This window comes from Lyngbya sp. CCAP 1446/10 (assembly GCF_026130175.1).
In the GTDB taxonomy this organism is placed as follows: domain Bacteria; phylum Cyanobacteriota; class Cyanobacteriia; order Cyanobacteriales; family Microcoleaceae; genus Microcoleus.
Map to the genome: position 1 here is coordinate 1 of NZ_JAIGNI010000006.1, position 54,868 is coordinate 54,868.

Annotated in this window: 67 protein-coding genes and 2 pseudogenes (1 of these 69 cut by a window edge); 39 read left to right on the plus strand and 30 right to left on the minus strand. The window is 44.8% G+C overall.

Annotated features, from left to right (window positions below; all coding sequences use genetic code 11):
* Positions 1-203 precede the first annotated feature (203 nt).
* A complete protein-coding gene (locus tag K4039_RS04255; protein WP_265233893.1) occupies positions 204-761 on the minus strand; it encodes an HPP family protein in 558 nt (185 codons plus the stop codon).
* 858 nt (positions 762-1,619) lie between these two features.
* Between K4039_RS04255 and K4039_RS04260 the strand changes: the two are divergent.
* Positions 1,620-2,850, plus strand: a pseudogene (locus K4039_RS04260) (RNA-guided endonuclease InsQ/TnpB family protein).
* Between the two features lie 127 nt (positions 2,851-2,977).
* Here K4039_RS04260 and K4039_RS04265 read toward each other — a convergent pair.
* From K4039_RS04265 to K4039_RS04275, 3 genes are all read right to left on the minus strand, one after another.
* Entirely contained in the window at positions 2,978-4,354 is a 1,377-nt protein-coding gene (locus K4039_RS04265; RefSeq protein ID WP_265233894.1) for a P-loop NTPase fold protein, read from the minus strand.
* A 733-nt stretch (positions 4,355-5,087) separates the two neighbouring features.
* The gene (locus tag K4039_RS04270) at positions 5,088-5,777 is read right to left on the minus strand and encodes a type 1 glutamine amidotransferase domain-containing protein (protein ID WP_265233895.1); all 690 of its coding nucleotides are present in this window, start codon (positions 5,775-5,777) and stop codon (positions 5,088-5,090) included.
* A gap of 99 nt (positions 5,778-5,876) precedes the next feature.
* Positions 5,877-5,999, minus strand: coding sequence for a hypothetical protein (locus K4039_RS04275; protein WP_265233896.1), 123 nt, complete (start codon positions 5,997-5,999; stop codon positions 5,877-5,879).
* Here K4039_RS04275 and K4039_RS04280 point away from each other — a divergent pair.
* Together K4039_RS04280 and K4039_RS04285 are read left to right on the plus strand one after the other, a co-directional pair.
* The gene (locus K4039_RS04280) at positions 5,998-6,888 is read left to right on the plus strand and encodes a LysR family transcriptional regulator (protein ID WP_265233897.1); all 891 of its coding nucleotides are present in this window, start codon (positions 5,998-6,000) and stop codon (positions 6,886-6,888) included. The genes K4039_RS04275 and K4039_RS04280 overlap by 2 nt on opposite strands.
* Before the next feature lie 49 nt (positions 6,889-6,937).
* A complete protein-coding gene (locus tag K4039_RS04285) occupies positions 6,938-7,576 on the plus strand; it encodes a Uma2 family endonuclease (RefSeq protein WP_265233898.1) in 639 nt (212 codons plus the stop codon).
* 284 nt (positions 7,577-7,860) lie between these two features.
* Here K4039_RS04285 and K4039_RS04290 read toward each other — a convergent pair whose 3' ends face one another.
* Positions 7,861-10,641 carry a phycobilisome rod-core linker polypeptide gene (locus tag K4039_RS04290; protein ID WP_265233899.1) on the minus strand — a complete coding sequence of 927 codons (2,781 nt, stop codon included), beginning with the start codon at positions 10,639-10,641 and terminating at the stop codon, positions 7,861-7,863.
* A 757-nt stretch (positions 10,642-11,398) separates the two neighbouring features.
* Here K4039_RS04290 and K4039_RS04295 point away from each other — a divergent pair.
* Entirely contained in the window at positions 11,399-12,583 is a 1,185-nt protein-coding gene (locus K4039_RS04295) for a bifunctional 2-polyprenyl-6-hydroxyphenol methylase/3-demethylubiquinol 3-O-methyltransferase UbiG (RefSeq protein ID WP_265233900.1), read from the plus strand.
* A gap of 104 nt (positions 12,584-12,687) precedes the next feature.
* Entirely contained in the window at positions 12,688-13,431 is a 744-nt protein-coding gene (locus K4039_RS04300) for a HepT-like ribonuclease domain-containing protein (protein WP_265233901.1), read from the plus strand.
* Between the two features lie 75 nt (positions 13,432-13,506).
* Here the strand turns inward: K4039_RS04300 and K4039_RS04305 are convergent, their stop codons facing one another.
* Positions 13,507-13,650 (minus strand): hypothetical protein, encoded by a 144-nt coding sequence (locus tag K4039_RS04305; protein ID WP_265233902.1) that lies wholly within the window; start codon positions 13,648-13,650, stop codon positions 13,507-13,509.
* A gap of 89 nt (positions 13,651-13,739) precedes the next feature.
* Between K4039_RS04305 and K4039_RS04310 the strand changes: the two genes are divergently transcribed.
* Complete coding sequence (locus K4039_RS04310) at positions 13,740-13,985, plus strand: hypothetical protein (protein ID WP_265233903.1); 246 nt, start codon at positions 13,740-13,742, stop codon at positions 13,983-13,985.
* A 151-nt stretch (positions 13,986-14,136) separates the two neighbouring features.
* Here the strand turns inward: K4039_RS04310 and K4039_RS04315 are convergent, their stop codons facing one another.
* The gene (locus K4039_RS04315) at positions 14,137-14,577 is read right to left on the minus strand and encodes a hypothetical protein (RefSeq protein WP_265233904.1); all 441 of its coding nucleotides are present in this window, start codon (positions 14,575-14,577) and stop codon (positions 14,137-14,139) included.
* Between the two features lie 100 nt (positions 14,578-14,677).
* Complete coding sequence (locus tag K4039_RS04320) at positions 14,678-15,445, minus strand: hypothetical protein (protein ID WP_265233905.1); 768 nt, start codon at positions 15,443-15,445, stop codon at positions 14,678-14,680.
* Positions 15,446-15,894: 449 nt separating this feature from the next.
* Here K4039_RS04320 and K4039_RS04325 point away from each other — a divergent pair, with 449 nt between their 5' ends.
* The 3 genes from K4039_RS04325 to K4039_RS04335 all read left to right on the plus strand — a co-directional run bounded on the left by K4039_RS04325 (position 15,895) and on the right by K4039_RS04335 (position 16,981).
* Positions 15,895-16,098: a type II toxin-antitoxin system HicB family antitoxin gene (locus K4039_RS04325; protein WP_265233906.1), complete on the plus strand. Its 204-nt coding sequence runs from the start codon at positions 15,895-15,897 to the stop codon at positions 16,096-16,098.
* Positions 16,095-16,214 (plus strand): type II toxin-antitoxin system HicA family toxin, encoded by a 120-nt coding sequence (locus K4039_RS04330; protein WP_265233907.1) that lies wholly within the window; start codon positions 16,095-16,097, stop codon positions 16,212-16,214. Before K4039_RS04325 ends, K4039_RS04330 begins: the two co-directional genes overlap by 4 nt.
* Positions 16,215-16,390: 176 nt before the next feature.
* Complete coding sequence (locus K4039_RS04335; RefSeq protein ID WP_265233908.1) at positions 16,391-16,981, plus strand: Uma2 family endonuclease; 591 nt, start codon at positions 16,391-16,393, stop codon at positions 16,979-16,981.
* On the opposite strand, the pseudogene K4039_RS04340 reads toward K4039_RS04335, so the two are convergent.
* Positions 16,978-17,097 (minus strand): annotated as a pseudogene (locus K4039_RS04340) (cyclic pyranopterin phosphate synthase MoaA); the annotation flags it as partial. The gene K4039_RS04335 and the pseudogene K4039_RS04340 sit on opposite strands and share 4 nt — an antisense overlap.
* 78 nt (positions 17,098-17,175) lie before the next feature.
* Here K4039_RS04340 and K4039_RS04345 point away from each other — a divergent pair.
* Positions 17,176-17,769: a Uma2 family endonuclease gene (locus tag K4039_RS04345; protein ID WP_265233909.1), complete on the plus strand. Its 594-nt coding sequence runs from the start codon at positions 17,176-17,178 to the stop codon at positions 17,767-17,769.
* On the opposite strand, the gene moaA is transcribed toward K4039_RS04345, so the two are convergent.
* Entirely contained in the window at positions 17,766-18,755 is a 990-nt protein-coding gene (moaA, locus tag K4039_RS04350; RefSeq protein WP_265233910.1) for a GTP 3',8-cyclase MoaA, read from the minus strand. The two genes, K4039_RS04345 and moaA, sit on opposite strands and share 4 nt — an antisense overlap.
* A gap of 162 nt (positions 18,756-18,917) precedes the next feature.
* Here moaA and K4039_RS04355 point away from each other — a divergent pair, with 162 nt between their 5' ends.
* The 15 genes from K4039_RS04355 to K4039_RS04425 all read left to right on the plus strand — a co-directional run bounded on the left by K4039_RS04355 (position 18,918) and on the right by K4039_RS04425 (position 31,454).
* Positions 18,918-19,370 (plus strand): nitrate reductase associated protein, encoded by a 453-nt coding sequence (locus K4039_RS04355; RefSeq protein WP_265233911.1) that lies wholly within the window; start codon positions 18,918-18,920, stop codon positions 19,368-19,370.
* A 422-nt stretch (positions 19,371-19,792) separates the two neighbouring features.
* A complete protein-coding gene (locus tag K4039_RS04360; RefSeq protein ID WP_265233912.1) occupies positions 19,793-20,254 on the plus strand; it encodes an ATP synthase subunit I in 462 nt (153 codons plus the stop codon).
* A gap of 55 nt (positions 20,255-20,309) precedes the next feature.
* Positions 20,310-21,068: a F0F1 ATP synthase subunit A gene (gene atpB, locus K4039_RS04365; RefSeq protein WP_265233913.1), complete on the plus strand. Its 759-nt coding sequence runs from the start codon at positions 20,310-20,312 to the stop codon at positions 21,066-21,068.
* Between the two features lie 128 nt (positions 21,069-21,196).
* Positions 21,197-21,442 carry an ATP synthase F0 subunit C gene (gene atpE, locus K4039_RS04370; protein WP_242717122.1) on the plus strand — a complete coding sequence of 82 codons (246 nt, stop codon included), beginning with the start codon at positions 21,197-21,199 and terminating at the stop codon, positions 21,440-21,442.
* A 101-nt stretch (positions 21,443-21,543) separates the two neighbouring features.
* Complete coding sequence (locus K4039_RS04375) at positions 21,544-22,029, plus strand: F0F1 ATP synthase subunit B' (RefSeq protein WP_265233914.1); 486 nt, start codon at positions 21,544-21,546, stop codon at positions 22,027-22,029.
* A gap of 87 nt (positions 22,030-22,116) precedes the next feature.
* Complete coding sequence (locus K4039_RS04380) at positions 22,117-22,644, plus strand: F0F1 ATP synthase subunit B (protein WP_265233915.1); 528 nt, start codon at positions 22,117-22,119, stop codon at positions 22,642-22,644.
* A 3-nt stretch (positions 22,645-22,647) separates the two neighbouring features.
* Positions 22,648-23,193, plus strand: a complete 546-nt coding sequence (gene atpH, locus K4039_RS04385; protein WP_265233916.1) for an ATP synthase F1 subunit delta — start codon at positions 22,648-22,650, stop codon at positions 23,191-23,193.
* Positions 23,194-23,381: 188 nt separating this feature from the next.
* Positions 23,382-24,899, plus strand: coding sequence for a F0F1 ATP synthase subunit alpha (atpA, locus tag K4039_RS04390; RefSeq protein ID WP_265233917.1), 1,518 nt, complete (start codon positions 23,382-23,384; stop codon positions 24,897-24,899).
* Between the two features lie 181 nt (positions 24,900-25,080).
* The gene (locus K4039_RS04395) at positions 25,081-26,031 is read left to right on the plus strand and encodes a F0F1 ATP synthase subunit gamma (RefSeq protein ID WP_265233918.1); all 951 of its coding nucleotides are present in this window, start codon (positions 25,081-25,083) and stop codon (positions 26,029-26,031) included.
* Positions 26,032-26,327: 296 nt separating this feature from the next.
* A complete protein-coding gene (locus K4039_RS04400) occupies positions 26,328-26,789 on the plus strand; it encodes an EndoU domain-containing protein (protein ID WP_265233919.1) in 462 nt (153 codons plus the stop codon).
* Positions 26,790-26,804: 15 nt separating this feature from the next.
* Entirely contained in the window at positions 26,805-27,218 is a 414-nt protein-coding gene (locus K4039_RS04405; RefSeq protein WP_265233920.1) for a hypothetical protein, read from the plus strand.
* Positions 27,215-27,835: a hypothetical protein gene (locus tag K4039_RS04410; RefSeq protein WP_265233921.1), complete on the plus strand. Its 621-nt coding sequence runs from the start codon at positions 27,215-27,217 to the stop codon at positions 27,833-27,835. Before K4039_RS04405 ends, K4039_RS04410 begins: the two co-directional genes overlap by 4 nt.
* A 620-nt stretch (positions 27,836-28,455) precedes the next feature.
* Entirely contained in the window at positions 28,456-30,678 is a 2,223-nt protein-coding gene (locus tag K4039_RS04415; protein WP_265233922.1) for a Z1 domain-containing protein, read from the plus strand.
* 97 nt (positions 30,679-30,775) lie between these two features.
* Positions 30,776-31,165 carry an EndoU domain-containing protein gene (locus tag K4039_RS04420; protein WP_265233923.1) on the plus strand — a complete coding sequence of 130 codons (390 nt, stop codon included), beginning with the start codon at positions 30,776-30,778 and terminating at the stop codon, positions 31,163-31,165.
* Positions 31,166-31,187: 22 nt separating this feature from the next.
* On the plus strand, positions 31,188-31,454 hold the full coding sequence (locus K4039_RS04425; protein ID WP_265233924.1) for a MafI family immunity protein: 267 nt from the start codon (positions 31,188-31,190) through the stop codon (positions 31,452-31,454).
* Between the two features lie 128 nt (positions 31,455-31,582).
* Here the strand turns inward: K4039_RS04425 and K4039_RS04430 are convergent, their stop codons facing one another.
* Positions 31,583-31,795, minus strand: a complete 213-nt coding sequence (locus K4039_RS04430; protein ID WP_265233925.1) for a helix-turn-helix transcriptional regulator — start codon at positions 31,793-31,795, stop codon at positions 31,583-31,585.
* Between the two features lie 52 nt (positions 31,796-31,847).
* Entirely contained in the window at positions 31,848-32,060 is a 213-nt protein-coding gene (locus K4039_RS04435; RefSeq protein WP_106149042.1) for a helix-turn-helix domain-containing protein, read from the minus strand.
* Between the two features lie 218 nt (positions 32,061-32,278).
* Between K4039_RS04435 and K4039_RS04440 the strand changes: the two genes are divergently transcribed.
* The 9 genes from K4039_RS04440 to K4039_RS04480 all read left to right on the plus strand — a co-directional run bounded on the left by K4039_RS04440 (position 32,279) and on the right by K4039_RS04480 (position 38,430).
* On the plus strand, positions 32,279-32,722 hold the full coding sequence (locus K4039_RS04440) for a hypothetical protein (RefSeq protein WP_265233926.1): 444 nt from the start codon (positions 32,279-32,281) through the stop codon (positions 32,720-32,722).
* A 90-nt stretch (positions 32,723-32,812) separates the two neighbouring features.
* On the plus strand, positions 32,813-33,082 hold the full coding sequence (locus K4039_RS04445; protein WP_265233927.1) for a hypothetical protein: 270 nt from the start codon (positions 32,813-32,815) through the stop codon (positions 33,080-33,082).
* A gap of 108 nt (positions 33,083-33,190) precedes the next feature.
* Complete coding sequence (locus tag K4039_RS04450) at positions 33,191-33,772, plus strand: Uma2 family endonuclease (RefSeq protein ID WP_265233928.1); 582 nt, start codon at positions 33,191-33,193, stop codon at positions 33,770-33,772.
* A 149-nt stretch (positions 33,773-33,921) separates the two neighbouring features.
* On the plus strand, positions 33,922-35,094 hold the full coding sequence (locus tag K4039_RS04455) for a YcjF family protein (protein ID WP_265233929.1): 1,173 nt from the start codon (positions 33,922-33,924) through the stop codon (positions 35,092-35,094).
* A 118-nt stretch (positions 35,095-35,212) separates the two neighbouring features.
* Positions 35,213-35,758, plus strand: a complete 546-nt coding sequence (locus tag K4039_RS04460) for a Uma2 family endonuclease (protein WP_265233931.1) — start codon at positions 35,213-35,215, stop codon at positions 35,756-35,758.
* Between the two features lie 393 nt (positions 35,759-36,151).
* On the plus strand, positions 36,152-36,469 hold the full coding sequence (locus K4039_RS04465; protein ID WP_265233932.1) for a 2Fe-2S iron-sulfur cluster-binding protein: 318 nt from the start codon (positions 36,152-36,154) through the stop codon (positions 36,467-36,469).
* Positions 36,470-36,534: 65 nt separating this feature from the next.
* Positions 36,535-36,726 (plus strand): hypothetical protein, encoded by a 192-nt coding sequence (locus tag K4039_RS04470; RefSeq protein ID WP_265234023.1) that lies wholly within the window; start codon positions 36,535-36,537, stop codon positions 36,724-36,726.
* Complete coding sequence (locus K4039_RS04475) at positions 36,723-37,805, plus strand: DUF3326 domain-containing protein (protein ID WP_265233933.1); 1,083 nt, start codon at positions 36,723-36,725, stop codon at positions 37,803-37,805. The genes K4039_RS04470 and K4039_RS04475 overlap by 4 nt, the downstream gene beginning before the upstream one ends.
* Before the next feature lie 31 nt (positions 37,806-37,836).
* Positions 37,837-38,430, plus strand: a complete 594-nt coding sequence (locus tag K4039_RS04480) for a CPBP family intramembrane glutamic endopeptidase (RefSeq protein WP_265233934.1) — start codon at positions 37,837-37,839, stop codon at positions 38,428-38,430.
* A gap of 152 nt (positions 38,431-38,582) precedes the next feature.
* Here K4039_RS04480 and K4039_RS04485 read toward each other — a convergent pair whose 3' ends face one another.
* The 10 genes from K4039_RS04485 to radA all read right to left on the minus strand — a co-directional run bounded on the left by K4039_RS04485 (position 38,583) and on the right by radA (position 44,242).
* On the minus strand, positions 38,583-38,987 hold the full coding sequence (locus K4039_RS04485; RefSeq protein ID WP_265233935.1) for a TIGR02588 family protein: 405 nt from the start codon (positions 38,985-38,987) through the stop codon (positions 38,583-38,585).
* Positions 38,984-39,838: a TIGR02587 family membrane protein gene (locus K4039_RS04490; RefSeq protein ID WP_265233936.1), complete on the minus strand. Its 855-nt coding sequence runs from the start codon at positions 39,836-39,838 to the stop codon at positions 38,984-38,986. Before K4039_RS04490 ends, K4039_RS04485 begins: the two co-directional genes overlap by 4 nt.
* A 56-nt stretch (positions 39,839-39,894) precedes the next feature.
* Positions 39,895-40,020, minus strand: coding sequence for a hypothetical protein (locus K4039_RS29880; RefSeq protein WP_375339782.1), 126 nt, complete (start codon positions 40,018-40,020; stop codon positions 39,895-39,897).
* 207 nt (positions 40,021-40,227) lie between these two features.
* Positions 40,228-40,449, minus strand: a complete 222-nt coding sequence (locus tag K4039_RS04495) for a hypothetical protein (RefSeq protein WP_265233937.1) — start codon at positions 40,447-40,449, stop codon at positions 40,228-40,230.
* 83 nt (positions 40,450-40,532) lie between these two features.
* On the minus strand, positions 40,533-41,489 hold the full coding sequence (locus K4039_RS04500; RefSeq protein ID WP_265233938.1) for a WD40 repeat domain-containing protein: 957 nt from the start codon (positions 41,487-41,489) through the stop codon (positions 40,533-40,535).
* 33 nt (positions 41,490-41,522) lie between these two features.
* Positions 41,523-41,762, minus strand: coding sequence for a type II toxin-antitoxin system HicA family toxin (locus K4039_RS04505; protein WP_265233939.1), 240 nt, complete (start codon positions 41,760-41,762; stop codon positions 41,523-41,525).
* Positions 41,762-41,986 (minus strand): type II toxin-antitoxin system HicB family antitoxin, encoded by a 225-nt coding sequence (locus tag K4039_RS04510; RefSeq protein WP_265233940.1) that lies wholly within the window; start codon positions 41,984-41,986, stop codon positions 41,762-41,764. Before K4039_RS04510 ends, K4039_RS04505 begins: the two co-directional genes overlap by 1 nt.
* 31 nt (positions 41,987-42,017) lie before the next feature.
* Positions 42,018-42,404, minus strand: a complete 387-nt coding sequence (locus K4039_RS04515; protein WP_265233941.1) for a type II toxin-antitoxin system VapC family toxin — start codon at positions 42,402-42,404, stop codon at positions 42,018-42,020.
* A complete protein-coding gene (locus tag K4039_RS04520; protein ID WP_265233942.1) occupies positions 42,401-42,664 on the minus strand; it encodes a type II toxin-antitoxin system Phd/YefM family antitoxin in 264 nt (87 codons plus the stop codon). The genes K4039_RS04515 and K4039_RS04520 overlap by 4 nt, the downstream gene beginning before the upstream one ends.
* A gap of 12 nt (positions 42,665-42,676) precedes the next feature.
* Positions 42,677-44,242, minus strand: coding sequence for a DNA repair protein RadA (gene radA / locus K4039_RS04525; RefSeq protein ID WP_265233943.1), 1,566 nt, complete (start codon positions 44,240-44,242; stop codon positions 42,677-42,679).
* Between the two features lie 168 nt (positions 44,243-44,410).
* Between radA and rpaB the strand changes: the two genes are divergently transcribed.
* Together rpaB and K4039_RS04535 are read left to right on the plus strand one after the other, a co-directional pair.
* Complete coding sequence (rpaB, locus tag K4039_RS04530) at positions 44,411-45,142, plus strand: response regulator transcription factor RpaB (RefSeq protein ID WP_265233944.1); 732 nt, start codon at positions 44,411-44,413, stop codon at positions 45,140-45,142.
* A gap of 312 nt (positions 45,143-45,454) precedes the next feature.
* Entirely contained in the window at positions 45,455-46,096 is a 642-nt protein-coding gene (locus tag K4039_RS04535) for a cofactor assembly of complex C subunit B (protein ID WP_265233945.1), read from the plus strand.
* A 162-nt stretch (positions 46,097-46,258) separates the two neighbouring features.
* On the opposite strand, the gene asnS is transcribed toward K4039_RS04535, so the two are convergent.
* Together asnS and K4039_RS04545 are read right to left on the minus strand one after the other, a co-directional pair.
* The gene (gene asnS, locus K4039_RS04540) at positions 46,259-47,650 is read right to left on the minus strand and encodes an asparagine--tRNA ligase (protein ID WP_265233946.1); all 1,392 of its coding nucleotides are present in this window, start codon (positions 47,648-47,650) and stop codon (positions 46,259-46,261) included.
* A 94-nt stretch (positions 47,651-47,744) separates the two neighbouring features.
* Positions 47,745-48,110 carry a DUF2203 domain-containing protein gene (locus K4039_RS04545; RefSeq protein WP_265233947.1) on the minus strand — a complete coding sequence of 122 codons (366 nt, stop codon included), beginning with the start codon at positions 48,108-48,110 and terminating at the stop codon, positions 47,745-47,747.
* 115 nt (positions 48,111-48,225) lie between these two features.
* On the opposite strand from K4039_RS04545, the gene K4039_RS04550 reads away from it, so the two are divergent.
* The gene (locus tag K4039_RS04550; protein WP_265233948.1) at positions 48,226-48,501 is read left to right on the plus strand and encodes a DUF6439 family protein; all 276 of its coding nucleotides are present in this window, start codon (positions 48,226-48,228) and stop codon (positions 48,499-48,501) included.
* Positions 48,502-48,741: 240 nt separating this feature from the next.
* Here the strand turns inward: K4039_RS04550 and K4039_RS04555 are convergent, their stop codons facing one another.
* Both K4039_RS04555 and K4039_RS04560 read right to left on the minus strand, forming a co-directional pair.
* Positions 48,742-49,221, minus strand: a complete 480-nt coding sequence (locus tag K4039_RS04555; protein WP_265233949.1) for an anti-sigma regulatory factor — start codon at positions 49,219-49,221, stop codon at positions 48,742-48,744.
* Positions 49,222-49,416: 195 nt separating this feature from the next.
* Positions 49,417-49,746 carry a hypothetical protein gene (locus K4039_RS04560; RefSeq protein ID WP_265233950.1) on the minus strand — a complete coding sequence of 110 codons (330 nt, stop codon included), beginning with the start codon at positions 49,744-49,746 and terminating at the stop codon, positions 49,417-49,419.
* Between the two features lie 171 nt (positions 49,747-49,917).
* On the opposite strand from K4039_RS04560, the gene K4039_RS04565 reads away from it, so the two are divergent.
* Positions 49,918-50,811, plus strand: coding sequence for an alpha/beta fold hydrolase (locus tag K4039_RS04565; RefSeq protein WP_265233951.1), 894 nt, complete (start codon positions 49,918-49,920; stop codon positions 50,809-50,811).
* A gap of 130 nt (positions 50,812-50,941) precedes the next feature.
* Here the strand turns inward: K4039_RS04565 and K4039_RS04570 are convergent, their stop codons facing one another.
* The 4 genes from K4039_RS04570 to K4039_RS04585 all read right to left on the minus strand — a co-directional run bounded on the left by K4039_RS04570 (position 50,942) and on the right by K4039_RS04585 (position 54,439).
* A complete protein-coding gene (locus K4039_RS04570) occupies positions 50,942-51,079 on the minus strand; it encodes a hypothetical protein (RefSeq protein ID WP_265233952.1) in 138 nt (45 codons plus the stop codon).
* An 87-nt stretch (positions 51,080-51,166) separates the two neighbouring features.
* Entirely contained in the window at positions 51,167-52,408 is a 1,242-nt protein-coding gene (locus K4039_RS04575) for a transposase (protein WP_265233953.1), read from the minus strand.
* A 170-nt stretch (positions 52,409-52,578) separates the two neighbouring features.
* Positions 52,579-52,788 (minus strand): hypothetical protein, encoded by a 210-nt coding sequence (locus tag K4039_RS04580; protein WP_265233954.1) that lies wholly within the window; start codon positions 52,786-52,788, stop codon positions 52,579-52,581.
* Positions 52,754-54,439, minus strand: coding sequence for a transglutaminase domain-containing protein (locus K4039_RS04585; RefSeq protein WP_265233955.1), 1,686 nt, complete (start codon positions 54,437-54,439; stop codon positions 52,754-52,756). The genes K4039_RS04580 and K4039_RS04585 overlap by 35 nt, the downstream gene beginning before the upstream one ends.
* Positions 54,440-54,863: 424 nt before the next feature.
* On the opposite strand from K4039_RS04585, the gene K4039_RS04590 reads away from it, so the two are divergent.
* Positions 54,864-54,868 carry the start of a DUF928 domain-containing protein gene (locus tag K4039_RS04590; RefSeq protein WP_265233956.1) on the plus strand. It continues 868 nt past the right edge of the window, so 5 of the gene's 873 nt are visible here — the first part of the coding sequence; the start codon lies at positions 54,864-54,866; its stop codon lies off the right edge, out of view.

Below are 54,868 nucleotides of genomic sequence, written 5' to 3' on the forward strand. Positions count from 1 at the left end.
TCGCAAAACTCTTTGTTATTCTAAATGTGAGGAAATGCTGAAGCATTCTATTAAGTTATTAATACATTACTTGAAATTTGACGATATTCCCATTCCTGGGGCATCCATACCTTGATTCAGCAACGCCATATCTTTGTCACCAGCCCAGAAATTGTATATGAAATTGCGATCGCACTTATAAATTGAACTAATCAAAGACCATGCTATAGCCAGTGATTGGGATACGTCCTTTCGTCCGCTAAATTATTAAATATCACGGCGCACAAGACCAAGATCATCGATCCCTCAAAAGCAGGTGTTAGCAAAAATTGCCAGTCTGGTTTGGTCATCATGACGACTAACGCAACTGCTCCCGAAGGCGGATGTAGAGTTTTGGTCATCTGCATAACTCCGATCGCACTAGAAACCGCTATCCCCATCGCAACAGGAGAAGAACCGAAAAAATGCAGAATTATTAAACTTACTAGAGCAGCTAAGAAATTTCCCCCAATGACATTCCGGGGTTGAGCCAAGGGGCTGTCAGGGACACCAAATATTAGAACACTTGTAGCGCCAAACGGAGCCATTAGTAAAGGAGAATTAGTTTTTACAGAAAGATAGGACGTTGCGGTAATTGCCAAAAAACTGCCAATCCAACTCCAAACAATATGTCGGTGATGAGGTCTTTCTATTGGGCAAGTCAATGCACACGATTGCCACCTACCAAGAATTTTAAACCAATATCTTTCCCATTTCAGCAGAATTTTTTTAGGGTCAACCATAAAAGTTATTTGATAACCGGGCGTTTTAAATTGTTTGATCCAGCCTCTACTAAAGTTAAGATACCATAACAATTCGTAAAAAAGTAGTTAAAAATACAGATTTTTTGCTTTTATGCCAGTATTGATCACAACTCGGTTGGAACGGACTAGCAAGTTTTGTCGGTTTTGCCACAGACGTTACCGGCCGCCACACAACTTCACCGGTAGCCCTCCGAGTTATCGGGGTAAAACGAGAGGTTATTGGTAAGGTGCGAACCGAGTCAGCATGAATTGACCGATCGCACCCACGCTTTCGAGCGGCCTCTGGTTTAGCGGTGCGATCGCCCTTTTCCGGTCATTCCCGATAAGTTAAGACACTGGCTGCATTTGTCAATCAGTAATAATACTCAAAAAAACTGGCGATCGACAAATCAAGTGTCAATAATCCCCGCACATAAGGGGGCGGGGTGTATATCAAACCTTGATTCAGCAACGACACATATTGTGCTCAGTAAATACAGTGCAAAGCATTTAGCTAAACAGACGGGAATCCCCACACTAATCGAAGCGATATAGTGTGGGATGAAAGGCGCGGTGAGACTCCTGATTCCACCCGCTCACAACCTTATACGATGCAAGCGTTGAGCAGTGAGCGGGTGGATGACGAGACGAACAAATTATTTCATTCAACTTTTCTTAATATATTTTAACCATTTATGTTGCCATTGGAGATTTGGCGATAAAAGTTAATACTTGACAATAGAAGTCTCTCTGAGTGTGCAAACAAATATTTATTTACGTACTTGACACGAAGTAACGCATTCAAGTATATTAACAGTAATTGATAAATCGCGACTGAAATTACACATTCACCGCTTAATGAGAACTTCTTACCAGTATCGATTACGTCCAACAAAATTACAAGTCATTAAGATTGACAGATGGCTGTCAATGTTATGTGCACAGTACAACTATTTGTTGGCAGATCGATTCAACTGGTACGAGCAAAACCGTTCATCCATTAATGCGTGTCTGCTAGGCAAGCTACTTACCTGAACTGCGAGATAATCCCGATTATTACAGTCAAAAAAAGACGTTACCTCAACTCAAGAAAACTCACCCTTGGTATGCCGAGATTTACTCTCAAGTCCTCCAAGACGTAGTTAAACGAGTTAAGGTAACGTTTGATCGCTTCCTCAAAAGTGATACCAATGGAAAACGCAGCGGTAGACCAAGATTTAAACAACGCAGCCGTTACCGCACGTTCACCTATCCTCAAATTAAAGACGGCTGCTTGCAAAACAACTTAATTAACTTGCCGATGTTCGGAAAAGTTAAAGTTGTTTTGCACCGTTCAATACCTGATGGATTCACAGTCAAAACCGTCTCTATTACCAAAAAAGCTGATGGGTACTATGTCACTCTCAGTTTGGAAGATTCAACAGTTCCTGAGATTAAACCAAATTTCAATCCTCAAAAGATTATTGGAATCGACATGGGGCTGAAGGATTTCTTAACAACATCAGAAAACGAGACTGTGGCAATTCCCCAACATTACCGCAAAGCTCAAAAACGCCTGCGAACTATTCAAAAGCGAGTCTCGCGTCGAAAAAAAGGCAGCAACCGCAGGCAAAAAGCAGTCAAACAACTGGGGAAATGTCACAAGAAAGTAGCGGATAAGCGTAAAGATTTTCATTTCAAGACTGCCAATAATTTATTGAAAGAATACGACGTTGTTGCAGTTGAAGACTTGAATGTCAAAGGACTTGCTCGTACAAAACTAGCTAAATCTGTGTGGGACGCTGGGTGGTCAAGCTTTCTGTCGATTCTCACAAACAAAGCCGTAAATGCTGGTTTGTTGGTAGTCCCAGTAAGTGCCTATAATACTTCACAAGATTGCTCTGGTTGTGGTGAAAAAGTACCCAAAAAGCTGCATGAAAGATGGCATGACTGCCCACATTGTGGATGTAGTCTTGACCGCGATCATAATGCTGCGATAAATATAAAAAATAGGGCGGTGGGTCATCCCGTCTTTAAAGCTCAGTTAATGTCCGAAGCAATAGCTGGAGTCACTGAGAAGCCTACACCATACTGTACTCAGTTGGTGTAGGAGTATGTCACGAAAACTTGTAGCGGACAATAGAAGTTTGTAGTGAGGACTTTAGTCCGCAGCATTTAATAAGGACTAAAGTCCTCACTACAAACCTAATTAATTGGCGTTGTGAGTATTTAACAAATCAAAGCTTTTTCACCACATCTTCAGTTTCGCGAAACTCCTTTGCATCCGCCAAAATCGGATTGACATCAAACCAGTAATCCTCGCCGTAACGGTATTCAAACACCCAGAGACTGCGTAACAAAATTTGGTATTTAGTTTCTCCGTTGACAGTTTTGGTAGCGGATACTTGGCGCAGTAAATTCCACTCATCAGCTTCGATCGCCAAAGTAAGCTGGTGGCGGCGCTGAACAATCACATTTTCCAAAGTTTCCCGCGACAGAGGAGGGTCTTGTTTTTGCAGACAGCTATAGAGTAGTTGTAACAAATTTCGGACATGACCCCCGCTAACTCGACACAGGCGATCAAGTGTTTCGGCAGAATCGAAAATTTTGTCAACCAAAGCATAGCGCGCTGATGGTTCCACCGTCGGAAAAGCCCGCGCCAGAACCATCTGTCGCAGCAATTCCACACCCTCTGCACACTCAGAACCGTCATTCAATTGCACCGGCACCATCGGCAAAACCTTCGGATCTACCCCAAAGCGATTGGTCAACTGGCCCAAATCGTTAGAGAAAATCAGCACCAAAGGAATTGTATACACGATGTGGCAATTGAGTCTGGCCAACTGCTCCCCGCGATCGACAAACAGATATTCCGGCTGCAAGCGCCCCGTCGGTTTCGCGCACAGGTGAATGCGATCGAGATTGTCGATAATTACCACAAGTCCCTGTTTACCTTGGCGCTTGAGTTCTTGATTTGCAGGTTCCAGCAACTCCTTATTCAGTGCATCTAAAATTACGTTGGTTCTGGGCTCCAAATATTGCCGCAACTCCGATCGCAAATTCGGAGCATCTTTCGCCTTAGCCGTAATTTTGCCAATACCCAGCGCCAGAGAAAATTCTCCCTCAGTGCTGGCATTTATTTCCCCAAAACCGGGAATATTAGCTTCAGCCCTCAAATCAATTTGAGTTTGAAAAACATCAGCAACCCCCTTAAGCAAAGCTTTAAAACCCGTCGGTTGCAGCTTGATTTGCATTTTCTCAATGCTTTCGCTCACCTGACGAGCAACGCTCAACAAAATGTCAGTAATATCGACATCAGCCATGTCTAAGTCTTTACTCGACTCAAAATAAACAACATGAAATCCTTGCTGCTGCAATTGAGCTTGCAGCCGCAGCAATTCTGTTGATTTGCCAGAGCCGATGTGACCGGTAAATAATTGACAAGTAGGCGCATCGGGGGATAGGCGGCTGATGGTACGCTCCAATTGTTCTACGATCGTGCCGCCCCGCACTGAGGAGAAATCGATATAGTATTGTCGGTCTTCTTCATTTGCTACTGCCAGGGTGTAGCTGGGATTGCAGGCTTTATAAAATTTCTGTAAATTTAGTTCCATACCCTGTTCTCTGTTTGATAACATTATGCCCTAATAGCTTCTTCATTTAGCTATTGTATGAATCCGAACAAATTGCCAGTTAATTCTGATGTTTTATTTTCCGGTCAATATCTCGATATAGCTCATACCATTTGAGATTTAATAATTAAAAATTGGGAGCTTGCAAGCGAGTTCCATTTTTTTATGAAAGTCAGATCATTCTTCTTGAAATCATCTGCGTTTATCTCCGTCTATCTGCCTGACATCTACGGTTTTCTCCTAAATCCCAAGATTATGCAATTCAAGTCTAGTTTTGTTTAAAAAAATCGCCTAAAAAGGGAGCTATTACCTATTGACTTTGCTTGATTTTTGAGCTATATTTTAGATAATAGGAGTGGTAACTTCAAATTTAATTTTTCCACTATTCCCATTATCTAATGATACTTCAGAAAAGTTTCAAAGTCAAGCTTTGAGTCCGAAAAAAAAGGCGTTTTTTTTTTAATTTAGTCAAGAAAAATATTTTTGCCATGACTAATTCTAGATTAAGTTGAATAAGTTGAAAATGAGCAGGAATATTCTGAGAGTCAAATCATTTCCTGTGTCCGAAAGGAGAGCATCTGTTTATGCCGATCGCCAATTTGCATCCTAAAATCAAAGACGAACAGTTAGCGGTAATGTTCTCGACTAAAAGCAGCTATTTTAGTACGGTTAACCGAATGTAGAAAGGGCGGACAATTGTAGCCGCCCCGATCGATTATTTAGTCAGTTGATTTTGCATCAATTCTACCATTCGTTCGCCGACACCTCCGGCAGAAGCTGGGTTTTGACCTGTGACAAGTCGATCGCTGGCCACAACACAAACCTCAAAATTAGCAACCTTCGTAAACTTCGCCCCGCGTTCGATTAATTTTGACTCCAGCAAAAACGGCACTATTTCAGTCAATCCCACAGCAGCTTCTTCTTCATTAGTAAAAGCAGCCACAGTCTTGTTAGCAACCAGATATTTGCCATCAGATAACTTAATGTTGACTAACGCGGCCGGCCCGTGACAGACAGCACCCACAATCCCGCCTGCTTCGTAAATAGCAGCAGCAATCGCAGCAAGTTCCTGATTATCAGCAAAATCCCACATAGTTCCGTGTCCGCCAGCATAGAAAATAGCGCCATATTCTGCCGGGTCAATTTGTGTAGGATTGAGAGTATTTTCGACTCGCGAAACTTGTTCGGAATCGTCTAAAAAAGCCTTATTTAGCGGGTCTTCTAAATCAATCCCAACCATTGGGGCTTTGCCACCTTTGGGACTGACAAAATCTACCATTAATCCAGCACGAGTAAAAGCCTCCAACGGGTGCGTCACCTCCGGGAGATAAAAACCAGTTTCTTTGCCAGTATCGCCCAGTGTATCGTGGCTGGTTAAAACAATCAGAACTTTTTGGCTAGTCATAATTTATTACTTTTGCTGTCAGGTGTTTTTGTCTGTTATTTCATCCTAGGTCGAATTCATCTAAAATACAAATTATAAAATTTTAGAGCAGCTATAAATCTATTTATAGATAAGATAGCGTTTGAAACCATTGTGGTTAATTGTATTTCCTTTCTTCCCTCTTCCTTCTTCCCTCTTCCTTCTTCCCTCTTCCTTCTTCCTTCTTCCTTCTTCCTTCGCCATGATTAACTTTGAATGGTATCGGAGCTTTATCGAGGTTTACCGCGTGGGAACCGTATCAGGTGCCGCCCAAGTTCTCCACCTCACCCAACCCGCTGTAAGCCAACACCTCGCAGCCCTAGAGTCAGCTTTGGGAAATCAATTGTTTCAAAGGACTCCGAGGCGGATGGTGCCCACGGAAGCGGGACAAAGACTGTATACTCAAGTTGCTGGTGCGATCGAGAAACTGGAGTCAGTTCCGCACAAAAACTCCACAGCCGAAATTCCGCAAACCATCAAAATCGGTACACCGCAGGAATTCTTTACTGAACGAATGCTCGATCGACTCCCTACCGAAGAGCGCACTTTTTACACCGTGCAATTTGGGTTAACAACAGAATTAATCCCACAACTCAAAGCCGGAAAACTAGACATTGTAATTGCCACTCAAAAAATTACTTTATCCGATATAGAATATCAATTATTATTCGAGGAAACTTTTTGGCTAGTCGGCCCGCCAAATCTGGAAGTTCCGATTGCCGAAGGAATCAGCCAAACAGACTTAAATCCCCTCGGTCAATGGCTGCCAACCCAACCGTGGATTGCGTACAGCGAAGAATTACAGATCGCCCGTCGCTTTTGGCGCGTCGTATTTGGCAGAAGAATCGACGTTCATCCAAAACTAATTATTCCCGATTTAAGAGCAATTAGACAAGCTATAGAATGCGGATTTGGTTTTAGTGTGCTTCCCGACTATTTGTGTGCAGATTGGGTGACAGAAAATCGCTTGACACCTGTGCTTAAACCTACGCAGGCTGTTACTAATCACATCTGGCTGGCTTTTCGGAAATCTGAAAGACAGTTGCCAAAAATCAAACGGATGTTAGAGATTTGCCAAATCAATGCTAACTAAGTTAGCCTTAGAGTAAACCATCAATATCAATTTCACTTGGAGGTCACTTGTGGTAACATCTGCACCAGAAGCTACAGCAGAACTGCAAAAACCTATTGGCGAACAGCGCGTAGTAATTTGGGGGTTATCTTGGGACGGTTATCTACAAGTTCTCAATGCCTTGCCCCAGTCACGAGGCTGTCGTTTGATCTATGACAACGGGATTCTAGAAATCACCATGCCCTTAGAAGAACACGAATTTTCAAGTCGATTAATCGAGTGTTTTATTCGGACGCTGATTGAACTCATGGGGATGCGGATGAAAACGATGGGCTCAACAACTATGAACTATCCTCTTCTCAAAAAGGGAGCCGAACCAGATAATGCCTACTACATTCAAAATCAACCCCTCGTCAAAGGCCGCAATGTCGATTTTACCAAAGATCCTCCGCCTGATTTAGTGGTGGAAGTAGATATTACTCATACTGATATTGATAAAAACAAATTCTACGCTGCTATTGGTGTACCGGAGTTTTGGCGGTTCAATGGCAAAGTGTGGCGAATTTATCAATTACAGGAGAGCGAGTATATGGAGGTTGAATCGAGTCCTACCTTTCCTCAAGTACCGAAAGAAAGGCTAATTGCTTTTCTAGAACAGGCAAAAGAAGATGAAATTGCCGCAATACGCGAGCTGCGGGCTTGGTTTTAACGCTGTTTTGAAACACTTAAGTTACGCCTAGTTCGGATAGTCGGACTTTGGAGAAGTCGTCTCGGTTGAGTGTGTCCTCAAAGAACGGGGTTTCTACCCGAATTTTCGATGAAGCAAACAAATCCCACTAGCACACACTCTCCTTCCTCACTCTGCGCCCTCTGCGCCCTCTGCGGTTAAAAACTCCAAATCATACTAAAAAAGGGCTGGTAATTATACCAGCCCTTCAACTAATTTGAGATATTAAATTACAACTAATTTAACATCTCAAACCTCAAAACAATCTAGCTTCTGTCAGTAGCAGTTGCTGGCTCAAAGCTTGGAACCACCAACTCATCATTCTGCTTAGTGAGCTGATTGTACAGCCTTTCAGTATTCGGGAAATTGGCAGCAGGGAGAGTCGGGAAGCGACGGTAAGGAACAGTATCCTCGCCAAACGCTTCGGCATATTCAACAGTGCTCAACATCGCGTTGATAAAGCCCTTAATCCCTTTACTTGCGAGGATTTGGTTGTACGTCCGAATCTCCGCTTGATTGAGAGGAGCGCGGCCCAAGAAGTGCTTGGTTCCCAACTCAATCACCTTAGTATTGGGATAAGGTGCGTAGAACTGTTTCACGTACAGTGGCGAGCAACCCAAAGACTCAATGAACTCCTTGAGATTGATTTCATTGTTACCCAGTTTGCTTTCCAGCGCCGTGAATTCATTCTTCACATACGCATTCATGTCGCGCTCAAAAACTTGACGGTAAGCAGCTTGAATTAAAGTTTTCAAAGCTACTTTGTCTTGAGTTCCAGTCAGCTTGAACACCTTAGTTTGTTCGCGCCGCTTGCTGACACCTTGAACGAGGCGATTTTCCAACTCGATATCGCCGAGATTGCTCGCAACACCAAGTTCGATAAACCGAGGTGTTTCTGTCGCCAGCTCAACGTTGACCTTTTTCTCACCAAAGGAACTCGATCGCATCGTCCGCATCGACAAACCAGCCGGAGTCACGTAGCGCTCGTAGGGGACAGTATCTTCCCCGAAAGCTTCGTTGTACTCCAGAGAATCCATGATGCCATCGACCAGCGCGTAGAAACCCTTCTTGGCGCAAATGTCAAAGTAAGCGTTCATTTCCTGGCGGCCGTAGGTAGGGCGTCCCAGGAGTCGGCGGTGGATGTACTCGATCGCCTTACAAACGTAGAGCTTGCTCCAGTACATATTGCGGAACACATCAGACTTCGCCAACATCCGAATAAACTCGCGCATCGGAATATCGCCGTTTTCCAGCTTAATTTCCGCCACCTTTTGGCGCTGGCCATCGAAAACATCGCGACCAAACACTTGCAGGTAAGCAGCCCGAATCACCGCTTGGGTGGAGCTTTCGGTAAATTTGACACTGGAAGCACTGCTGTAGCTGCTTGCTGACACACCGCGAATTGATTTTTTATTAGATGTGTAACCACCGGGGAGCTGGTCTAATTTAAAGACCTTGGGGCCGAGAGAGCCGGGAGCCTTGCCACGGGCATCCGGGTTGCTGAGTTGGTTTTCAATACCTGCACCTTGACGGATCAGGATGCGGCGGGTGTCCTTGCCGAAGGGAGCGGGACGGCTCTTGGGGTTGCGAGTTTCTTTCGGGAAAATCGCGCCGAACTGAATTTCTAAGGGGTCGTTACCAACGCCGTAAACGTGCTGGTCTGGTAGCGGCTGGTTGTAGCCGGCAAACAAGGTGATGAACTGAGGAACCTTGCGGAACGGAGCGCTGAAATTGAACAAATCAATTTGCGGGCCCCAGTTGCGGCATTCCTGAGCTTCTTGGCCCAAACCGCGCAGGTAAGGCACTGTTTCTTCGCCGAAGTAGTCGGAATATTCCTGGGAATAAACCATTGCGTCTACGAGGGCTGCCAGGCCCCCTTTAGTGACGATCGCAAAATACTTACTAAATTCCTCACGCGAGCTCAAACCGCGGCCGAGGAAGTGGCGAGCGGCAAGTTCTACAGCGCGGCTGTTGACAAACGGTTCATAGAATTGCTTGCGGTACAGAGGAGATTTACCCAATCGGCGGATAAACTCTTTCATCGAGATTTCGCCGTTTTTGACCTTGGATTCCAGGTCAGAAATGCTTTGGCTGTAAGCGCGGGTAATGTCGCGCTCGAATACTTGGCGGTAAGCTGCTTTGACTATTTCTTGCTTTTCGCCTGACGACAGACCGGTTTTCATCGCGAATTTCGATCGTCTCTCAGCAGCGTTGAAATAGATTTGAGGCAGTTGTAGCCCTTGCTGATCCTTGGTTTCGCGCTGGCGCACCTTGTCTGAAGGTGTGGGAGCTTTGAATTCGGTAATGGCTACGTCGAAATACTGTGCGACGATCGCGCGTCCGGCCTCATCATTCTTGAAATAACCCAAGGATGCAGCCTTCATTTCCTGCATTGCCACAATTGTAGCCGCCGAAGAGCAAGCATTTTCGATAATTTCCCGCAATCCGCGCACGTTCACCGAAATAATGTTCGGGTCGCCAGCGACAATTGCGTAGGTAATGTAGCGCAAAAACCAGCTTAAATCCCGCAGGGATTTAGTCATGTTGCTCGGCCCATAGCGCGAGACATTAATCGGCTGAAAACCTGCTGGGATGGGGCCGTTATTGCCACCGTTAGTAGAAAACAGATTTCCCAAGCCCAATAATCCGCCGCCACCTGAGCCTTTGCCGCCGCCGCCACCTGCGCGACCTTCAACGTAAGTAACAGTTCCCAGTTTCATGCCTTCAGAGACATTCTCCGAACCGCCGCGAGTCGCGCCAGCCATAGCCATCACTGGTTCTGCTGGTCTTTCCAAAAATGCCAGCGGAGAACCGCCGGTAAAAATCCGGTTAGCCGCGCGGGATACGATCAGTTCCGAATTCCTAGTCAGTGTTTCAGAGATTGCGATCCGAAGAGCACCGGAACTGAAATAAGTTGCTAGTTCGCTGAGTTCGCCCCGCTGTAGGAAGCGGTCTTGCTGTTCAGCTTGCGAAATCGTTGCGACTGGTACAGTTTGATATAGTTGCGGACGTGCAACTGAGCTTCCACCACTTGCTTTTACAGTCATTAGACTCTTTCGCTCCCTATCTAAATTATCGTTGCAGCATTTACCCAGACTAACCTTGCCTTCTGATGCAGGTACAACTAGGTATTTTGCTTTGTTTACTTTTTGCCTTGACCTGTCACGAGGTTCGGGCGCTTACTTTCTTAGATTAAAATGTTTTGGTTTCATCTTTCTTCCTGCCGGGAAATGTCCGACCCGAAGACAGGCGCGGGGAAATCCCTCTGCGCTTGCCTCGCCCGTACACCCGTAAAACAAAAAACTCGGCAGGAGAGTTGACGAGTGGGCGATCGCAGCCAGTGCCGTCAATTAAGGAAAAAGAAAATCCAAAATTTTCTTCTGCCTTTTTCTGGGTCTTTTACTTTCTGCCGAAAGATGCTTCCGCTTTACCCGAAAGCTCAGCGGTGGGTGATTGACAGTCCTTGTTTGTTAAAAAGCCTGCCGAGACTTATTGTATAGATTTAAGAGAGCGTATATGAGAAAAAATGATAAGTTTTATTACGCGAAAGCTGTCAGTGCTTGGCTCTCAGGGGTTAGTCGATCGCCTGCTCCCTCTGTTTGAGGCTGGCCCAACTCGTTCCCGACACTCCCATTGCAAGTAACGAAGCAAGAGGAGTGTACCGCGTAGCAGCGCTCGGAGCGAGGTTCTTCAGGTAAGCGAGCGTCCCGCTCGCAGTCCGAAAAAACGCTTTTTACACTCATCGGGATGCTCCCGAAGCTACTGACAACTAATCTCAACACTCACGCAAAGATTGCCTCAACTATGGATACTACGCCTGATATCAGTGCTGCCGTGCGGCGACTCTACGATACTTTCCCTTTCCCACCCGATCCCTTGTCGGATGAACCACCACCAGGTTATAACTGGCGCTGGAGTTGGCCTGATGCTTACAATTTTTGCACCGGCCAAAAGCCGCCAAAACTCGATATTCGGATTTTAGATGCTGGCTGTGGTACTGGTTCGAGCACGGATTATCTGATTCACCTCAATCCTGAAGCGTCGGTAACGGCGATCGACCTTAGTTCGGGTGCTTTGAATGTAGCACAAGAACGCTGTCGGCGATCCGGCGCGCGCGAAGCCGATTTTCGCCATCTCAGCATCTACGATGCCGATCGACTCGAAGGGGAGTTTGATTTGATCAACTGTGTGGGCGTGCTGCACCATTTGCCCGATCCGATTCGGGGCATTCAAGCGCTGGCGACGAAGTTGGCAAGCGGCGGTTTGATGCACATTTTTGTGTATGCTGAGCTCGGCCGCTGGGAGATTCAATTGATGCAAAGGGCGATCGCACTTCTGCAAGGCAGCCAAAAAGGGGACTATGCCGATGGCGTGAAAGTCGGCCGTCAAATCTTTGCTTCATTACCAGAAAACAACCGTCTTGTCAAGTACGAAAAACAGCGTTGGGCGGGAGAAAATCAGCGGGACGAATGTTTTGCTGATATGTACGTTCACCCGCAGGAAATTGACTACAATATCGAGACTTTGTTCGAGTTAATCGACGCTTCGGGATTGGAATTTCTCGGTTTTTCAAATCCGGGATATTGGCAGTTAGAGCGACTTTTGGGGAAAGCGCCGGAATTGCTCGAAAGAGCGAAAGGTTTGACGGAACGGGAGCTTTATCGATTAATTGAATTGTTGGATACAGAAATCACTCATTACGAGTTTTTCTTGGGTAAAAAGCCGATTCATAAAATTGATTGGTCGGACGATAAGGCACTTTTGGCGGCAATTCCAGAGTTGAGTGGTTGTATGCACGGTTGGCCGAGCGATCAAGTGTTTGATTGCAACTACCAATTAATCAATTTGTCAAGTGCTGAATTTAAGTTTTTGCAAGGTTGCAATACCGGAACTGTAGGGGAGATTTTGGCGGATGTCGAGATTGGACTGGATGAAGTGCGATCGATCTTATCCAAACAGCTCATTTTGCTAACACCCGGTAAAATCTAAGGGCGGGCAAGATGCCCACCCCACAATCAAATTAGATTTTTGTGGAACAGGCATCTTGCCTGTTCTTGAAAATGGTGAAAAATGTGAGTAAAATCCAAAATCCCATGACTTTTCAATTTCCAACCGTAGTCAAAGAACGTCTTCAGGCATCGCCCTCACAGATAGCCGAATTTTGCCAGCGCTGGAATATTATTGAATTAGCATTATTCGGTTCAATCCTGCGAGATGATTTCCGTCCCGAAAGCGATATAGACATTTTAGCAAGCTTTGCCCCCAACATTTGCTGGAATCTTTTCGACTTTTTTCAAATGCAAGAACAATTAGAAACGATGTTGGGGCGCGACGTAGATTTAACTCAGAAACAACAGATAAATAACCCTTTTAGTCGAACAGAAATCCTGCGTACTTGTCACATCATCTACTCTAAAAATCGCAGTATTTCCAGTTTGTACTTTTCAATTAAACCAGCAAATCTAACTATGCAAGCAGACAATAGAAATCAGGCTGCCCTCTGGGATATGATAGAGGCAATTAAGCAAATAATGGAGTTTACCACTAGCTTGTCCTGTGCAGAATACCGAGTAAATAGGATGGTGCAGCGGGCTGTTGAAAGAGAGTTTGAAATTCTCGGCGAGGCTGCTAGGAGAATTTCGGAGGAATTCCGTCAAGCTAATGATGATATTGATTGGCGCAATATTATTAATTTGCGGAATATCATTGCTCATCGGTACGATCGCGTGGAGCCAGACACTCTCTGGAATATCATTGTCACAGTGTTGCCAGGTTTGCTAAGCCAGTTAGAGTTGTTGCTACCACCGCTGCCGCCAGATGTGGAATTACCTGATTGAATCCGTGGCATAAATCCTCCAATCCAAATCCCAAAGGGATTGACAGAGGCCCCCAAATGTGGATACGCTTTGAAATTAGAGGTTGCTTTGCTTGTAGAGGAAGTAGCCCGCGTCGCCCAAAAATCTAGTTGCACTGCCCAAAGCTGTTGCGAGCAGCAATGGACAGCTAACCGCCAAACTGGTATCAGCAGTCTGGAGGCTAACGGAGTATCTTAACATCCTCTGTAGCCGCCCTGCTATGCGTTGAAAAGCGGGGCGGCTGGGTTTTTGGGTTTTTCTAGAAAACCAAAAACCAGGAGAACATAATTATGTCACAGGAATTCTTGCCTGACGACAACAAATTTGCACGATCAAATGACGACTCAGCAGCAGAATCGGAACAGGATGTGGTGTGTGTAACGGTGACAGGTTCGCCCAAGGGTGTCAGGGAAACCATACTCACCTTGTACCGCCTGGGATTTGCCGAAGTCGGCGATTGGAGTCCCGTACAGCGTGCAGCCAATCCGAAGCAAGTGATGAGTGTGCTGATTCGCCGTCGGAAGCGCAAAGCGTAGGTGTTTGCTCGTTCCCAGGCTCAGGCCTGGGAACGCATTCCATGAGGCTCTGCCTCCTATTTTTGTTTTTATCCGCTAGCGAGGCGGAGCCTCTGGATCTCGGTTCCCAGGCTCTGGGCTGGGAACCGGTTAAGAAGACCAACAAAAAAAGCTATAGGTTGCGATTAATTCTTTGAATTGGTCGGACATAATTTGTATTAGCTCTGACCCAGTAGCGAGTTCGACCGAATGAATGGCTTCCCACCCATAGCCAAGGTTTTCCCCGTCGGTCAAGAAAAATTCCAACAGCATCAAATCTTTCTCCAGTGGGCATAATCCTATCAACAGGCAAATCAATCATATCCATTCGATTACTTTGACCAGTCCTATCTTGCCAGCGAACATTCAAGCCTTCTGGATCTACGACTTCCCACACCCAAGGCATGACTCCACTATTTCCGTTGACAATGCGGTAGTCTCCATTTTTGTCAGCCTCTGGATAGGTGTTGGGATTTTGAACTTGGAGCAACGGAGTAGCAACGCTTCCCCCAGAAAAAGAAGGAAAGAAAACCCCGGCAGTGAAGATTAGACCAATCAAAAGATTTTTGAACATAAGAACGAGTGATTTCCTGATTTAGAGCGTCAAACATCTAGAACTGTGTGTATGTACAAGTGATGGAAGGATATCTAAAACTTTACTTTACTAAGTTTAATTAAAGATCGTTATAAGCATCATCATTCCAATATTCATCTTCTAAACTGAATGAACTTTCGTTTGTCAAGTGACCTAACAAAAATCCATCAACATGGCTTAAACGACCTCTCCAAAAACCCCAATCGGTTGTTCTAGTTATAGAATTGCCAAATTGAATCTCAGCACTTGATAAATAGATAAATTCTTGATTTCTCAGTTTTCTTCCTTCTCTAAAGGAATCTAAAAATTTAACTCTACTTTCCTCTGTAGGATAAATACTAATAGCCTTCTTGATATGTTTTCTTATGTTTACAAAATACCAATTTTCATTACTCAACCACCCTTTAACAACTATACCTTGAACAAAAAGAGTGATGGGAATAGTTATGCTATCTTGATACGCTAGTTCTACCAGTTCCCTTAAAAACAAATCTGAATCTGATGAGAGGAAACTTTTTTCTGGACCGGTATAAGATGTGTCTAAATCCTTTTTATTTTCAAATTCTACAACGTACTCAATTCTTACTATAAACTTAGCCTTCTCAACCTCATCAACAATTATCCTTTCTTCTTTAAGAATTTTTGATTTATTTTTAACTCTAGCTTCAACAATGTAATCTAGCTCTAAAGATAAAGAGGTAAGATTACTAATCTTAATTAACTCACCTACTTCTAAACCTAAGTCAAAATCGTACCTAGCGACCTCTGTCAAAGTAAAACTATCTTCAACAGATTGAAATAAAGAATCCTTTCTAAAGGTAGGCATCATTATATGTGAAGTAATCATACAGAACATTCCTAAATTACAGTAAAGTAGTTTAACACAAAACATTTTTAAAGACATCAACTATTTACATCTCGACACTTGATGCAAAAAAGCTAGACTGACACAACCCCGACACCGCCAACACTCCGAGCCGTGTCAGACGTGCTTAGGGTGCAATTGTGGCAGCCGTGCCAGTGCCAGACGTGCAATCGATCCCAAAACCCCACAGCAGCGCGTCTATGGTGCATTTTTGAAGCCGTGCCACCCCTGCCATCCGTCGGAGATGTCGAGTCGATCGCCCCGTGTCGATCGGACTGCCGCCAATTTTGGAGTCTTATTGGTGGAAAACCCTACTAACTTCGGCAGACATCAAAGCCTGTCTTGCTTTTGCAGCGGATCGTGAAAAAAAGAAGTTTTCCTGTATTTATTAATAATCGTTATAATATCCTTAACAAAGGACTGATAAATGTATGAAAATTAGAGCAATCATCCATCCCGCAGAAGAAGGTGGCTATTGGGCTGAAGTTCCCGCACTTTCCGGGTGCATTACCGAAGGAGATACTATGGAAGAAGTGGTGGCTAATTTAAAAGATGCGATGGTCGGTTGGCTCGATGTTGCTAATAGTCGTGAAGCAATTGCCTCCACAGATAAAATTGTTGAAATTGCTGTATGAAATCTATTTCAGGGAAGCGACTGTGCAAAATAGTAGAGCATAAAGGTTGGGCTTTGAAAAGAGTTACTGGCAGTCATCATATCTATGAAAACGCCGAAATAGAACAAATTTTGTAAATTCCCGTTCACCGGAATCAAGATTTGAAAGTTGGAACCTTAAGAGCCTTGATGAAAATAGCCCAGCTATCTGAGGAAGATTTGCAAAGTTTGTCTTAAGTATAATCTATTTTGAGAGCGATTTCCTCCGGCTGAGGAATTGCCTTAAAAACTCTAGCAATCCTGGAAGGTAAAAGATGATACAAGCCCACAAGCCAAAACTTACCTTTGAAGAGTACCTCACCTACGAGGACGACACCGACAACCGCTACGAACTAATTGACGGAGAGTTAGTAATATTGCCGCCAGAATCCGAACCTAACAACGCCATTGTCAGCTATCTGTTTTTAGTCCTTGTCAATAGTGGCATCCCTTGGCGGTGTATCAAAACACATATGTGCGAGATCCAAGTTCCGATCCTGCGCGAGGGCGACGCAGCTAACCGTTACCCCGATTTGGTGATTTTGCGGCCCGAACACATCTTGCTGACAGCATCTAGGCTAACTATCACCCTTGATATGCCACCCCCTCAATTGGTAGTTGAGGTAGTTAGTCCCGGTAGAGTTGGGCGCGATCGCGATTATATTAGCAAACGAGCCCAATATGCCGCGCGCAGCATCTCTGAGTATTGGATTGTTGACCCTCAAGACCAAATGGTAGCGGTACTCAGGTTAGAATCTGGTGAGTATGTCGAAATTGGAGTATTTCAAGGGGAACAAACACTTGTTTCTCCAACATTCCCGCAGTTGAATTTGACGGCTGGACAAGTCTTGGGAGGGGAGTTTTAACCGCCGATTTGAGACATTGTGCGGCTGTAATTTCCTTGAGTAGTTCCCGAATCCCGCTGTTTGAAATTAATCTCCGGTTTAATCTCTAATATGTCCCGCACTCGATCGCGCAATTCGCTTAGAATCACTGCTGTCACCACTTCCTCCGGCTGAGGAATTGCCTTAAAAACTCTAGCAATCCTGGAAGGTAAAAGATGATACAAGCCCACAAGCCAAAACTTACCTTTGAAGAATACCTCACCTACGAGGACGACACCGACAATCGCTATGAACTAATTAACGGAGAGTTAATAACATTGCCGCCAGAATCGGGCCCCAACAATTTCATTGCTAACTATCTACTATTCACTCTGGCTAGTAGCGGGTTCATCCCACTCATGCTGATCAGAACACATATGTGCGAGATCCAAGTTCCGATCCTGCGCGAGGGCGACGCAGCTAACCGTTACCCCGATTTGGTGATTTTGCAGCCCGAACACATCTTGCTGACAGCATCTAGGCTAACTATCACCCTTGATATGCCACCCCCTCAATTGGTAGTTGAGGTAGTTAGTCCCGGTAGAGTTGGGCGCGATCGCGATTATATTAGCAAACGAGCCCAATATGCCGCGCGGGGCATCCCTGAGTATTGGATTGTTGACCCTCAAGAGGAGATAGTAGCGGTACTCAGGTTAGAATCTGGTGAGTATGTGGAAGTTGGGATGTTTCAAGGGGAACAAGCACTTGTTTCTCCAACGTTTCCGCAGTTAAATTTGACTGCCAGACAAGTCTTGGGAGGGGAGTTTTAACCGCCGATTTGAGACATGGTGCGGCTGTAATTCCCGGCGTTAGTTCCCGAATCTCGCTGCTTGAAATTAATCTCCGGTTTGATCTCTAATATGTGCCGCACTCGATCGCGCAATTCAACCGTAGACACCCCATTCCGCAAAGCAGTTTTCAAGTCAATTTGCCCCGTTTCGTTCAGCAGACAAGGCCGCAGCCACCCGTCAGCAGACAAACGCATCCGATTGCAGCGATCGCAAAAACACTCCGACATCTGACTAATAAATCCTAAAGTACCCTTCGCCCCCGGAATCTGAAACACATCCGCCGGCCCGTTTCCGCGCACTCCCGACTCGGCTAACCCGTATTTTTGATCAATTTGTTGCCGCAATTCCGCTGATGCTACCCAACCTTTGTCGCCAAATAAGTCGCCATTCCCGATCGGCATAAACTCAATAAAACGAACGTGCCAATTACGGTTAATTGTTAACTCTGCCAACTCCAATATTTCGCCGTCATTCACGCCGGGAATTACCACAACATTTAATTTAAGCGGGTCAAATCCTGCTTGATAAGCTGCTTGAATTCCCTCCCAAACCTGCATCCACCGAGAACGTCCGCGACTGCCAATTATCTTGTCAAAAGTCTCCGGTTCCAAGGAATCCAAACTAATATTAATCCGGCGCAAACCAGCATTGTAGAGATTTTCTGCCATTGGGGCGAGCAAAAATCCGTTAGTTGTCATTGACAAATCTCGCGTTTCGGGCAAAGATGCGATCGACCTTACCAACTCCACCACCCCAGGCCGCAGCAGCGGTTCCCCACCAGTCAACCGAAACTTGGTAAATCCCACGGGTATAAAAACTTCCCGCAGCAGAGTTAGCAATTCCGAGTGGGTTAACAACTGCTGCTGCAATACATAGTCCAACTCGCTACCTTCTGGCATACAGTAGAGACAGCGGAAGTTGCAGCGGTCTATCAAGCTAATCCGAAGGTAGTCTACGGGATTCATGTCAATACTGTATAATATTACCTAAGTATAAATCCTGATTCAATTTTCTGCAATTATTGATAGAAAGCAAAAAAACAGCATCGATTTCTCTCTCTTCTCTTACTCTGTGCTCTCTGCGCCCTCTGCGGTTAATAAAAATCTAATTGGCAAATCCATATATTTATGACATTCTTTAAATTTGAAGCCGATTTTGTAGAAGCGCTGCGCTGCATTCCAATGCAAGTACGCCTCAAGTTAGATACTTGTGGCATTAAACTCAAGTTGCAAGACTGGAATCATTTTACTCAAACAGAACGCCAAACAATTGTAGAGCTTCCTTGTTTGACAAGTGCAGAAATTATCGAATATCGAGAACAGCTAAACCAAGTATTAATCAAACATACTGGTAAATCTGGAACTGATTTGGTGATCGACCTAAATCCGCCCTGGATGGATGCTGCAACCATACCAGAATCTGTGACAGCCAAAGCCCAAGAGTTTGATTTGACTATTACTTTGGCACAATGGAAGGCTTTGGACGCGATCGAGCGATTTGCTTTAATTAAGCTTAGTCGATCGAGCCACGAGAATAAAAACTTCATCCCGGCGCTGCAAGAGTTTAAGGTGATTGAATGAGATCGGGTTTTATTTGACCGTAGAGGGCGCAGAGTCAGCTAAGTAGATCGGCGGAAAAACCCATAATATCTTATAGGGGCGGGTTTAGCCGAGATCTATGCCATCAGGCAGTTTATGCAGGCTAAACCCGCCCTCCTCATCTTAACTTAATGGATTTGCCCGATCGACCTCTGAGTATCTCACTAAGTGAGGTTTACTTAGTGAGATATCCTGAGACCAATGTGCGAGAAAGTGCGATCGGGCGGTGGGAGATGTGGAGAAAGGGCGATCGGACATTTAACCAGTGAAGATTTCCGAATCGCCCGACACCAAATTCCCAAAATATAATTAATTTTATTTTAAGTATTGTTACCGCAGCGTGGTATGATTCTTCATGAGTTTGCAAAGCACTCGCCTGCTACCTGCATTAGTTTCTAAGCTTCGTGAACACGCAAAACACACCCACCGAACCCACACCAGCCAACGAGGATATTCCTCAAGCTGGCACTGTCGAGACAGTCTCGACAGCATCGTCCGAGACAAGCAATCCCATGCAAGATTTTTATCGCCTCCAACAAGAGTTGTTGGCATATACCCTTGCTTTTACGGCGATTATTTTTATCTCCGTTTGGATTTTTTACTCACTCAACATTGCCCTCAACTATTTGCTAGGGGCAAGCACAGGTGTGGTTTACTTAAAGATGTTGGCTAGAGATGTTGAACGAATCGGCAGCGAAAATCAACGCATCAGCAAGACCAGGTTAGGTCTGTTTTTCGCGGTGATGATAGTAGGAACACAGTGGAATCAGCTACAGATTTTACCGATATTTTTGGGATTTCTGACTTACAAAGCTGCGCTGATGGTTTACGTGATCCGAAGTGCATTAGCACTAGACTACAGGTAGATCAGGGAAGAAGAGCACAACTCAACTCATCGATTTGTATGGGGAAGCCCGTTGAATGGCAATGCTTGACGTTCTAAACACCTTTAATCGTTTCCCCCTCGCCAAATTGGAAGTTGGCCAGCAATTGTACTGGCAACTTGGCGGTCTCAAAGTTCACGGGCAAGTTTTTATAACCTCGTGGTTTGTAATTGCTGTTTTAGTCATAGTTTCCCTTTTAGGAACCAGCAAAATCCAAAGAATTCCCAGCGGAATGCAAAATTTTATGGAGTATGCGCTGGAATATATTCGGGACTTGGCTAAAAACCAAATTGGTGAAAAAGAATATCGCCCTTGGGTACCGTTTATTGGTACATTATTTCTGTTCATCTTTGTGTCAAACTGGTCTGGCGCTCTAATTCCTTGGAAGCTGATTAAGCTGCCATCAGGCGAATTGGGAGCTCCTACCGCTGACATCAACACGACTGTAGCATTTGCACTGCTGACTTCTCTCGCATATTTTTATGCAGGTCTCAGCAAAAGTGGCTTGGGGTATTTTGCCCACTATGTGGAACCGGTGCCTTTCATGCTGCCGTTCAAAATCATAGAAGATTTCACTAAGCCTCTGTCTCTGAGTTTCCGTTTGTTTGGCAACATTCTTGCTGACGAATTGGTGGTCGGAGTGCTAGTGTTGCTAGTGCCTTTATTTGTTCCTTTGCCAGTGATGGTTCTGGGACTATTTACGAGTGCAATTCAAGCTTTGATTTTTGCTACCTTGGCCGCAGCCTACATTGGTGAAGCTCTAGAAGGCGGTCACGGCGAAGAACATCACGATTAACTAACGACAAATGGCACAGGATGAAAGAGGAAAATAAAATTTTCTCTCCTCAAAATTACTGCCGTGACATCGGACAATTCTGTAGACTTTCTGTTCTCAATTTTGTACTTTAGATAAGGAAAATCATCATGGATTCAACAGTTGCCGCCGCTTCCGTAATCGCCGCCGCTTTGGCAGTAGGTTTAGCCGCAATCGGCCCTGGTATTGGTCAAGGAAATGCAGCAGGTCAAGCTGTAGAAGGTATTGCTCGTCAGCCTGAAGCAGAAGGCAAAATCCGCGGCACCTTGCTGTTGAGTTTGGCGTTTATGGAAGCGTTGACAATTTATGGTTTGGTCGTAGCCCTAGTGCTATTGTTTGCCAACCCCTTCGCATAATAATTTGAAATTTTAGATTTGAGGTTTTGGAGGGTTATTCTAATCCAAAATCTCAAGTCTAAATTCGATTAAGCGAATTAGATGGAAGCCGTCAAAAAATCATGATGCACTGGACAGTATTACTAGCAGTTGAAGAAGCGGCAAAGGAAGGGGGACTGTTTGATTTAGATGCTACGCTGCCTCTGATGGCGGTGCAGTTTTTAATTCTCGTCGCAGTCTTGAATGTAATTTTTTACAAGCCGCTCAGCAAGTCAATTGACGATCGCGCTGATTACATTCGGAACACCCAAATCGCAGCCAAAGAACGCTTGGCAAAGGCTCAGCAACTAGCGCAGGAGTATGAGCATAAACTGGGAGAAACTCGCAAGCAGTCTCAATCAGTAATTGCTGCGGCTCAAGCTGAGGCTCAAAAAATTGGGTCAGCAAAAGTCGCTGAGGCTCAACAAGAAGCTCAAGTGGCGCGAGAAAAAGCAGGACAAGAAATCGAGCAGCAAAAGCAAGAAGCTATGCGCTCGCTAGAGCAACAAGTAGATGCTCTGGGCCACCAAATTCTCGAAAAGCTATTAGGGCCGTCGCTGGTCAAATAGCGAGACCGAAAAGTTTGAGATTGTGGATGCAATCTTAAATTTAACGTCGGTTCACCAAATCTGCACGCGCAATTATGGAAGAGTATCATGGGGACTGTTTTATTGCTAGCCACAGAAGCTAGCGGCGAAGGTGGTTTCGGTTTCAATTTTGATATTTTAGAAACCAACCTGATTAACCTGGTCATTATTATTGCAGTGCTGTTTTATTTCGGGCGCGGCTTTTTAGGTAAAATCCTAACTGAGAGGCGATCGGGCATCGAAGAGGCGATTAGAGAAGCAGAAAAACGCCAAAAAGATGCAGCAGCAGCTCTATCAGAGCAACAGCAAAAATTGACTGAAGCACAAGCAGAAGCGGCACGAATTCGTGCCACGGCTGAAGAAACCGCAAAGAAGGCAAAAGAAGCAATTCTAACTCAAGCGGCGCAGGAAGTTGAACGCATGAAAGCAACAGCAGGTCAAGAGTTGGAAGCGGAGCGCGAAAGAGCGATCGCCCAACTGAGATCTGCTGTCGTATCAATGGCAATGGCAAAGGTGGAAAGCCAGTTAAAAGCTAGCTTGGACGAAAACGCCCAAAACCACTTAATCGATCGCAGCATTGCGTTACTGGGAGGCTAAAAAGTGAGTATCGTTAGCACAGCAGTCTTACAGCCTTACTCATCTGCCTTGATGTCACTGGCTCAGTCCAGCAATCTCTCAGAGAAGTTCGGCGAAGACATTCGTTCTTTGCTTAGCCTACTAGAAAGTTCCGAAGATTTGCGTCAATTTTTAGCTAATCCGCTGATCAAACCGGATGCTAAAAAAGCCGTGATTAAGCAAATAGCGGGTGAAGAAATGAACCCCTTGATGCACAACTTTTTGAAGCTGTTAGTAGACAAAGGAAGAATTCTTTTTTTAGAAGGAATTGGTCAACAATACTTGGCAAAGCTCCGAGAACTCAACCAAACAGTATTGGCTGAAGTTACATCGGCAGTCCCGCTTTCAGATGCTCAACAGCAGACTGTTCGCGAGAAGGTGCAGGCGATGGTCAGCGCTCGAAGCGTAGAAATTGAAACCAAAATTGACGCAGATTTAATCGGCGGTGTGGTAATCAAAGTAGGCTCTCAAGTAATTGATGCCAGCCTGCGGGGACAATTGCGCCGTCTGGGACTTCGCTTGAATTCTTAATTGAAGGAAGAAGAAAGAAGGAAGAAGGAAGAGGGAAGAGGGAAGAGGGAAGAGGGAAGAGGGAATTAATTTGTGTTTGAGATTAGTTAGTTCCCCATCCTGGCGATCGAATCCCAATTCTTGACTTGCGGAAAACATCGACCGACAACTGACAACTGACAACTGACAACTGACACATAATAATTAACATGGCAGCAATCAGACCTGACGAAATTAGCAGCATTATTCGCCAGCAAATTGAACAGTACGACCAAGATGTAAAAGTCTCTAACGTCGGTACTGTTTTGCAAGTAGGCGACGGCATTGCGCGGATTTATGGCTTGGATAAAGCTATGTCCGGCGAATTGCTAGAATTTGCCGATGGCACCGTGGGCATCGCACTGAACCTCGAACAAGATAACGTGGGTGCAGTGTTGATGGGCCAAGGCCTCGGCATTGAAGAAGGTTCCGCAGTTACTGCTACTGGCAGAATTGCTGAAGTTCCCGTTGGTGAAGCAATGTTGGGACGGGTAGTTGATGCTTTGGCGCGTCCCATTGACGGCAAAGGCGAAATTAAAACTACTGAGACTCGCTTGATTGAATCTCCGGCACCTGGTATCGTTTCTCGCCGTTCTGTTTACGAACCGATGCAAACAGGGATTACCGCTATTGATGCGATGATTCCAGTGGGAAGAGGACAGCGGGAATTGATTATTGGCGATCGCCAAACAGGCAAAACTGCGATCGCGATCGACACAATCATCAACCAAAAATCGGAAAACGTAATTTGCGTTTACGTGGCGATCGGTCAAAAAGCTTCTACAGTAGCTAACATCGTCAACGTCTTGCAAGAAAACGGCGCGATGGACTACACAATCGTCGTAGCAGCCAACGCTAGCGACCCCGCCACCCTGCAATACTTAGCACCTTACACCGGTGCTAGCTTAGCCGAGTATTTCATGTACAAAGGCCGGCACACTTTGGTCATTTACGATGACCTTTCCAAGCAAGCACAGGCTTACCGCCAAATGTCCTTGTTGCTACGCCGTCCTCCGGGTCGTGAAGCATATCCTGGAGACGTTTTCTATCTGCACTCTCGCTTGCTAGAACGCGCTGCTAAATTGAGCGACGATTTGGGCGAAGGCAGCATGACAGCTTTGCCAATTATCGAAACCCAAGCTGGTGACGTTTCTGCTTACATTCCTACCAACGTAATTTCGATTACCGACGGTCAAATCTTCCTTTCTTCTGACTTGTTTAACTCTGGTTTGCGTCCAGCAGTAAACCCCGGTATTTCGGTATCGCGGGTAGGTTCTGCGGCTCAAACTAAGGCAATGAAAAAAGTAGCCGGTAAGGTGAAATTGGAATTGGCGCAGTTTGAAGAACTGGCAGCATTTTCTCAGTTTGCTTCTGACTTGGATAAAGCTACTCAGAATCAATTGGCGCGGGGTCAACGCTTGCGGGAACTGTTGAAACAGGACCAAAGTTCGCCTCTGCCGATGAACGAACAAGTGGCTATCATCTATGCCGGTATTAACGGCTACATGGATGATATCGCTGTGGAAAAAGTCACCAAGTTTACTGTTGGTTTGCGCGATTATTTGCGGACTAGCAAGCCGAAGTACGGCGAAATCGTTCAAGGCGGAAAGGCCTTGACTGATGAAGCTGAGAAGCTGCTGAAAGAAGGCATTGCGGAATACAAGCAAAGTTTCTTGGTTTCTGCGTAATTAGTCATTAGTCATCAGTCATTAGTCATCAGTCATCAGTCATTAGTTATTGGTTAAGTAACTAAGGATTGATGATTGATGACTGGAAGCTAAAGTAAAGACGTTAAAAAATTACCAACTTAAAACTGATGGCTGGGAACTAAGAACTCAGAAATAAAAGCTAAGGAAAAAGGAGAAATTTATGGCAAATCTGAAAACTATTCGCGATCGCATTAAGTCGGTCAAGAACACTAAAAAGATTACAGAAGCGATGCGTTTGGTGGCTGCTGCTAAGGTGCGCCGCGCTCAAGAACAGGTGACGGCTACTCGGCCTTTTGCCGATCGCCTCGCAGAGGTATTATACGGTTTGGCAGAACGCTTGCAGTTTGAAAACCTGGATTTGCCGCTGCTGAAAAAACGCGAAGTCAGAACAGTGGGACTTTTGGTTGTTTCGGGCGATCGGGGTTTGTGCGGCGGCTACAACAACAACATCATCAGATACGCCGAAAATCGCGCCAAGGAAATCAAAGCTGAAGGCTTAGAGTACAAATTCGTGTTAGTAGGCCGCAAAGCTACTCAGTATTTCCAGCGCCGCGAACAGCCGATTAAAGAGACTTACATGAACTTGGAACAAATTCCGACAGCACCGGAAGCAGCGCTAATTGCTGATGAATTGCTGTCTTTGTTCCTGTCAGGAACTGTAGATAGAGTTGAGCTAGTTTACACTAAGTTTGTGTCGCTAATTAGTTCGCGTCCAGTAATTCAAACCTTGCTGCCCCTCGACCCTCAAGGTTTGGAAACTCCCGATGATGAAATCTTCCGCCTGACATCGCAAGGCGGACAGTTTCAAGTATCGCGGGAGAAGGTTACTTCACCTATGAAGAGTTTGCCACGGGACATGATTTTCGAGCAAGATCCGGCGCAAATTCTGGAGGCTCTTTTGCCTTTGTATTTGAACAACCAATTGCTGCGGGCATTGCAAGAATCTGCTGCTAGCGAGTTGGCTGCACGGATGACGGCGATGAATAATGCTAGTGAGAATGCTAGTGATTTGATCCGTAGTTTGACGCTGACTTATAACAAGGCGCGGCAAGCGGCAATTACCCAGGAAATTCTGGAAGTTTCCGGCGGCGCTGAGGCTTTGAACGGTTAGGTTATAGTTGACAATTTGTTGATTTTATGCTGTGCGTCTGGGGAAACTCAGGCGCTATTTTTTGTGTTTTGAGTAGTCGTAGGGTGCGTGGCTGTGGCAATTCCGGGTATTGACAAATATCTTATCGCGACGCACCCTACCGCGATAATCTAGCGGAAGTCGCGATCGCTAAATAAAAAGTTAGAATAATGTATGAAGGCTTTACAGAAGTGTAACTATTAAAGCGATCGCCCTGATTGCCAATAACGACATTACCCACTAATCTGAGCATTAGTTTTAGCAATGCCACACACTCAATGCAATCAAACTCTAGTGGTAGTTCTGGAATTCCCCAGCAACTATCACCCGAAATGGAACAAAAAAAAATCCTCTATGGAGAGCGTCGCCCTGCCAACTCCGATAGGATAGTAGGAGCGCACTCACCCAAAATCAAAACCAGTCCAGATTTTATATTTGCTTCTCTTACCAATAATCCAGATGGTACAACAACAGCTTTCGAGCTAATCAAACGATTTCCTGATGGCACTTTTTCCCGGAAAAAGCGGAGGTCTACTTTTGCGCCTGACAGTTGGAGTGATGAAAAAATAATCGATGCAACTAAGCAAGTTGCTAGCACCATTGCTGTTAATACGAATACTCAGGGTGCTACGTTGCACAGGCAAACAGTCGATGGAGTAGAGTGGGAAGTAATCAAGGACTCGATCGGAAATGTGATATCTTCTTACCCTACTGGTGGCATACCAACAACTAATTTTTAACAAGGAGTTACTCAGATGAGTTTCGCACAGCTAGATGAATATTTAAATCAGGAATTCTCGCCTGATAATTGGTCAGATCATGCTGTTATATATGCTCTTGAACAAGTGCAAAAACTGACACCTGCTGATTGGGAAGAACTCAAATCTTGTTGGTACAATCGCCCCCAAGAATGGCAATTGCGCTGCGCCGAAATTATTTCCGATGCTGACTCCCAACAAGCAATTCCGTTGTTGCTAGAAATGCTTGAGACACCGGATGATGAGCTTACCCTCACCGCAGCAGATTCTTTAAGGTCGATCGATGCAGCCAAAGAAAATTTAGATCTGAGTCTTGATGTTTTAAAACGCTTGCAAATTCTTTCTCAAAATAGTCCGATCGCTCAAATTATTGTTAATGAATTGCTTAAAAAATTGCCAGTGAGATTGTGAATGCAAACAGTAATTGCTACTTCATGCCGATCGCCTATTTGATTATGACTCAATCTCCCCCGACAGTATCGATCGATCGCATCCTCGAACAAAATCGTAAATCCGTACTGGCTTGGGTGAAAAATACATTATCGGCTCAAACCACCGTACCACAAGACTTTAACTGGCTGTTGTTAGCCGATGTTTCGTCTGCGAAGGCTCGAAAAGGTGAAAATAATGCGGGTTTATTCGATCGCACTTGGGCAGAAGTAGCAACCGCAATTTACGATCGACTAGCAGAAGCGGCGGAACAGAAAAAACCGGGTAGTGGGGAATCGGTGAGGATTTCTTCAATGATGTTGCGGGCTGGGGCGATCGCAAAATACGGAATAGTTCCCAACGATTCAGTTCTGGACGTGAACTTAATCCTACAATGGTTTTGGGATAATATCAAAGATTCGCGGGAAGATGTGGAACAAAAGGCTGGAAATTGGCAAACGCTTCCTATTGAAGAAATACGAGAGTTAAGACAGCTTAAAAATCGGTTGAAAGTTATCGCAGCACTCGCGAGTAGTGATAAATATGTTTTGGATGAAGAACTCAAAGCTTGGCTTTTGTTACGAGATAAACTGCCGTAACGAGGTGAGTCTGTTTAATCTAACAGAAATCCTGGTTTGATTAGACATCGCGGCCCGGTGTACCGTGTAACAGCCGAGGATACCAAGATCAAGCAACAGAAATAGTACGACCATCGGATAAATCGACTGTTAGCGCGTTGTCTGTATGATTAACGATCGGGATTTTCTACACGGTGCAGCGTTCTTAAGGTTAATTAACTATGGATGCAGGATTACCATCACCCATGCTTTTGCAATACACCAGTCAATATACTTAGTGGAAAGTGATAGCAGTAAGTCGGCTATTCTGTTCAAGGTTTCTAAGAAAGCCACTTCTGCATGGTCTTTCACCTTGAGCGCTCAGGAAAAATCTGCTCTAGCTACTGTGTATGATAAGTATCCTGACTTTTCGACATTTATAGCGCTAGTCTGTCACAAAGATGGTATCTGCTGCATAGCTGAAGAGCAATTTTGGAGTATAGTGGATCAAAGTGCAGATATTAGCGATCAACACATATCCGTGTCTAGGCGACCTCAAGGAAGTTATCATGTAAGTGGTCCAGGCAGGCAGCAGATGAATCAGACTGTACCTCAGAATGATTGGCCTCGCGTAGTTTTGTAAAATAAATAAAAAAACCGCTATGAGTAAGATTCCGATTGAAAATGATGGCTCTTGTATCAAGAAGTTTATTGACAGGATTAAGAGCAAACTTGGAAACACAGAAGCAGAGCAGTTAAAGCAAGCTGCTGTTGAAATTGTTCAAAATTGCGTTGATGTTTACTCAACAACATTTGGATCTGGTGATGTTGGTGCTACAGGAACAGGTATTGTTAGCAATCATCATAAAGGCAAAATACCTAATGGTACTACTGGACTAATCTATGGCAAAGTCCAAAGCGGCAAAACTAATACTACGATTGCTACGCTGGCACTTGCCGAGGCTAATAAATTCCGTTGTTTCATTGTATTAACATCTGATAATACATGGCTAGGTAAACAAACAGCAGAGCGTTTCACGAATCAGATCAAAGGTGGCCCTGTTGTCCGTAATTGGGAACAATGGAAAACTGATCCCCTAGACTTCGGTAATCAACTCCACCACTATATTAATGATACTGGTGTTGTCTTAGTATCCACAAAAAATGTGCGTCATCTTGAGAACTTGCTTAAGGTTCTAAAGTCTGCTAAAGCCAGTAGCGTACCCACTCTAATTTTTGATGATGAGGCTGACAATGCTAGTCTAAATACCAACGAAGCCAAGAAAGCTAAGAAGGAAAACAATACGGTTCCTGATAGTAAGATATTTGAATTAATAGCAAAAATTAGGAAACAAGTTGCTAATCACATATATTTACAAATTACAGCTACCCCTCAAAGCTTGTTGTTGCAAAATCTCGATCACCCCTGTAAGCCAGCCTTTTGTGTACTTTCTAAAATAGGCAATACTTATATAGGAGGAGACATTTTTTTCAAAAAAAATAGCAAACACTGCTGTATAATAAAAGCCGAAGAACTGGATAAGTTAAAAAAACAGGGAGGAAAAATCAACCCTGGAGATAATTGGGATATGCCACCAGGGCTGAAATTAGCTTTGTGCTGTTTTTTTGTGGGTTCGATATACAAAATGAACTCAGCAACAGATATAGATGCTAAGTATTCTTTTCTAGCTCATATTGACCACAAGCGTATTACTCACAGCACGTTGGAAAATGTTATTGGCAGCTTTGTTGTAGAGCTTGACAAGGCTCTGCGATCTAAATCATCTGTAACAAAGCGAGAGGATGCGCTCAAATGGCTAAGTCAAGCTCATGCAGAGTTAAGCAAAACAGCTTCTAACTTACCACCTCTCAATGAGCTTGTTGTGGAGCTAGAGTATGAGTTACGAAATACTATACCAAAAGTTATTGATGCCACCAATCCAGATAAGGAACCGAAATACAGCCCAGGTATAAACATTCTAATTGGAGGAAACCGCTTGGGGCGTGGTGTAACTATTGAAGGATTGATGATTACTTATTACGGGCGTGATGCCAAACAAAAGACGATGGACACGGTTCATCAGCACGCACGAATGTTTGGTTATCGCCAGGAATTGCTAGATGTTACTCGCCTCTTTTTACCGGAACACATTTTAGAGGATTTCCGTGCTATCCATGAGTCAGATGAAGGTATGCGTCAAGTAATTGATGAGGACACTGGCAAAATTAAGCTTACGCCAGTGTGGGTTGGTCGAAAACTTAAACCAACCCGTGCGAATGTCCTTAATCCAGCAGCCATTGGTGTATTTACCCCAGGATCTTCTATTTACCCCCGCGATCCATTGTGGACAGCTTCTGAAGTTAAAAAACACACAGAAGCACTTGATAAACTTCTGTCTACATTTAAGGTAGATGATGAATACCATGAAGTAGAAATAGACTATTTAATCGAGATTATTTCAGAAATGCCAAGCCGTTTCTGTTCTGGGTATCCCTGGGAAGATGAGCGAGTCAAACAGGCACTTCAAGCAATGAAAGTAGAAGGTATCCATAAGGGTATTCTCAACGTTCGTCGAGGGAAAAATGGTAATGGACTGGACTTGAGCAACCAAACTAATCGACCTTGGGTTTCTAATTTTGCACAAAGTCAGTGGGTAAGTAAGCCCAGACAAAAATACACTGATGTCCCTGTACTCGTTGTTATGTATGAAAAAGGTGAAAAACAAAAGAGTTGGGATGATCAACCTCTCTATTTGCCAACACTGATTCTGCCTAAGAACAAATTTGTCTTTATGTTCAATTACTCAGAGGAATCAGAAGAAGTAGAAGAGCAAAAAGAAGATGAACTAGAATGGGATGATTCAGAGGAAATAGACGAAAATTAATTGATGCAACAAGCATCATATGATTCACCAGAAGCCGTCAGATAGGAGATAGACTCATGTTCGACTATAAAATTATGGCAATGTGCAAAAGCCATCTATGAGCAACTATTCTTCAGGCAACATTCCCAGTGGAGTTGATGTCAATAATCTATCTCAAATCAACTCTCAGCAACGGACACACATTCTCGATAGTGACGCAACTGGGGGAGGTCACGGCCCTGGTAGAGGAATTTCTGGTAAAAGTGAATTTCCCGCAGCCTGGAGCGATGAGCAGACAATTAATTACATTTTGGAAGTGATTCAAGACCCTAATTCTCAGTGGGTTCAGCGAACAGGTAAACCAGGCATTAAATATACCATTTCTGGTCAGCCTGTAAGATGGCAGATTGAAGGAACTAGAGATAGTGTTAATATTAAGGTAATAGTAGAACCAGATGGTCGGGGCATAATCACAGCATTTCCAACTAACCTACCCAAAAACCCATAAAAAAAATTCAGGAGCAAAATAAATGTTTGACTATAAAGTTGTAGAAAGTAAACTCAAGGAAGTCGTCAACATACTTAAACCAAAACTTTCAGAGGTTCAAATAAAATTTATCACTTCAGATATTCATGCAGGCGAGTGGAATTTGGCGTTAGAGACTTTGTGCGATATTCTCATTGAGGAAGAAATACCCATAGATTCAAGGGGTTATGAACTTTTGCAAGAAGCGGGCAATACCTTGAGCATGGAAAAGGAAACGTGGGAGATGCTAAAGGTGCAAGTAACTCCTTGAGATAGATAATGGGAATTCGGCAATAGTGCGATGTCCTTCAGTCAATGCTCATTCAATTTCTTGAGTTGATAAAAGTTCGATCGCGTCTGGAGTAATTCAGACGCTTTGTTTGAATGTAAATATGTCCGTTACTCTTTCACCACCTCAACCAAATCTTCCACCATCACATCAAACGTCCGCGCCAACTTGAGCAAGCACGTAAAATCAACCATTGCCATCCCCGGAGAACGCGAATAGGTTGTCAGAGTGCTGTAGATCACTCCCGATCGCTCTGAAACCTCTTTTAGCGTCCAACCCTTCTCCGCCGCAAACTCTTTTACCCGCAATCTAATTAAACCCATTGACAGAAAACTAGATTTAGTTTTTAATAGTTTTATCGTAAAAAGCGATCGGCTATTCCTGCACAATTTCCACCAAATCTTCAATCATCACATCAAAGGTGCGAGCCAATTTGTGTATGGAAATGAAGTCAATAGTTGACACCCCCGGACAGCGGGCGTAGTGTCTGACGGTGCTGTAGATGACTCCCGATCGCTCTGAAACCTCTTTTAGCGTCCAGCCTTTCTCAGCAGCGAATTCTCTGACTTTTAATCTAACTAAACCCATACTTGACAACTGATGGTGTACCATCATAAGATGGTTTTATCTTAAAAAGCGATCGTCCTTACGCCTGGAAAACTAAAGGGCGATCGCCTGTTCAAATCAAATTCTTGCTTTCAAGAAGGTCAACTACCGCTTTCCGAGAGTTCAAACACCCGTCAACGACAGGTCAACTACTCATCTCAAACGACAGGTCAACTACTCATCTCAAACAATTACAGACTATGTTAGCAAACTTTTCGCGAAAATCAACCCCCGTTCATCCCTTGAGCCGATTTGCGACTAAAGAGTCGATCGCGCGTCTCCTCAAAATCAAGGTAGAACAAATATATCGCATCGAGCGGTGGCGGCACATCCTTTACGTACACGCCCAAGGCATGAGTCGCTTTGTCAGCTACGCCGACTTACCGCCAATTTTGGGAGTGGAATCGCCCAAAGGTTTAGATTTTGGTTACTGGAAGCGGCGGATGGCCAGCAAAAAAGAGAGAAATGCACCGGATTTTTGGGTGGATTTCTATGCACAGAAATTTCATCAAGCCGTTTCGGTTGCTGAATTGTTCGACTGGGGGCGATTGGTGGGAGTAATTAAGTTTATGTTGCCGAAAATAGCAGTTGAATCGCTGCGGAATGTTTATGCACAGGAAAAATACCTGCTGGAACATTTCTAATTTGTAGCACAACATTTCAGAAAGGGCGATCGCTAAAATATAATTGGACTACCTAAAATATCGCTAGAAAACAAGCCGAGGAAAAAAACAATGACAACGGAACGCTGGACAGACGAAATGATGGATGATTTGGCTGCCACTGTAGATCGAACGACTCTGAATATCGAACAAACTAATCGCAATGTCGATATGCTGGTAGGCGCTGTCAATGCTCTTTTAGAAAGAGACAGTCAACGGGATGAAGAAATCCGGCGGCGGAATGAGGATTTTCAACAGTACAAATTAGAAAACGACCAGAGATTTAATACTTTGCTCGAAGAAGTCAGATTTTTAATCAGAAAACTGGGAGATAATCAATGAGAGATACTTTGTAGGGTTCGCACAGCACACCTTACCGATCATCCCAACAATTCTCACCGCATCAGTCATAATAGAATTAGCGAACTATCCAAAATTGAGGAAAAATCTATGGTGGCCACAACCAGCGAATTACCTAAAATTGATGAAACACCTGCGATCGCACCCATTGTACGAGATAATCTTACCATAGAAAATTTCATGGCTAATCCGCCAGACAACATGGAATGGGTGGACAGACAAGTCGTAGAGAAAAATGACATGACACTGAAAACTGGTCGAATTCAATCCAAGCTAAGTCGTTGTTGGGGAAATTACAAAGATTCTAGTGGCCAAGGAGGAGAAGTTTATACCGAAGCACCTTGCCGCACAAACCAACAAATTCGCCGCCCCGATGTAGCTTATCTCACACCCGAATTAGCCGCACAATTCGGCGATGTTCCAACTTTACCGCAGAGTTTCCCTTTACTTGCCGAAATAGTTTCGCCCACAGATATTGCTGAAAATGTATTTCTCAAAGCACAAGAATATTTGGCATCTAGCTGTCAAGAAGTCTGGATAGTTTTGCCTGACAGTCATTTAGTATTTGTGGTCAATTATAATCAAATATTGGGATTTCGAGCCGGCGAAACAGTTAGAACTCAACAAATTCTCGCAGATTTTAGCATTGCCGTTGATGAATTGTTAGCTTAAAATATTAAATTATACCAAATAGGGCTAAATTACTACCTTTACTCTTTTAGTCCGCGAAGGCGGACTTCGTTTGTATAGCCCCGAATTCTATTCGGCGGGCATTATTGATACACACATACTGACTAATCCCATTATCGGAGCGAACCGCCATGTCAGACGACTTTTCCCTAGACGACCTTTTAAACAAAAGTTACGATGCTTTCAAAGACGCTGAAAATCAAGTGGGACAGTGCAATGTTTTAGTCATCGGGAAAACTGGAGTTGGCAAAAGTACCCTGATCAATTCGGTTTTTCGCCAACGCTTAGCAGAAACCGGAGTCGGCCGCCCCATAACTCAAGGAATCCGCCAATATACAAAACCGAATTGTCCGATTACAGTCTACGATACTCCCGGACTAGAACTCAACGCCGAACAAATTAAAGTTATTCAGCTCAACGTTGCTAAACTAATTGAAGACCAAAGACTCCTGCATCCAAAAGAACACATTCACGTAATCTGGTACTGCATCAATCACAGTGCTAATAGAATAGAATCTGTGGAGGAAAGCTGGCTAAAAGAAATGGAAGTCAAAGATGTACCTGTGATTTTAGTGCTGACTCAGACTACCTCTAAAAAGCCTAGCGAGTTTTTCAAGCAACTAGAACACATGAATTTGCCAGTCAGTCAAATCATCCCTGTGATGGCTGAACCGGAAGAAATTGATGAGGATTATACAGTAAAATCTCACGGTTTAGATAAGTTGGTAGATGCAACTTTTCAATTGCTGCCGGAAGTCGCTAAAAAAGCTTTTGTTAAAGAACAAATTGCTAATGTTGCGCTCAAATCTGACATGGCGTTTAAGTATGTAACTGGTTATGTTGCCGGTTCTGCGATTGTTGGTGCGACTCCTGTACCGTTTGCTGATGCGCCGATTTTGATGGCGATGCAAACGGCAATGATTGCTAATATTACTGTGATTTTTGGAATGCCCTTTGATAAGGGGTTTGTTTCGGCGATGCTGTCTGCGATTAGCGGTGCTGGCGGGGTTACTGCTGTTGGTAGAAGTATTGTTACTAATTTGATTAAAATGATTCCGGGTGCTGGTACTATTGTTGGCGGTGCTATTTCTGGCGCAACGGCTGCAACTCTCACCCTTGCCCTCGGTTTGGCTTACATTGAAGTGCTGAAAGCTTATATGAAAGCTCAGATTAATGGGGAACAACTTTCTTTGCAGCAGTTGACAAAGATGTTTGTGGATTTGTACAAGGATTATGCAACTTCGGGGCGTAAAACTTTGAAGGATGACAAACCTAAGCCACCGAATCAAATTAATATTGAGTAGATTGGTTATAGGGCCTAGGGCATAGGGCATTGGTTAGTTTCAATTACCAATTACCAATTACCAATTACCTATTACCAAAGAATGATATAATATCAGTGAATTCTGCAAAAGGGAGTAAATGGCTATGGTAATGACAGCCGTTTTATCAGAAAATGTTTCTCTAGAAGACTTCATCGCTAATCCCCCCGACGATATGGAATGGGTGGACGGGCAAATATCGGAGAAAAATGGTATGACAGTAAAACACAGTCGAATCCAATCTAGACTAGATTTTTCTTGGAGAAGTTACAAGATATCTAGCGGACAAGGTGGCGAAGTTTATACGGAAGTTCCTTGTCGCACTGACAGGCGAGTGCGTCGCCCTGATGTTGCTTATTTGACTGCTGAACTTGTTGCTGAATATGGCGATGTTCCTACTTTTCCTCAAAGTCCGCTGTTAATTGCGGAAATTGTTTCTCCTACTGATGTTGCGGAAGATGTTTTTCTGAAAGCACAAGAGTATTTAGATTCTGGTTGTTTGGAAGTTTGGATTGTTTTTCCAGAAAGTCGCTGGATATTGATTATGACTCAATCTCAAAAGTTAACTTTTAACTGGGATTCTACAATCAGCACTCAGCTAGTATTGCCGGGTTTTAGTGTTGCTGTTGATGAGTTGTTGGGTTGATGGCAAATATTAGTTATACCATTTATAAAAAGTATTGCTACAAAATAATAGTTGGGCGGAGTGAAACAGAGGATTATTTGTACGGGCCCGAAGTGCAAGGTGCGTCGCGGTGAGATTGTCGATATAATTTAGGGATTTTTCATGGCGACGCACCCTACCACTAGGTAATTAGGTTCTGCGTCTAGGACTGAATTTGTGAGAAAATGCTTGACAAAATGCCGTAGGTTGCGGGGCAGGACGCGATCGCCCATTCAGCCAATTAATGAAAATTATTAGCAATAAATAATGTAGTTGTCAACTTGCACAGAATCACCAACAGCGGTAAAATACTGATTGCTTTGTTTGTAAATCTACCCTAGATTCCAATTGGGAATTAAAACCAATAATCGAAATATGTCTCAAACTTACACCGTTGAATTACTTCACCAAGGCAGCACCTATAGCGTAGAAGTGCCGGAAGATCAACCAATTTTGCAAACTGCGATCGCCGCTGGGATTGATTTGCCGAACTCTTGCAATTCGGGGGTTTGTACTACTTGCGCTGCTAAAGTTATTGAGGGTCAAGTTAAGCAAGTTGATTGCATGGGCGTTAGTCCCGAACTTCAGGCCGAAGGTTATGTGTTACTGTGCGTTTCTTTTCCCCGATCGCACTTGAAGATAGAAACCGAAAAAGAAGACATTGTGTACGATCGCCAGTTCGGTAAATCCTAGGACTAAGCTAAAATTTACTTAAGTACCGAAGTACCGATCGCGGTAAAACCACTATGGATCACAAGATGACCACCCATTTCATTTCCGCAGAAGTTGACCTCCGCGACACCGCCGAAGAATTGCACTCAGCCATTGAAACTGAACTGCAAAAGCACGGCGAACCCCTGCGCTGGGCAGTCACAGACGTGGATATCGATCGGCAAAAGGCTGTGGTAGAAGGTTACGTGCTCGTGGAAGCATCCCCCGCAACAGCGTGAAGCCCCGCCCTTTAACAGTGGTTTTGATAGTCCCCACAGGCGTTGGAGCCTCGATTGGGGGCTTTGCAGGCGATGCGCTGCCCGTTGCTAGGGCGATCGCCCAAATTTCCGATACGCTGATTACTCACCCCAACGTCCTCAACGGTGCTCAACTTTATTGGCCAATACCTAACGCCCTCTACGTCGAAGGTTACGCCCTTGACAAATTTGCAGCCGGATGCTGGGGCCTGCAACCGGTACATCAAAATCGCATTGGCTTAATCATGGATTGTGCGATCGAACCGGAGTTACAATTGCGCCACTTGCAAGCCGTTGATGCTGCTAGAGCCACATTAGGTTTGAACATAACTGATTGTATTTTGACCGATCGCCCTTTGCAAGTAGAATTACGTACTTCAGAATCAGGGGCATCCTGGGGGACGATCGGCAATCCCGACAGTTTACTACGCGCCGCCGAAAAATTGATCCGACAAGCAAAAGTCCAGGCGATCGCAGTTGTAGCCAGATTTCCCGAAGATGAAGGCAGCCTCGCCCTCGAAAACTACCGCCACGGCAAAGGAGTTGACCCCCTCGCCGGCGCGGAAGCTGTGATCAGTCACCTGATTGTTAGAACATTTAAAATCCCCTGTGCTCACGCTCCGGCTTTGTTGCCACTACCCCTCGATCCGCACCTGTCCCCGCGATCGGCTGCCGAGGAAATCGGTTATACTTTCTTACCTTGCGTGCTCGCGGGCCTCAGCAAAGCTCCCCAGTTTACAACGCAGAAAGCCCAGGAAGACAGCCAATTATCAATTACTGCCGATCGAGTCGATGCGGTGGTGATACCCGCCACAGCGTGCGGTGGCAGTGCTATTCTGAGTTTAAGCGGGCGATCGACAGTACAAATCATCGCTGTGGGTGACAACAAAACCCAGATGCGGGCTACTCCAGAAAAACTCGGAATCAAAGCTTTGCAGGTAAACTCATATTTAGAGGCGATCGGCGTATTGGTCGCTTTACGAGCCGGCATCAGTCCAGCTTCCTTGGGTGCAGACATCTCCTCCCTGCGGTGTTTGTCTGACTCTACTAAACAAATCTAAAACCTAAAACCTAAAATATAAAATAGATTAAGTGTCAGAAAAAATTCCCGAAAATCCCGAAATTGAACCGTTGACGCGCACTCAAGTTTTAGTAGCAATGGGCGTGACAGCAATTATGTTGCTGGCGGTAGCTAAATTGTGGTTGATATTTGGATCGGTATCGCTTTTGCCCGTCAAATTGATCGTAATGGATTTGCTCACAGGATGTGCGATCGGACTGGCGATTACAGGCGGTAGTGCGATCGTTTATCGCCTTTGGCCAGGTTATCGCCGGAGTGCTGACATTTACTTAGAAGTAGTCCTCAAACCCCTATTTTGGCCCGATTTAATTTGGCTGGGATTGCTGCCGGGACTTAGCGAAGAATTGCTATTTCGAGGTGTAATGCTGTCTGCTTTGGGATTGAATCTTACTGGTTTAGTTTTATCGAGTTTTTCCTTCGGCATTCTGCACTTGGGAGGAATGGATCAGTGGCCTTATGCTGTTTGGGCAACGGCTGTCGGATTGCTGTTGGGTTACAGTGTTTTAGCTACGGGGAATTTGTTGGTGCCAATTACGGCTCATATCTGCACGAATTTGATTTCTAGCTGTGTTTGGAAGTGGGAACACAGTATGGTGAAGCGGTAGATCAAGTGGCGATTGGTTTGATCGTTCGGACTTTAGTCCTTATAATTAGAGGACTAAAGTCCGAACGATCGAACCTTTTTTATTGCGGGTAATTTATGGGACATGACATCAATTGACTTTTGAGCTGCTCAAACCGCCGAATCCGATCTTTGTTAAGGCAGTTGATAACTGCTCGATCGCACAATCAATTCACCTTGGCTGGGGTTGCGGCTGAAAATAAAAGCTCCTTCTTGAGTTTCGCCACTTGACAAAAAATTAACTTGCTGGTCTCCCGATTCTAAGACTTCGCCGTTGACGCGCAGTTCAGCTATAACTTGCACTGATTCGACCGTTTCGCCGCCCGTGTTAGTAACCGTAAACGGCACGTAAAATTGCCCTTGGGTTTCGCGAATTGGCGCGTTGCGAGTCACAGAAATTACTGGAGGTTCCTGTTTTTTAGTCGCCCAGTTATAGAGTACGAGTCCGGTGAGGGAAGACAGGATCGAACAGGCGATCGCAAATGTCACCCATTCAGCAAGAGTTCTTTTTTGTGGCTGTTCCTTCTTACTTTCACTCATACTGCTAACCTACCCGCCGCGCCACCAATTGTCGCCGGCAATCCCAATACTAACGTATAGCCCAACCAAACCGACCACGGATCGTCAAAACTGAGTTTGTGGAAGAAAAATAGCATAAATGCAGAAGCAGCCAGCGATACTAAATACGCCATCACAGTCTCGCTGAGGGGACTCTGAAAAATTCCTTGCTGCTGCTGGCGTTTTGCTTGATAAGTAAAGTCGGCTGCAAATACAATACCGTAGGAAATTAGCAGCGAAACGGCGATAATTGCTAATTGCCAAGGCGGCGAAATAGCGGCGGCTAGCATGGGAATTTCGTCAGTTGGGGCGATGTTGAAAGCAATGATCATCGCGCCGATTAAAGTAGCGCCGATATCTGCTAAAGTGGGATTAATCATCGGTTCGCTGTCGCTGTCTGAGCTTTCATAGCGATCGCCGCTCAAGAAACCGCTTGCCAGGGCCACTCCCAAGGAAAACGGCAAACCTTCAAAGACGATTTTACCCAAAGTTTCTTGCAGCGGAGTCTCCAGCGTAATTTCCCTGAGCAAAAACAGGATAAAAGCCGCGCAGACAATGCCAATCGCGATCGCTTCTACGGTATCGATTGCAGCGTCTGGCCAGCGGATGTTCTTAGTTTTGCGAAAACCTTCGGTGCGAGTCAGCAATAAAACGACGAGAAAAGTAGTTACAATGGCGATCGACATTTGCGCTGGTTTAGTAGAGGAACCGATCCACCAAACCTCCATCGTATAAAGCAGCGGAATCCCGAACAAAAATCCGCCCGATGCACCTCGAATGATGTCGTGTAGTTCATTTGACCACTGATTTTTGCGTCTTTTTGACTTGTTCATGTTTTAGTGAAAACGCGCCTCAAAAAATTGGAAAATCAACTATTTTTAAAACATTATCAAATAGAATACCAGATTTGTTGTATTTTTTCTCTAATTTGCGTCCAGTCGCTAGCGGTTAAAATTCCCAATCGACGATTGACCAAACGCTTTTCTATTGTGTTCACCTTATGCAGCCGAACCACTGACAACCGCAGCAAACCTGCCTGTTAGTATTCTACAATCTCAACATCACAAACAGTCCTACTTATTTGACTTGTCACTCGTGCAACAACAATATCTTCATCTCCTGTATCCAAAAGTACCAGCACTGGACGGAGTTTGGATGTTGTTACATCAGCAAAAGGTAGTGCCAGTAAGAGAACTTCTCCTGATTGATAATTTGGCATATTTCAAATATTGTCATAGATAGCATCTTCCTCGCTGTAGCCCGCCAATAATTGCTCAGCAGCAAGACGATGCCAAGCAGCGTTTTCCTCTGCTGTATCAGTTGGTTCTTTCACTAGAACAATAACTCTGACTTCTTGGTTAGCTGCGAAGTATTTTAAGAGAGTATCGGGAAATTCGATTTTCCCTTCATCTGTGACTTTTGCGGGAAACTCGTAAGGTTTCATAATTTTTAGGTAGATTTTTTTACAACATTATTCAGTTTGTGATTTACTTTCTAATTCCTTGAGTTATAAAAAAACTCCCACGATTATAAATCTCTTTGCCAAATCTTGATAGTTTTGTCATCACTCCCACTAATCAGAGTCTGCCCATCCGGGCTAAAAGCCACAGAGTAAACTCCCCATGTGTGTCCTAAAAGAGTGCAAATCTTCTCTCTAGCCTCTAGATTCCAAAGTTCGAGCATTCCGGGTTCGCTATCATAATCTGCGTTCTCACAATCACTTCCACCAGTTGCGATAATTTTACCATCACGGCTAACAGCTAAGCAGAAGCTTCCCATTGAATTTTCCGCAAGAGTATAAATTTCTGTTCCTGTATCAAGATTCCACAACTTGATAGTTCCGGCACAGTCTAAGGTAGCAAAAGTTGCTCCATCAGGGCGGACAGCCAGGGCACAAACAGAGTCCATACCCTCCTGCCAATTCTTTGTCCAGATTTCATCTCCTGTGATTAAATTAAAAGCTACTGCACTTAGAGAAACACAATCATCTCCACTGCTACTGAGTAAAATATTTCCGTCATGGCTGAATAAGATATCTAAACTATAAAATACTTCTACTGGCCACTTTAAAGTCCGAATTTCTTCTCCATTTCTAAGGTTCCAAAGTTTGATATTTGTGTCTTCACTGGCACTTGCCAGAGTCTTCCCGTCCGGGCTGATAACTACAGAAGTAATTATGTCTGAATGTCCGGTGATGGTGTAAATTTCCTCTTTAGTGCTGAGATTCCAAAGCTTGATAGTTTTGTCCTTACTGCCGCTAGCAAGAGTTTGTCCATCAGGGGCGAGGGCAATGGATCTAACCCCTTGTGAATGTCCTGATAAAGTGTGAAGTTCTTGCCCTGTGTTGAGGTTCCACAGCTTAATTGTGCTGTCAGCACTTCCGCTAACTACAGTCTGTCCGTCTGGGGTGATGGCAACAGAAGTTACCGAGCTTGAATGCCCGTGAATAGTGTGTACGCATTGCCAGTTCGGAGTTTGAAACATTTGATATTACTCCTCAGATTCATTCAGTTTCACTCAACTTTGTGCATAAGCTATTAAAAATTCCTCTCTAGAAATTCCCGCCTGAGTACAAATTGCTCTCAGTGTCCCTGATTTTATTTGATCGTGGTTAGGCATTACCAGCGGAGTTTCCGTACCATCCTGATTTTCTCGCACCATGACAATATGTTCGCGTTCTCTAATAATTCTAAAACCCAAAGACTGAAATGTTCTGATGACTCGTCTTTTAGGAGCATCGACAGGAAACTTCGACATTAAATAGCCACCTCTGCCTTTACTAAAAAAGTCTCGACAGCCAATGATTCGTCTTCCATCATTTCTTTGCCGAATATCTCGATGTAGCAGCGAATAGCTGACTTGACATCAGCTAAGGCTTCCTCATAGGTGTCACCTTCACCAACTACGGCACCTTTGATGCCAAGGGGATAGGCTACATAACCGTCGGGATGTTTTTCAATGATTATTCTAAATTGTTTCATCTTCGCCTCTTTATTTTTATACTAGCTTAATTCACCACAGCCGCGCGATCGCATAAGCATCAAAAATAACATCAACGCTCAAAACGGGTATCTGTTCCGCCATAGATTGGGCAATTATCAGCCTGTCAAATGGATCGCGGTGATGCAAAGGCCGTGAAGCCATAACCTCAATGTGATCGAAACTTATTTCCAGTATCTCAATTCTATTAACTGCGATCTGCTGCTTGACAAACTCCATAAAAGGCATACTAAAATTTAGCCTGCCTATGCTGTGCTTAATCGCCATTTCCCAGACGCTAGCTGTACTGAGGAGAATATTGTTATCTCCTTTGTTAATTAGCGATCGCCCTGTTATACTCAGCCTTGAACTGTTTGTCCTGTACCAAATAAAGGCATGAGTGTCCAACAACAGCCTCATTCCATGTACTCCTTAAACTCTTCTAGCGGTTCATCAAAATCATCGGACATCCAAACCATTCCTTTAGCACTTCCTGGTTGTCGATCGGGTTTAGCTTGTTTGGGTATCCCTACCAATTTTACAACAGGCTGGTTATCTTGAGTAATCTCAACTTCTTCGCCTCTCATCGCCGCTTCGATTAATTCCAGAAGCTTTTCTTTTGCCTCAACAACATCTACTTGATACATAACTCGTGCCTCATTACTATCAATTTCCAACATCACTATTCTAACTCAATACGATAAATCCTCTTCCTCCAAATCAACAGCCTGCACTTCCAGATCATCAGAATCATCAGACTCCAACTGAGTCGGTGTAGCCGGAATCGCTGCAATTATTGCATCAATTACCTTCCCCACTGGAATAATTTCTATCCCTAATTCTGGTACGGATTGATTCTTAGGAATAATCGCCCTTTTGAAACCCAATTTCGCCGCCTCCCTCAGTCGTAACTCTAATTGGGAGACTGGCCGCACCTGTCCTCCCAAACCAACTTCTCCGAGCAAAACTGTGCGCGCATCAATTACCCGATCGCGAAAACTGGCCACAATTGCGATCGCAACTGCCAAATCCGACGCCGGTTCCTCCACCTTCAGCCCGCCCACCGACGCCAAAATCACATCTAACTTAGATAAAGGAATGCCCACCCTTTTCTCCAAAACAGCTAAAATTTGCTGCAATCTACCATTATCCACACCCGTAGTAGTGCGACGCGGCGCACCAAAACTCGCAGGGCTGACTAACGCCTGAATCTCCACTAAAATTGGTCTAGTTCCCTCACAAGCAACCGTTGTCGAAGTACCAGGCGAAAATTCATCTTTATTGCCCAAAAACAACTCCGACGGATTATCTACTTCTCGCAAACCGTTTGCTACCATTTCAAAAACACCGATTTCATGAGTAGCGCCAAAACGGTTTTTCATCGATCGCAAAAGCCGATGAGAAGCAAAGCGATCGCCCTCAAAATAAAGTACAGTATCTACTAAATGTTCTAAAACCCGTGGGCCCGCCAAAGATCCATCCTTAGTAACATGACCAACCAGAAATAAAGTAATATTTTCCCTTTTCGCAACCTGCATCAAAGCAGACGTACATTCCCGCACCTGAGCCACAGAACCAGGAGCCGATGTTAATTTAGCAAAATAAATAGTTTGAATGCTATCAATCACTGCCACATTCGGTTTCAGCGCTTCCAACTCCCGCAAAACAACGTCTAAATCCGTCTCTGGAAGCAAATAGAAATTCTCCGCTGAATTGTCCTCACAATCGGTTTTAGCTTCCCCATTACTATCAGATTTCTGTCCATCGTTGCTTGACAAATTAACCGGATTAGCCACGCCCAAACGTTGCGATCGCAATTTCACTTGCTGGCCAGACTCCTCCGCACTAACATAGAGTATTCTATCCTTGCGAGCCAACATATTCGCCATCTGCAATAGCAGCGTCGATTTCCCGATTCCCGGTTCCCCACCAATCAACACCAGCGAGCCCGGAACAATCCCACCTCCCAAAACTCGATCGAGTTCCCCGTAACCAGAAGGCCAGCGAGACTGAGTTTGGTCGGAAATCTGCGATAATCTAAAAGATACTTTCGGCTGACCCTTCGACTTATCAGGAGGCGAACCGTGCAGTCCCTTAGTTGTCACCCCAGTCAAACCAGCCCGCGACCCACCCGAACTATGTGGTTCTAACTGCTCGTCAAAACAATCCCACTTATGACAGCTAGGGCATCTGCCAAAATATTGTGGTGAATCATACCCGCATTCCCGGCAAATATATTGTATTCGAGGTTTAGGCATTGTTTACAGATATGATAAATAGTCAACCTTAACATTTTAAAAAGTCGGAGTTAAAGCAATTATCAAGCTTTCAGACCGATCGCCACAGACCAATGAGTTTGTGTCTTCTATGATAGGGTAAAAAAAAATAACATTATCTGAAATGTAACTTAAGGAGTGCTCGGTAAATTGGAAAACCATAAAGAAAAAATTCTGGTAGTCGATGACGAAGCCAGTATCCGGCGCATTCTGGAGACTCGCCTTTCCATGATTGGCTACGATGTCGTCACCGCTGCTGACGGCGAAGAAGCTCTCGAAACATTTCGCAACACCGAACCCGACTTAGTAGTTTTGGACGTGATGATGCCAAAGCTCGACGGTTACGGTGTTTGTCAGGAGTTGCGCAAAGAATCAGACGTGCCCATCATCATGCTAACCGCTTTGGGAGACGTAGCCGATCGCATCACCGGTTTAGAATTGGGCGCCGACGATTACGTCGTCAAACCTTTCTCACCCAAAGAACTAGAAGCCCGCATCCGTTCGGTACTACGGAGGGTTGACAAAAACGGCTCTTCGGGGATTCCCAGTTCTGGAGTCATCCACGTCACCAATATTAGGATTGACACCAACAAGCGCCAAGTTTACAAAGGCGACGAACGAATTCGGCTCACGGGCATGGAATTCAGCTTGTTAGAACTGCTTGTCAGCCGTTCTGGAGAGCCTTTTTCGCGATCAGAAATTTTGCAGGAAGTCTGGGGATACACGCCCGAACGCCACGTAGACACCCGCGTTGTGGACGTTCACATCTCCCGGCTGAGGGCAAAGTTGGAAGACGACCCCAGCAATCCTGAATTAATTCTCACCGCCCGCGGCACCGGCTATCTATTCCAGCGAATTGTCGAAATTGGGGAAGTCGGTTGACAGTTGACAATTGACAGTTGACAGTTGGCAGTTGGCAGTTGACAGTTGACAGTTGACAGTTGACAGTTGGCAGTTGACAGTTGGCAGTTGACAGTTGTTAAATTACCAACTACTAATTTATAGAACTTAAGCACGGGTGTCCAGAAACCGGGTTTTTCAACCAAAATATTTGGTTAAAACCCTCAATCTCGATAAAAAACCTGGTTTCTTGGTCAGGGAGTGCGTCAAAGCCTAAATGACAACGGACAACGGACAACTGACAACTGACAACTGTCAACTGACAACTGTCAACTGTCAACTATCAACTGACCAATGACAAAATCTGACCCCAATAAAGTTTTGCGGAAATTGCCCTTAGTGGCGGGAGGGTTAGCAGGTACGCTGCTGATGGTCAACCGCTTACTGACAGAGCAAGTTACAGACTCTCAAGCTCGATCGGACGTTTTGGGAGTAATTATCAGCGCCCTGCTGATTTTAACAGGTTTGTTGTGGCAACAGGTGCAAGCGCGATCGCCCGATTCGGTACAGCTTATCGGCTCTGAAGGCTTCGAGTTTGCGCCAGATTTGCCCGATGCCGTCAAGCTAGAATTAGCCTGGGCATCACGTTTGCTCTTGACAAATACCGCCACAAGGGCGATCGTCATTGTATATCAAGGAAAAGTCCTCTTGAGGCGCGGCATCTTAGGCATCAATCCCGAAGTCAATCCAGGGCCAATATTGCAGCGAGTGCTCGACAAAAACAAACCAGTTTATTTAGTAAAGCTCGATATTTATCCAGGGCGAATCGAATTCGACTATTTGCCAGAAAATACCCAAGGAGTGATCTGTCAGCCGATTGGCACTCAAGGCGTGTTAATCTTAGGTGCTAACGCGCCCCGCAGCTACACAAAACAAGATGAAAATTGGGTTGAAGGCATTGCGGAAAAACTAGAAAACACCATCAGTCAATTTTAGATTTTAGATTTTAGATCCTAGCGTACTGCTAGACGCACCTTCGGCTAGAGGCATTTAAATTGGATATTCGGGGCGGGCTCTCCTGCCCACCCCACAAGACTTTGATTATTTCTTGACACACAATTTAAAAGCAGAACAGCTTACGAACCAGACCAGAATCAACTAAAAATCAATGGTTAAAGGAGCTCTCGGAAACGGAATTACATCGCGAATATTCCCCATTCCCGTAATGAATTGCACCAACCGTTCAAACCCCAAACCAAAGCCAGCATGAGGCACAGTACCGTAGCGGCGCAAATCCAAATACCACCACAACTCCTCCTTATTCATGCCTTGAGCTTCCATGCGCCGCTCCAACACATCTAGCCGTTCTTCCCGCTGGGAACCGCCGATAATTTCCCCAATATTCGGAGCCAAAACATCCATTGCTCGCACGGTTTTCTCGTCTTCATTTAAACGCATATAAAATGCTTTAATCCCGACTGGATAATCGCTAACAATTGTAGGCTTCTTAAACAAATCCTCAGCCAAATAGCGCTCGTGTTCCGACTGTAAATCTAAGCCCCAGCTTACCGGGAAGTCAAACTTTTTGTCAGCTTTTTCCAAAAGTGCGATCGCCTCCGTGTAAGTAATCCGCTCAAACTGATTGTTAATAATATTTTCAGCAGTCGCCAAAACCGTCTTATCAATCCGCTCGTTAAAAAACTCCATATCCTCCGGGCAATGCTCCAAAACGTACTTAAAAATGTACTTTAAAAAAGCTTCAGCCAAATCCATATCACCCTGCAAATCGCAGAAAGCCATCTCCGGTTCAATCATCCAAAACTCAGCCAAATGCCGCGAAGTATTAGAATTTTCTGCTCGAAAAGTCGGGCCAAAAGTGTAAACGTTGCCGAAAGCCATCGCCATAACTTCCGCTTCCAACTGACCGCTAACTGTTAAATAAGCGCGCTTTCCAAAAAAGTCTTTAGAATAATCAACTTCTTGCGAATCTGTGCGCGGCACATTCTTTAAATCAAAGTTGGTAACGGCGAACATTTCCCCCGCACCTTCACAGTCGCTAGCAGCAAGAATCGGAGTGTGAACCCACAAAAAACCACGTTCTTGAAAAAATTGGTGTACCGCCGCCGAACAAGCATTGCGGACTCTAAATACAGCGCCGTGGGTATTTGTACGCGGCCGCAAGTGGGCGATTGTCCGTAAAAATTCCAAGGAATGCCGCTTTTTTTGCAACGGATAAGTTTGCGGGTCTGCTTCGCCGTAAACTTGTACTTGTGAGGCTTTTAATTCAATTCGCTGTCCCTTCGCCGGTGACGCTACCAGCACGCCAGACACTTCTAAAGATGCACCTGTATTTAGTTGTTTGAGTATATTTTCAAAATTGGGCAAATCGGCATTGATAACTACTTGCAAATTAGCCATCGCCGAACCATCGTTGACTTCGACAAAAGCAAATTCTTTCAATTCGCGCTTAGTACGAACCCAGCCTTGAACTGTTACAGTTTGATCGGGTTCACCGCCCCGCAAAATTGCTGCAATTCGTTGATTAGTCATATCCACTCCCGTTTATTTAATATTATTTTGCACTATATCTCTGTTTGCTCTTCCTCTGCGCCCTCTGCGCCCTCTGCGGTAAAAAAATCAAAAACTATCCCGCATAGGATTTCAACATCCAACCCAGCAAAATGCCGAGTCCCCCAAAGCGAACAGCTTGCCAAAAAGGTTGTTTTATGCTTGCCCAAGAAAACAGACTGCTTTCTAAATTTAACTCGATCGTTTCCAATTCTTGCTCAATTTCCCGCAATTCTTTCTTGAGTTGCGGTAGGGGATTTTGGCGCAGAGAGTGGCGCACATCTTCCCGCAGGTGGCCGAGTGTGGCTTGGCGCTGTCGATCGCACTGAATCTGAGTGTAACGCTCTTTGACTGCCGCGAGCGATCGCTCCACCGCTTCTAGCGCCTGTACAAACTCGTTTTCTTGCTCTTGGTGATTTAACTCTGACGGCTGTTGAGGCATTTCGATCTGTAAACCTGACAATACTTAAAAAAAACAGATTCCCAATTAACTTGTTATTATATGCAGTATATTTTTTCAATTGAGAAACCGCAGCCAAATAGCTATAATTCCACCTATGCTTGAAACTACACAAACCACCCAAACTGTCAACCTCAACGAGCTCAGTACAGTAGAACTGGCTCAAGCCCTAGCAGCCCGCCTCGCCATTTCCGAAAAAGATTGGCATCGCCTCAAAGCTAACCGTTCCGCGCGGGCCGGAGAGCAAGCTGCGGCAGCTTTGGTCTTTTTGCTGAAAAATCAGCCCGAAGAAGCTCTCCCGCGCTTAAACCAAGCAGCAGGATGGCTGGATCGATCGATCTCCGCACCTCCGTGCCCCACTCACGGCAAATAATTTTGAGTATTGAGCTAAATATTTGATTAGTGTCCCAAAACTCAAACAATCGCGCCGCTCGATCGAGCAGCGCGATTGCGAGCCAAAAAAGATTTATACTTTTTTCACTCAAAACTCACATTTTGCATTATCATCTACTATCAATAGCCAGATTTTCAAAATTTTCCATGCCCGGTTCAGCGGGGAAATGAAAAAATTTGCAGGTCTAGCTGAGCTGAAAAATGATGCCAAATATCAGTTCTAGCGCAAGCGAGGCAGTCGGTAACGAGTGGGAATCTCTTTGCACAGCCGTAACTCTGTACCTTGAGAATTCCAGTCTACCCGATCGAATAGTTGGTAAAGAATAAACAGTCCCCTACCACATTCCTGTTCAACATGGGGGAGTGCAGAGTTGTCTGCAAAATCACTATCGCAATTATCGGTATCAAGGTCGCAACCGCAAGGGGCCTTAAAGCCACAACCTTCATCCGATATCACCCACCAATATTCGTTTTGGACGATCGAAAAACGGACTCCAACAGTTTTACTGGGGTCTAACTTATTTCCATGCTTAGCAGCATTTACCAATGCTTCTTGAAGCCCCAACCGTAATTCCGCTTGCCAGTAAGCTGGAACCTCTGCTAGGAGCAGATCCAAAATAGGACAAAGGTAGAGGGTAGAAGCGAAGCTAATCGTAATCCAATTGCGTCCGACGACCGGACGGGCTGAAATAGCAATCACTCAGAAAACTCCCTAACTTTCAGGTGGATAAACTTCACACCCTGCATAGTTGGCTCCCTAGTATTCAAAATGCTAATTAATTGAGCGGCGCAGCTCTACTTCTATCTTAGAGTATTAAAGCCGTTAATCAAAGCAAAGAACGTCACAAAATATTCTGCGATTCTCAGAAACTTTTGCCGAGAACCACCAGTAATTTTACTGATAACTTCTACCCGCAGCCAGATTTTTGATGTCGGCTTTTGCCACGGCAGCGAAGCTGTGCTCGCTGCATCCCCAGCCGTCAACACCTATCTTACCAAACGATCCCCACCTTGAAAAGATCGGAAAACCCTCCAAAAAAGTCGATCCCTTGACTCCTTGCCAATGGGTATCGGCTGTCGCAACCCCAGATGAGGCCCGATCGCCCAGAACTTCTACTTGTCCCCAAATATCACAATTGTCATACCTAGGTATGTTGCAGCCGAAACCAGATATATTTCCTAAATGCCGATCGCGGCACGGATTCCTTACTACTGCGACTCTCATTAAACGCAATATTCGTTACAAAACTTATTGCGCCTGAGTAGGCGATCGCACTCGCCCAACTCGCCAAAATTGACGTATCCCTTGCTGGCTAAACCCCAGGCTGTTGGCAAAACTTGATAAATCTGAACGTCGCGATACAATAGTTAAAGTAAATACTTATTTCTTTACATCATGCAAACAACCCCAGCCATCACCGCAGCCCCTATCGCTGGTACATACTGGCAATGGCGGGGCCATTCAGTGTACTATGTGCGATCTAGCGATCGACATCCAGAACGCCCTCCACTGCTGTTAATTCACGGTTTTGGAGCATCCACAGACCACTGGCGCAAAAATATCAGCGGGCTGAGCAAAGAATTTGAAGTGTGGGCGATCGACCTGATCGGATTTGGGCGATCGGCAAAACCCGAAATCGAGTACAGCGGCGAGCTCTGGCGCGACCAACTCCACGACTTCATCACCAACATCATCGGCCGGCCCGCCGTATTAGCCGGCAACTCCCTCGGAGGCTACGCCGCCTTGTGTGTCGCAGCCCAGCGTCCCGAATCAGCCGCCGGACTGATCTTAATCAATAGCGCCGGCCCATTCACCGAAACTCAGCCCGCACCCGAAGCCCCGCCCTTGCAAAAAGCCATATCTGCGGTAGCTAAAACCTTATTTCAGCAAGATTGGGCAAGTTTTCTGCTGTTCCAATACGTGCGCCAGCGATCGACTATTCGGAAAACCCTACAAAAAGTTTATCTCGACCAAAGTGCCGTCACAGACCAATTAGTAGAGGAAATTTACCAACCATCCTGCGATTCCGGTGCACCGAAAGTATTCGCCTCCGTATTCCGAACACCCCAAGGCGAAAAAAACGATGTATTGCTTAGTCAATTAAACTGCCGGTTGCTAATGCTGTGGGGAGAGGGCGATCCGTGGATGAATTCCACCAACAGAAGCGCCAAATTCCGCCAACATTATCCCCAGTTGACAGAACACTTTGTGAAAGCCGGTCACTGTCCCCACGACGAAGTACCAGAACAGATCAATGAACTGATTCGCGGATGGATAATTGACCAATAGTCGATCGGCATCAACTCTGTTAATCCCGTTAATCTGCCGATCGAACTCCTCAAATCCAAAAACAAGGCAACCTATTGGGGCTGCCTTGTTTGTTGCATGAAAAATGCAATTTGTCAATAGGAAAAAGCTACTATTTTTTCCGTTTAGCGTTATCTAACCGTCTGCGATCGCGCCACTCAATCGCCGTCAAATACGCGACGCCGCCAGTCACGGTAATCAGCAGCACAAACGCTACCAAAACCAGAAAATTAGCAATAGAAAATTCCACAACCCCTCCTGCAAACTTAGACTTTATATTATGCGCGATCGCACAACCGCAATCAAATGAGTTGGGAGTGAAGAATGCAAGTCCTCGCTACAAACCTGTTGACACTCCCCAGCTATCAAGGCGAGGGGATTCTTTGTTCACAGAGCCGACTTGCTGAGGCAGGATTTCTCCAACCAAAGTAGGGGTCAATTCTCCCAAAGCGTTATTTGCATCTAGTGCAAGGGTTCCGGTATGCCCTACCGTACCCAATCCCCGACTTAGGATATTTCTAGCGGCATTGAAATCTCTATCCATCAGACAACCACATTGACAGGCGTGAGTTCTGGTGGATAGCGTTTTTTTGACAATTTCACCGCAGCTAGAGCATTCTTGGCTGGTATATTGCGGATTTACCGCAACCGTTACGCGCTGGAATACTTTTCCAAAATATTCCAGCCATACACGGAACTGATACCAAGATGCGTCGTTAATAGACTTAGCCAGACAATGATTCTGCACCATATTCTTGATTCTCAAATCTTCGTAGGCTATCAAGTCGTTTGACTGAACTACGCACCTTGCCAATTTCACGGCATGGTCTTTACGTTGCCTACTTATTTTGAGATGGCGCTTACCTAAAGTCTGTCTGGCTTTGCCTCTATTCTTTGAGCCTTTGACTTTTTTCGATACTCGACGCTGACTGCGTTTGAAAACACGTTCGCCTTTTCGTAGGAATTTAGGGTTTTCAACCGTGACTCCATAAGAATCGGTGTAGTATTCTTTGAGCCCAACGTCTAATCCGATAGTATTACCTGTCGGCTCTGTGTTTTCCGTTCTATTGACATCTATACAGAATTGAACGTAAATACCGTCAGCACGTTTTACTAATCGAACCCGTTTAATTTGGTTAATTTGGTAAAAATGCAAGTCGCGAGTACCTTTTAGTTTCAGCTTGCCGATCCCTTTTTTATCGGTGAAAGTTATCGACCTTCTGTCTGGATCAAGTTTCCACCCAGTCGATTTGTACTCAACAGAACGGCAGTCTTTATGAAATTGTGGATATCCTTTTTTACCGGGAATCTTTTTCTTACAGTTTTCGTAGAACCGAGAGATAGCAGCCCAAGCGCGTTCGGCACTTGCCTGTCTTGCCTGAGAATTGAGTTCGTCAGCGAACGGAAAAGTTGCTGCTAGTACAGCACAGTATTTATTCAAGTCGTACTTGTTCTTTTTCGGATTGTCGATCCAGTAGCGTAAACAGCTATTGCGAACAAACTGGGCAGTCCGAATTGCTTCGCCTACCGCATCAAACTGACTTGAATTTCCGTAAGTCTTAAACTCAAAAACTAGCATTGCTCTCACCTCTATCCTTATGCTATCGCCTTCAGCACAAGAGTGGTGAATGTGTAATTAAAGTTTACAATTAAAGCCGTCGAGCGAAGGACGGGGTTTTAAACCCAATTATGTGATAACGGTTATTCTACCGGACGTGTTCTGAATTGGGCGAGAGGGAGAGGGGGAGATCAGAAAAATCCTCCCTCTGCCTTCTGCCTTCTGCCTTCTGCCTTCTCTGAATTGGGCGAGAGGGAGAGGGGGAGATCAGAAAAATCCTCCGTCTTCCCTCTTCCCTCTTCCTTCTGCCTTCTGCCTTCTTCCTTCTGCCTTCTGCCTTCTTCCTTCTGCCTTCTTCCTTCTTGCTTAAAACAACTCTTCCAAAATTGTAAACCTGACATGATTAATTGCCAGACTCCCCACAGAAACATCCTCCTTCTTCAAAGGAAGACCCCCGCTGGTGAGACTTTGAAACCGAACTCCCTTGCCAATTTCCATGTGGTACCAAGCCAAACCCATGAAAAACCGCAAAGGATAAGGGCCTCTGTCTTGAATGTCGTCAGGATTAGATTCCATCGGCACCCAGCCAAAACCGGGAATGTAAAACTCCAGCCAAACGTGATTGAAATCCGGTTCCAGCGGCACACCTTTTCTGTCAGCAAAAGCTGGACACTTGTAGCGCCCAATTGTGCGGCAAGCAATCCCATTCAACCTTGCCAAAGCCAACAACAGCCCCACGTACTCGCCGCAAGAACCGATGCCGCGCCGCAGTACAATATCGGGAGTGTCAATGTGAGGTCTGATCCCGTAAGAAAGTTGGTCGTAAACAAAATTGCGAATGCTCAGTAACTGCCTCAAAATATTAGTTTCAGTGCCAATTGAGGCCACCGCAGCCGATCGCACAATCTCCGTATCCATCGCCAAATTATCATTGTCCACCAAATACTTAGCTGCAAACTCCGGCGACAGTTGCGGAATCTTTTCCACATCCCGAGGCGACAACTGATACTTAATCGATCGCACTTCCAACAAAGCCTTCCAGCCAAAGATTCGCCGTTCCCCCTTCTGGAGGCGATCGAACTTAAACACCGCCACCCGTTCCCCTTCCTGAATTTCCTCAGTAAAAGGCATCCCAATCGGCGTAATTTTTCTCACTTTTTGGCGGTGAGTGTCCGAAGGTAAAGCAATCCGCCACTCCAAATTATCGATTTCTACCTCATCCAGAGGAGACAATTCCTCCACATAGGACATTTCCATCAAAAAACCGTTTGACAGAGCGTAGCGTTCGGCTTCATTATAGTGAAAAGACAAAGGGTGAACAAAAGTGCGATCGCGCTTCGTCAACTGAAAAGGATCTTCCGAATTTGGGTCATCCCGGATATAAAGTTCATCCCCAGCATAAGCCACATACAGAATCTCCTCCCCCGTCTGGGCATCTTTGTGAAAAGCCAAACCAGAAGGCCATTCAAAGGGAGTCAAAACGCTAAATTTAATCTCGCCAGTTGCCCGTTCCAAACAATAAACAGTTTGCTCAGTCTTGTCGCAAACCCAAAGTTCCTCATCCCGGACAGTGATATTTTCTACTCCAATACCTGGAGCATAAAACCGAGTAATTTCCCGACCAGTTTTTACATCAAAAACCAGAATATAGCCCAATCTCTGGCAAGTCACATACAGCGTAGACTTCCAAACTGCAATCCCGTCAACTGGATAAGAAAGGGAAACAAAATGTTCCGGTTTGAGTTGTGCGATTGCTCCGTCCCGAATTGCCCCCGGACAGCAACAAATATCCTCATCCTGGGAAAACCAGAGAGTATCTTCCCAAATAGCCAGCCCGGTTGCGCCCGCAAACTTAGCCGTTTGATGAGGATTCAAAACAGTAGTGTTGTCAGTTTCGCGATCGATCTCCAATAGTAGCCCTTCGGTGCGATCGAGCGCGAACAACCTATTTCCTAAAAAAGCAATGCCGTGCAGTGCAGATACACCGATCGGTCTTACCATCCGCAGCCCTGAATTTTGTTTGTCCGAGAGAACAGGTGAATCGAGATTCATGCTAAATTTCTTGCCGGTATTGTACATAAAACCTGATCTTGTAACTTGTAGCCGATCGCGTCAGGTTCAGCAGCAAAATTGCTGAGGTTCCTGATATCCTGGACTGACGCATCAACCGGGTTTTTTTACGAATATATTTCGTTGTAGCCTCTTACCAGAGCTAAAAAACCCGGAATATTAGTCTTTGTCTAAATTGGGTTTAAGAAGCTCAACCCAAGTTGCTGCCATGAATGCGACTAAGTATAACTACTAAGCTACCACTGAAAAACGCGACACAGAATGCCATATTTGTCAGAGCATCCAAACTCATAGTATCTGCTGGAAGATATAAATTAAGTACAACAGATTACTATATCTGTCAAAACCTTGGGTAGAATAAAATCATACGTTTAAGTTCCTCGGTTCATCAGAAGGCAGGTTCGTCATGGC

What these genes read in the sequence shown, in the direction of transcription:
- K4039_RS04335 (WP_265233908.1), top strand. Translation starts at nt 16,391, where the DNA reads ATGATACAAGCCCACAAGCCAAAACTTACCTTTGAAGAGTACCTCACC.
- K4039_RS04305 (WP_265233902.1), bottom strand. Translation starts at nt 13,650, where the DNA reads ATGTTAAGATACTCCGTTAGCCTCCAGACTGCTGATACCAGTTTGGCG.
- K4039_RS04450 (WP_265233928.1), top strand. Translation starts at nt 33,191, where the DNA reads ATGGTGGCCACAACCAGCGAATTACCTAAAATTGATGAAACACCTGCG.
- K4039_RS04395 (WP_265233918.1), top strand. Translation starts at nt 25,081, where the DNA reads ATGGCAAATCTGAAAACTATTCGCGATCGCATTAAGTCGGTCAAGAAC.
- K4039_RS04435 (WP_106149042.1), bottom strand. Translation starts at nt 32,060, where the DNA reads ATGGGTTTAGTTAGATTAAAAGTCAGAGAATTCGCTGCTGAGAAAGGC.
- K4039_RS04500 (WP_265233938.1), bottom strand. Translation starts at nt 41,489, where the DNA reads ATGTTTCAAACTCCGAACTGGCAATGCGTACACACTATTCACGGGCAT.
- K4039_RS04255 (WP_265233893.1), bottom strand. Translation starts at nt 761, where the DNA reads ATGGTTGACCCTAAAAAAATTCTGCTGAAATGGGAAAGATATTGGTTT.
- K4039_RS04490 (WP_265233936.1), bottom strand. Translation starts at nt 39,838, where the DNA reads ATGAACAAGTCAAAAAGACGCAAAAATCAGTGGTCAAATGAACTACAC.
- K4039_RS04465 (WP_265233932.1), top strand. Translation starts at nt 36,152, where the DNA reads ATGTCTCAAACTTACACCGTTGAATTACTTCACCAAGGCAGCACCTAT.
- K4039_RS04325 (WP_265233906.1), top strand. Translation starts at nt 15,895, where the DNA reads ATGAAAATTAGAGCAATCATCCATCCCGCAGAAGAAGGTGGCTATTGG.
- K4039_RS04515 (WP_265233941.1), bottom strand. Translation starts at nt 42,404, where the DNA reads ATGAGGCTGTTGTTGGACACTCATGCCTTTATTTGGTACAGGACAAAC.
- K4039_RS04375 (WP_265233914.1), top strand. Translation starts at nt 21,544, where the DNA reads ATGATGCACTGGACAGTATTACTAGCAGTTGAAGAAGCGGCAAAGGAA.
- K4039_RS04550 (WP_265233948.1), top strand. Translation starts at nt 48,226, where the DNA reads ATGCTTGAAACTACACAAACCACCCAAACTGTCAACCTCAACGAGCTC.
- K4039_RS04290 (WP_265233899.1), bottom strand. Translation starts at nt 10,641, where the DNA reads ATGACTGTAAAAGCAAGTGGTGGAAGCTCAGTTGCACGTCCGCAACTA.
- K4039_RS04405 (WP_265233920.1), top strand. Translation starts at nt 26,805, where the DNA reads ATGAGTTTCGCACAGCTAGATGAATATTTAAATCAGGAATTCTCGCCT.
- K4039_RS04485 (WP_265233935.1), bottom strand. Translation starts at nt 38,987, where the DNA reads ATGAGTGAAAGTAAGAAGGAACAGCCACAAAAAAGAACTCTTGCTGAA.
- moaA (WP_265233910.1), bottom strand. Translation starts at nt 18,755, where the DNA reads ATGAATCCCGTAGACTACCTTCGGATTAGCTTGATAGACCGCTGCAAC.
- asnS (WP_265233946.1), bottom strand. Translation starts at nt 47,650, where the DNA reads ATGACTAATCAACGAATTGCAGCAATTTTGCGGGGCGGTGAACCCGAT.
- K4039_RS04315 (WP_265233904.1), bottom strand. Translation starts at nt 14,577, where the DNA reads ATGTTCAAAAATCTTTTGATTGGTCTAATCTTCACTGCCGGGGTTTTC.
- K4039_RS04520 (WP_265233942.1), bottom strand. Translation starts at nt 42,664, where the DNA reads ATGTTGGAAATTGATAGTAATGAGGCACGAGTTATGTATCAAGTAGAT.
- K4039_RS04575 (WP_265233953.1), bottom strand. Translation starts at nt 52,408, where the DNA reads ATGCTAGTTTTTGAGTTTAAGACTTACGGAAATTCAAGTCAGTTTGAT.
- K4039_RS04495 (WP_265233937.1), bottom strand. Translation starts at nt 40,449, where the DNA reads ATGAAACCTTACGAGTTTCCCGCAAAAGTCACAGATGAAGGGAAAATC.
- K4039_RS04460 (WP_265233931.1), top strand. Translation starts at nt 35,213, where the DNA reads ATGGCTATGGTAATGACAGCCGTTTTATCAGAAAATGTTTCTCTAGAA.
- K4039_RS04420 (WP_265233923.1), top strand. Translation starts at nt 30,776, where the DNA reads ATGAGCAACTATTCTTCAGGCAACATTCCCAGTGGAGTTGATGTCAAT.
- K4039_RS04275 (WP_265233896.1), bottom strand. Translation starts at nt 5,999, where the DNA reads ATGGCGAAGGAAGAAGGAAGAAGGAAGAAGGAAGAGGGAAGAAGGAAG.
- K4039_RS04560 (WP_265233950.1), bottom strand. Translation starts at nt 49,746, where the DNA reads ATGAGAGTCGCAGTAGTAAGGAATCCGTGCCGCGATCGGCATTTAGGA.
- K4039_RS04505 (WP_265233939.1), bottom strand. Translation starts at nt 41,762, where the DNA reads ATGTCGAAGTTTCCTGTCGATGCTCCTAAAAGACGAGTCATCAGAACA.
- K4039_RS04295 (WP_265233900.1), top strand. Translation starts at nt 11,399, where the DNA reads ATGGATACTACGCCTGATATCAGTGCTGCCGTGCGGCGACTCTACGAT.
- K4039_RS04580 (WP_265233954.1), bottom strand. Translation starts at nt 52,788, where the DNA reads ATGTCAGGTTTACAATTTTGGAAGAGTTGTTTTAAGCAAGAAGGAAGA.
- K4039_RS04565 (WP_265233951.1), top strand. Translation starts at nt 49,918, where the DNA reads ATGCAAACAACCCCAGCCATCACCGCAGCCCCTATCGCTGGTACATAC.
- radA (WP_265233943.1), bottom strand. Translation starts at nt 44,242, where the DNA reads ATGCCTAAACCTCGAATACAATATATTTGCCGGGAATGCGGGTATGAT.
- K4039_RS04400 (WP_265233919.1), top strand. Translation starts at nt 26,328, where the DNA reads ATGCAATCAAACTCTAGTGGTAGTTCTGGAATTCCCCAGCAACTATCA.
- K4039_RS04355 (WP_265233911.1), top strand. Translation starts at nt 18,918, where the DNA reads ATGACATTCTTTAAATTTGAAGCCGATTTTGTAGAAGCGCTGCGCTGC.
- K4039_RS04445 (WP_265233927.1), top strand. Translation starts at nt 32,813, where the DNA reads ATGACAACGGAACGCTGGACAGACGAAATGATGGATGATTTGGCTGCC.
- K4039_RS04280 (WP_265233897.1), top strand. Translation starts at nt 5,998, where the DNA reads ATGATTAACTTTGAATGGTATCGGAGCTTTATCGAGGTTTACCGCGTG.
- K4039_RS04310 (WP_265233903.1), top strand. Translation starts at nt 13,740, where the DNA reads ATGTCACAGGAATTCTTGCCTGACGACAACAAATTTGCACGATCAAAT.
- K4039_RS04265 (WP_265233894.1), bottom strand. Translation starts at nt 4,354, where the DNA reads ATGGAACTAAATTTACAGAAATTTTATAAAGCCTGCAATCCCAGCTAC.
- K4039_RS04470 (WP_265234023.1), top strand. Translation starts at nt 36,535, where the DNA reads ATGACCACCCATTTCATTTCCGCAGAAGTTGACCTCCGCGACACCGCC.
- K4039_RS04510 (WP_265233940.1), bottom strand. Translation starts at nt 41,986, where the DNA reads ATGAAACAATTTAGAATAATCATTGAAAAACATCCCGACGGTTATGTA.
- K4039_RS04430 (WP_265233925.1), bottom strand. Translation starts at nt 31,795, where the DNA reads ATGGGTTTAATTAGATTGCGGGTAAAAGAGTTTGCGGCGGAGAAGGGT.
- K4039_RS04300 (WP_265233901.1), top strand. Translation starts at nt 12,688, where the DNA reads ATGACTTTTCAATTTCCAACCGTAGTCAAAGAACGTCTTCAGGCATCG.
- K4039_RS04440 (WP_265233926.1), top strand. Translation starts at nt 32,279, where the DNA reads ATGTTAGCAAACTTTTCGCGAAAATCAACCCCCGTTCATCCCTTGAGC.
- K4039_RS04380 (WP_265233915.1), top strand. Translation starts at nt 22,117, where the DNA reads ATGGGGACTGTTTTATTGCTAGCCACAGAAGCTAGCGGCGAAGGTGGT.
- K4039_RS04345 (WP_265233909.1), top strand. Translation starts at nt 17,176, where the DNA reads ATGATACAAGCCCACAAGCCAAAACTTACCTTTGAAGAATACCTCACC.
- K4039_RS04585 (WP_265233955.1), bottom strand. Translation starts at nt 54,439, where the DNA reads ATGAATCTCGATTCACCTGTTCTCTCGGACAAACAAAATTCAGGGCTG.
- atpA (WP_265233917.1), top strand. Translation starts at nt 23,382, where the DNA reads ATGGCAGCAATCAGACCTGACGAAATTAGCAGCATTATTCGCCAGCAA.
- K4039_RS04415 (WP_265233922.1), top strand. Translation starts at nt 28,456, where the DNA reads ATGAGTAAGATTCCGATTGAAAATGATGGCTCTTGTATCAAGAAGTTT.
- K4039_RS04320 (WP_265233905.1), bottom strand. Translation starts at nt 15,445, where the DNA reads ATGATTACTTCACATATAATGATGCCTACCTTTAGAAAGGATTCTTTA.
- K4039_RS04455 (WP_265233929.1), top strand. Translation starts at nt 33,922, where the DNA reads ATGTCAGACGACTTTTCCCTAGACGACCTTTTAAACAAAAGTTACGAT.
- K4039_RS04545 (WP_265233947.1), bottom strand. Translation starts at nt 48,110, where the DNA reads ATGCCTCAACAGCCGTCAGAGTTAAATCACCAAGAGCAAGAAAACGAG.
- atpB (WP_265233913.1), top strand. Translation starts at nt 20,310, where the DNA reads ATGGCAATGCTTGACGTTCTAAACACCTTTAATCGTTTCCCCCTCGCC.
- K4039_RS04425 (WP_265233924.1), top strand. Translation starts at nt 31,188, where the DNA reads ATGTTTGACTATAAAGTTGTAGAAAGTAAACTCAAGGAAGTCGTCAAC.
- K4039_RS04270 (WP_265233895.1), bottom strand. Translation starts at nt 5,777, where the DNA reads ATGACTAGCCAAAAAGTTCTGATTGTTTTAACCAGCCACGATACACTG.
- K4039_RS04535 (WP_265233945.1), top strand. Translation starts at nt 45,455, where the DNA reads ATGACAAAATCTGACCCCAATAAAGTTTTGCGGAAATTGCCCTTAGTG.
- atpE (WP_242717122.1), top strand. Translation starts at nt 21,197, where the DNA reads ATGGATTCAACAGTTGCCGCCGCTTCCGTAATCGCCGCCGCTTTGGCA.
- K4039_RS04330 (WP_265233907.1), top strand. Translation starts at nt 16,095, where the DNA reads ATGAAATCTATTTCAGGGAAGCGACTGTGCAAAATAGTAGAGCATAAA.